The 56,335-nt window shown below is 55.4% G+C and carries 57 protein-coding genes, 1 pseudogene and 1 riboswitch (2 of these 59 only partly in view); of the genes and pseudogenes, 31 read left to right on the top strand and 27 right to left on the bottom strand.

Annotated features, from left to right (window positions below; all coding sequences use genetic code 11):
- Window positions 1–1,685, top strand: the 3' portion of a protein-coding gene (gene ptrB, locus ACMWL8_RS00595; protein WP_045260313.1) for an oligopeptidase B. 376 nt of this gene lie to the left of the window's left edge; the window shows 1,685 of its 2,061 coding nt (coding positions 377–2,061); its start codon lies off the left edge, out of view; the stop codon is at window positions 1,683–1,685.
- Here ptrB and exoX read toward each other — a convergent pair.
- From exoX to ACMWL8_RS00610, 3 genes are all read right to left on the bottom strand, one after another.
- Window positions 1,682–2,344 (bottom strand): exodeoxyribonuclease X, encoded by a 663-nt coding sequence (gene exoX, locus ACMWL8_RS00600; RefSeq protein WP_025756911.1) that lies wholly within the window; start codon window positions 2,342–2,344, stop codon window positions 1,682–1,684. The genes ptrB and exoX overlap by 4 nt on opposite strands.
- Before the next feature lie 24 nt (window positions 2,345–2,368).
- The gene (locus ACMWL8_RS00605) at window positions 2,369–3,019 is read right to left on the bottom strand and encodes a nitrilase-related carbon-nitrogen hydrolase (protein ID WP_045260312.1); all 651 of its coding nucleotides are present in this window, start codon (window positions 3,017–3,019) and stop codon (window positions 2,369–2,371) included.
- A 110-nt stretch (window positions 3,020–3,129) separates the two neighbouring features.
- Window positions 3,130–3,360 (bottom strand): DNA polymerase III subunit theta, encoded by a 231-nt coding sequence (locus ACMWL8_RS00610; protein ID WP_414751536.1) that lies wholly within the window; start codon window positions 3,358–3,360, stop codon window positions 3,130–3,132.
- Window positions 3,361–3,496: 136 nt separating this feature from the next.
- Between ACMWL8_RS00610 and yobA the strand changes: the two genes are divergently transcribed.
- From yobA to ACMWL8_RS00625, 3 genes are read left to right on the top strand one after another with little or no spacing between them, the layout of a single operon-like run.
- A complete protein-coding gene (yobA, locus tag ACMWL8_RS00615; protein ID WP_045260311.1) occupies window positions 3,497–3,868 on the top strand; it encodes a CopC domain-containing protein YobA in 372 nt (123 codons plus the stop codon).
- Between the two features lies 1 nt (window position 3,869).
- Window positions 3,870–4,739 (top strand): copper homeostasis membrane protein CopD, encoded by an 870-nt coding sequence (copD, locus tag ACMWL8_RS00620; protein WP_045260310.1) that lies wholly within the window; start codon window positions 3,870–3,872, stop codon window positions 4,737–4,739.
- A 16-nt stretch (window positions 4,740–4,755) separates the two neighbouring features.
- On the top strand, window positions 4,756–5,094 hold the full coding sequence (locus tag ACMWL8_RS00625) for a YebY family protein (RefSeq protein ID WP_028013604.1): 339 nt from the start codon (window positions 4,756–4,758) through the stop codon (window positions 5,092–5,094).
- A 439-nt stretch (window positions 5,095–5,533) separates the two neighbouring features.
- On the opposite strand, the gene ACMWL8_RS00630 is transcribed toward ACMWL8_RS00625, so the two are convergent.
- Entirely contained in the window at window positions 5,534–6,409 is an 876-nt protein-coding gene (locus ACMWL8_RS00630; protein ID WP_045260309.1) for a benzoate transporter, read from the bottom strand.
- Window positions 6,410–6,581: 172 nt separating this feature from the next.
- On the bottom strand, window positions 6,582–7,523 hold the full coding sequence (locus ACMWL8_RS00635) for a VirK/YbjX family protein (protein ID WP_045260308.1): 942 nt from the start codon (window positions 7,521–7,523) through the stop codon (window positions 6,582–6,584).
- A 168-nt stretch (window positions 7,524–7,691) separates the two neighbouring features.
- On the opposite strand from ACMWL8_RS00635, the gene pphA reads away from it, so the two are divergent.
- Entirely contained in the window at window positions 7,692–8,336 is a 645-nt protein-coding gene (gene pphA, locus ACMWL8_RS00640; protein WP_045260307.1) for a protein-serine/threonine phosphatase, read from the top strand.
- A 34-nt stretch (window positions 8,337–8,370) separates the two neighbouring features.
- On the opposite strand, the gene ACMWL8_RS00645 is transcribed toward pphA, so the two are convergent.
- From ACMWL8_RS00645 to yebS, 4 genes are all read right to left on the bottom strand, one after another.
- Entirely contained in the window at window positions 8,371–8,610 is a 240-nt protein-coding gene (locus ACMWL8_RS00645; protein ID WP_008500472.1) for a YebV family protein, read from the bottom strand.
- 105 nt (window positions 8,611–8,715) lie between these two features.
- Window positions 8,716–10,164: a 16S rRNA (cytosine(1407)-C(5))-methyltransferase RsmF gene (gene rsmF / locus ACMWL8_RS00650; protein ID WP_200891418.1), complete on the bottom strand. Its 1,449-nt coding sequence runs from the start codon at window positions 10,162–10,164 to the stop codon at window positions 8,716–8,718.
- 71 nt (window positions 10,165–10,235) lie between these two features.
- Window positions 10,236–12,869, bottom strand: a complete 2,634-nt coding sequence (locus tag ACMWL8_RS00655) for a PqiB family protein (RefSeq protein WP_045260305.1) — start codon at window positions 12,867–12,869, stop codon at window positions 10,236–10,238.
- Window positions 12,838–14,121 carry a membrane integrity lipid transport subunit YebS gene (gene yebS, locus ACMWL8_RS00660; RefSeq protein WP_041909475.1) on the bottom strand — a complete coding sequence of 428 codons (1,284 nt, stop codon included), beginning with the start codon at window positions 14,119–14,121 and terminating at the stop codon, window positions 12,838–12,840. The genes ACMWL8_RS00655 and yebS overlap by 32 nt, the downstream gene beginning before the upstream one ends.
- A 132-nt stretch (window positions 14,122–14,253) precedes the next feature.
- Between yebS and ACMWL8_RS00665 the strand changes: the two genes are divergently transcribed.
- The 4 genes from ACMWL8_RS00665 (at window position 14,254) to htpX (ending at window position 18,677) form a co-directional block, all read left to right on the top strand.
- Window positions 14,254–14,751 carry a GAF domain-containing protein gene (locus tag ACMWL8_RS00665; RefSeq protein WP_008500476.1) on the top strand — a complete coding sequence of 166 codons (498 nt, stop codon included), beginning with the start codon at window positions 14,254–14,256 and terminating at the stop codon, window positions 14,749–14,751.
- A 96-nt stretch (window positions 14,752–14,847) separates the two neighbouring features.
- Window positions 14,848–15,534 (top strand): RNA chaperone ProQ, encoded by a 687-nt coding sequence (proQ, locus tag ACMWL8_RS00670; protein ID WP_028013543.1) that lies wholly within the window; start codon window positions 14,848–14,850, stop codon window positions 15,532–15,534.
- A gap of 19 nt (window positions 15,535–15,553) precedes the next feature.
- A complete protein-coding gene (gene prc / locus ACMWL8_RS00675; protein WP_028013542.1) occupies window positions 15,554–17,602 on the top strand; it encodes a carboxy terminal-processing peptidase in 2,049 nt (682 codons plus the stop codon).
- Window positions 17,603–17,795: 193 nt separating this feature from the next.
- Complete coding sequence (gene htpX, locus ACMWL8_RS00680) at window positions 17,796–18,677, top strand: protease HtpX (protein WP_010432647.1); 882 nt, start codon at window positions 17,796–17,798, stop codon at window positions 18,675–18,677.
- Between the two features lie 50 nt (window positions 18,678–18,727).
- Here htpX and ACMWL8_RS00685 read toward each other — a convergent pair whose 3' ends face one another.
- Complete coding sequence (locus ACMWL8_RS00685) at window positions 18,728–20,101, bottom strand: MFS transporter (protein WP_045260303.1); 1,374 nt, start codon at window positions 20,099–20,101, stop codon at window positions 18,728–18,730.
- A gap of 178 nt (window positions 20,102–20,279) precedes the next feature.
- Here ACMWL8_RS00685 and kdgR point away from each other — a divergent pair, with 178 nt between their 5' ends.
- Window positions 20,280–21,071 carry a DNA-binding transcriptional regulator KdgR gene (kdgR, locus tag ACMWL8_RS00690; RefSeq protein WP_045260302.1) on the top strand — a complete coding sequence of 264 codons (792 nt, stop codon included), beginning with the start codon at window positions 20,280–20,282 and terminating at the stop codon, window positions 21,069–21,071.
- 65 nt (window positions 21,072–21,136) lie between these two features.
- On the opposite strand, the gene ACMWL8_RS00695 is transcribed toward kdgR, so the two are convergent.
- Complete coding sequence (locus ACMWL8_RS00695; protein ID WP_041909477.1) at window positions 21,137–21,376, bottom strand: YobH family protein; 240 nt, start codon at window positions 21,374–21,376, stop codon at window positions 21,137–21,139.
- A gap of 159 nt (window positions 21,377–21,535) precedes the next feature.
- Here ACMWL8_RS00695 and mgrB point away from each other — a divergent pair, with 159 nt between their 5' ends.
- From mgrB to rlmA, 7 genes and pseudogenes are all read left to right on the top strand, one after another.
- Complete coding sequence (gene mgrB / locus ACMWL8_RS00700) at window positions 21,536–21,679, top strand: PhoP/PhoQ regulator MgrB (RefSeq protein WP_006175995.1); 144 nt, start codon at window positions 21,536–21,538, stop codon at window positions 21,677–21,679.
- A 74-nt stretch (window positions 21,680–21,753) separates the two neighbouring features.
- Entirely contained in the window at window positions 21,754–22,044 is a 291-nt protein-coding gene (locus ACMWL8_RS00705) for a YebO family protein (protein WP_045260301.1), read from the top strand.
- A 23-nt stretch (window positions 22,045–22,067) separates the two neighbouring features.
- Entirely contained in the window at window positions 22,068–23,057 is a 990-nt protein-coding gene (locus tag ACMWL8_RS00710; RefSeq protein WP_082071003.1) for an MBL fold metallo-hydrolase, read from the top strand.
- A gap of 524 nt (window positions 23,058–23,581) precedes the next feature.
- Window positions 23,582–23,726, top strand: a pseudogene (locus tag ACMWL8_RS00715) (DUF2627 domain-containing protein).
- Between the two features lie 13 nt (window positions 23,727–23,739).
- Entirely contained in the window at window positions 23,740–23,949 is a 210-nt protein-coding gene (cspE, locus tag ACMWL8_RS00720) for a transcription antiterminator/RNA stability regulator CspE (RefSeq protein WP_001062678.1), read from the top strand.
- Between the two features lie 229 nt (window positions 23,950–24,178).
- Window positions 24,179–25,885 (top strand): peptidoglycan glycosyltransferase FtsI, encoded by a 1,707-nt coding sequence (gene ftsI, locus ACMWL8_RS00725; protein ID WP_120266866.1) that lies wholly within the window; start codon window positions 24,179–24,181, stop codon window positions 25,883–25,885.
- 67 nt (window positions 25,886–25,952) lie between these two features.
- Window positions 25,953–26,768 (top strand): 23S rRNA (guanine(745)-N(1))-methyltransferase, encoded by an 816-nt coding sequence (gene rlmA / locus ACMWL8_RS00730; RefSeq protein ID WP_045260298.1) that lies wholly within the window; start codon window positions 25,953–25,955, stop codon window positions 26,766–26,768.
- Here the strand turns inward: rlmA and mntP are convergent.
- From mntP to manX, 5 genes are all read right to left on the bottom strand, one after another.
- Window positions 26,765–27,331: a manganese efflux pump MntP gene (gene mntP, locus ACMWL8_RS00735; protein WP_041911997.1), complete on the bottom strand. Its 567-nt coding sequence runs from the start codon at window positions 27,329–27,331 to the stop codon at window positions 26,765–26,767. The genes rlmA and mntP overlap by 4 nt on opposite strands.
- A 10-nt stretch (window positions 27,332–27,341) precedes the next feature.
- Window positions 27,342–27,532: riboswitch (yybP-ykoY riboswitch) on the bottom strand.
- Window positions 27,533–27,730: 198 nt separating this feature from the next.
- A complete protein-coding gene (locus ACMWL8_RS00740; protein ID WP_045260297.1) occupies window positions 27,731–28,189 on the bottom strand; it encodes a DUF986 family protein in 459 nt (152 codons plus the stop codon).
- Window positions 28,190–28,243: 54 nt separating this feature from the next.
- The gene (locus tag ACMWL8_RS00745; RefSeq protein ID WP_006810994.1) at window positions 28,244–29,095 is read right to left on the bottom strand and encodes a PTS mannose transporter subunit IID; all 852 of its coding nucleotides are present in this window, start codon (window positions 29,093–29,095) and stop codon (window positions 28,244–28,246) included.
- Between the two features lie 12 nt (window positions 29,096–29,107).
- Entirely contained in the window at window positions 29,108–29,908 is an 801-nt protein-coding gene (manY, locus tag ACMWL8_RS00750) for a PTS mannose transporter subunit IIC (protein WP_003859914.1), read from the bottom strand.
- Between the two features lie 47 nt (window positions 29,909–29,955).
- Window positions 29,956–30,924 carry a PTS mannose transporter subunit IIAB gene (gene manX / locus ACMWL8_RS00755; protein ID WP_028013533.1) on the bottom strand — a complete coding sequence of 323 codons (969 nt, stop codon included), beginning with the start codon at window positions 30,922–30,924 and terminating at the stop codon, window positions 29,956–29,958.
- Between the two features lie 316 nt (window positions 30,925–31,240).
- Here manX and ACMWL8_RS00760 point away from each other — a divergent pair, with 316 nt between their 5' ends.
- Together ACMWL8_RS00760 and yoaE are read left to right on the top strand one after the other, a co-directional pair.
- A complete protein-coding gene (locus tag ACMWL8_RS00760) occupies window positions 31,241–31,399 on the top strand; it encodes a protein YoaL (protein WP_374208903.1) in 159 nt (52 codons plus the stop codon).
- Complete coding sequence (yoaE, locus tag ACMWL8_RS00765) at window positions 31,387–32,946, top strand: CNNM family cation transport protein YoaE (RefSeq protein WP_045260296.1); 1,560 nt, start codon at window positions 31,387–31,389, stop codon at window positions 32,944–32,946. The genes ACMWL8_RS00760 and yoaE overlap by 13 nt, the downstream gene beginning before the upstream one ends.
- 240 nt (window positions 32,947–33,186) lie before the next feature.
- Here the strand turns inward: yoaE and sdaA are convergent, their stop codons facing one another.
- The 3 genes from sdaA to pabB form a co-directional block, all read right to left on the bottom strand.
- Window positions 33,187–34,551 (bottom strand): L-serine ammonia-lyase, encoded by a 1,365-nt coding sequence (gene sdaA, locus ACMWL8_RS00770; protein ID WP_028013531.1) that lies wholly within the window; start codon window positions 34,549–34,551, stop codon window positions 33,187–33,189.
- Window positions 34,552–34,735: 184 nt separating this feature from the next.
- Entirely contained in the window at window positions 34,736–35,314 is a 579-nt protein-coding gene (locus ACMWL8_RS00775; protein ID WP_045260295.1) for a CoA pyrophosphatase, read from the bottom strand.
- Between the two features lie 2 nt (window positions 35,315–35,316).
- Window positions 35,317–36,645: an aminodeoxychorismate synthase component 1 gene (pabB, locus tag ACMWL8_RS00780; RefSeq protein WP_045260294.1), complete on the bottom strand. Its 1,329-nt coding sequence runs from the start codon at window positions 36,643–36,645 to the stop codon at window positions 35,317–35,319.
- Window positions 36,646–36,706: 61 nt separating this feature from the next.
- On the opposite strand from pabB, the gene ACMWL8_RS00785 reads away from it, so the two are divergent.
- On the top strand, window positions 36,707–36,889 hold the full coding sequence (locus tag ACMWL8_RS00785) for a YoaH family protein (protein WP_008500497.1): 183 nt from the start codon (window positions 36,707–36,709) through the stop codon (window positions 36,887–36,889).
- Between the two features lie 6 nt (window positions 36,890–36,895).
- Here the strand turns inward: ACMWL8_RS00785 and ACMWL8_RS00790 are convergent, their stop codons facing one another.
- Complete coding sequence (locus tag ACMWL8_RS00790; protein WP_028013528.1) at window positions 36,896–37,240, bottom strand: RidA family protein; 345 nt, start codon at window positions 37,238–37,240, stop codon at window positions 36,896–36,898.
- 133 nt (window positions 37,241–37,373) lie between these two features.
- Between ACMWL8_RS00790 and ACMWL8_RS00795 the strand changes: the two genes are divergently transcribed.
- From ACMWL8_RS00795 to rnd, 5 genes are all read left to right on the top strand, one after another.
- Entirely contained in the window at window positions 37,374–39,284 is a 1,911-nt protein-coding gene (locus ACMWL8_RS00795; protein WP_045260293.1) for an ATP-dependent DNA helicase, read from the top strand.
- A 66-nt stretch (window positions 39,285–39,350) separates the two neighbouring features.
- Window positions 39,351–40,046 (top strand): tRNA (adenosine(37)-N6)-threonylcarbamoyltransferase complex dimerization subunit type 1 TsaB, encoded by a 696-nt coding sequence (gene tsaB / locus ACMWL8_RS00800; protein WP_028013526.1) that lies wholly within the window; start codon window positions 39,351–39,353, stop codon window positions 40,044–40,046.
- 37 nt (window positions 40,047–40,083) lie between these two features.
- On the top strand, window positions 40,084–40,665 hold the full coding sequence (locus tag ACMWL8_RS00805; RefSeq protein WP_041909497.1) for a Slp family lipoprotein: 582 nt from the start codon (window positions 40,084–40,086) through the stop codon (window positions 40,663–40,665).
- Window positions 40,666–40,868: 203 nt separating this feature from the next.
- Window positions 40,869–42,554, top strand: coding sequence for a long-chain-fatty-acid--CoA ligase FadD (gene fadD, locus ACMWL8_RS00810; RefSeq protein WP_072252102.1), 1,686 nt, complete (start codon window positions 40,869–40,871; stop codon window positions 42,552–42,554).
- Window positions 42,555–42,625: 71 nt separating this feature from the next.
- Window positions 42,626–43,753 carry a ribonuclease D gene (rnd, locus tag ACMWL8_RS00815; RefSeq protein WP_120266865.1) on the top strand — a complete coding sequence of 376 codons (1,128 nt, stop codon included), beginning with the start codon at window positions 42,626–42,628 and terminating at the stop codon, window positions 43,751–43,753.
- A 74-nt stretch (window positions 43,754–43,827) separates the two neighbouring features.
- Here rnd and minE read toward each other — a convergent pair whose 3' ends face one another.
- Genes minE through minC form a run of 3 tightly spaced genes read right to left on the bottom strand, consistent with a single transcriptional unit; the run spans window position 43,828 to window position 45,644 of the window.
- Entirely contained in the window at window positions 43,828–44,097 is a 270-nt protein-coding gene (gene minE / locus ACMWL8_RS00820) for a cell division topological specificity factor MinE (protein WP_010432714.1), read from the bottom strand.
- Window positions 44,098–44,100: 3 nt separating this feature from the next.
- The gene (gene minD, locus ACMWL8_RS00825; RefSeq protein ID WP_045260291.1) at window positions 44,101–44,913 is read right to left on the bottom strand and encodes a septum site-determining protein MinD; all 813 of its coding nucleotides are present in this window, start codon (window positions 44,911–44,913) and stop codon (window positions 44,101–44,103) included.
- Window positions 44,914–44,936: 23 nt separating this feature from the next.
- A complete protein-coding gene (gene minC / locus ACMWL8_RS00830; RefSeq protein WP_045260290.1) occupies window positions 44,937–45,644 on the bottom strand; it encodes a septum site-determining protein MinC in 708 nt (235 codons plus the stop codon).
- Window positions 45,645–45,767: 123 nt separating this feature from the next.
- On the opposite strand from minC, the gene ACMWL8_RS00835 reads away from it, so the two are divergent.
- From ACMWL8_RS00835 to ACMWL8_RS00845, 3 genes are all read left to right on the top strand, one after another.
- On the top strand, window positions 45,768–46,043 hold the full coding sequence (locus ACMWL8_RS00835) for a YcgL domain-containing protein (protein ID WP_041909499.1): 276 nt from the start codon (window positions 45,768–45,770) through the stop codon (window positions 46,041–46,043).
- Window positions 46,044–46,090: 47 nt separating this feature from the next.
- Window positions 46,091–46,750: a fumarylacetoacetate hydrolase family protein gene (locus tag ACMWL8_RS00840; RefSeq protein ID WP_045260289.1), complete on the top strand. Its 660-nt coding sequence runs from the start codon at window positions 46,091–46,093 to the stop codon at window positions 46,748–46,750.
- A 93-nt stretch (window positions 46,751–46,843) separates the two neighbouring features.
- The gene (locus ACMWL8_RS00845) at window positions 46,844–47,284 is read left to right on the top strand and encodes a YcgN family cysteine cluster protein (RefSeq protein WP_028013518.1); all 441 of its coding nucleotides are present in this window, start codon (window positions 46,844–46,846) and stop codon (window positions 47,282–47,284) included.
- 33 nt (window positions 47,285–47,317) lie between these two features.
- Here ACMWL8_RS00845 and dsbB read toward each other — a convergent pair whose 3' ends face one another.
- On the bottom strand, window positions 47,318–47,848 hold the full coding sequence (dsbB, locus tag ACMWL8_RS00850) for a disulfide bond formation protein DsbB (RefSeq protein ID WP_028013517.1): 531 nt from the start codon (window positions 47,846–47,848) through the stop codon (window positions 47,318–47,320).
- A 46-nt stretch (window positions 47,849–47,894) separates the two neighbouring features.
- Window positions 47,895–49,433, bottom strand: coding sequence for a sodium/proton antiporter NhaB (nhaB, locus tag ACMWL8_RS00855; RefSeq protein WP_045260288.1), 1,539 nt, complete (start codon window positions 49,431–49,433; stop codon window positions 47,895–47,897).
- 201 nt (window positions 49,434–49,634) lie between these two features.
- On the opposite strand from nhaB, the gene fadR reads away from it, so the two are divergent.
- Complete coding sequence (gene fadR / locus ACMWL8_RS00860; protein WP_028013515.1) at window positions 49,635–50,354, top strand: fatty acid metabolism transcriptional regulator FadR; 720 nt, start codon at window positions 49,635–49,637, stop codon at window positions 50,352–50,354.
- A gap of 45 nt (window positions 50,355–50,399) precedes the next feature.
- Here fadR and ACMWL8_RS00865 read toward each other — a convergent pair whose 3' ends face one another.
- Window positions 50,400–51,932, bottom strand: coding sequence for a SpoVR family protein (locus tag ACMWL8_RS00865; RefSeq protein ID WP_023293929.1), 1,533 nt, complete (start codon window positions 51,930–51,932; stop codon window positions 50,400–50,402).
- 321 nt (window positions 51,933–52,253) lie between these two features.
- Between ACMWL8_RS00865 and ACMWL8_RS00870 the strand changes: the two genes are divergently transcribed.
- Together ACMWL8_RS00870 and dadX are read left to right on the top strand one after the other, a co-directional pair.
- Complete coding sequence (locus ACMWL8_RS00870; protein ID WP_041909503.1) at window positions 52,254–53,552, top strand: D-amino acid dehydrogenase; 1,299 nt, start codon at window positions 52,254–52,256, stop codon at window positions 53,550–53,552.
- Window positions 53,553–53,561: 9 nt separating this feature from the next.
- The gene (dadX, locus tag ACMWL8_RS00875; protein WP_028013513.1) at window positions 53,562–54,632 is read left to right on the top strand and encodes a catabolic alanine racemase DadX; all 1,071 of its coding nucleotides are present in this window, start codon (window positions 53,562–53,564) and stop codon (window positions 54,630–54,632) included.
- A 46-nt stretch (window positions 54,633–54,678) separates the two neighbouring features.
- Here dadX and ACMWL8_RS00880 read toward each other — a convergent pair whose 3' ends face one another.
- A protein-coding gene (locus ACMWL8_RS00880; RefSeq protein WP_041909504.1) for a potassium/proton antiporter crosses the window boundary here: on the bottom strand, window positions 54,679–56,335 show its 3' portion. Its footprint extends 77 nt past the window's final position; only the last 1,657 of its 1,734 coding nucleotides appear in the window; its start codon lies beyond the right edge, outside the window; the stop codon is at window positions 54,679–54,681.

A 56,335-nucleotide genomic window follows, 5' to 3' on the forward strand; every position in this document is an offset into this window, starting at 1 on the left:
TTTATACCCTGGGCGGTATGTCCATCTCCCCGGACAACACTATCATGGCGCTGGCGGAGGATTATCTCTCCCGGCGCCAGTACGGCCTGCGTTTTCGCAATCTGGAAACCGGCAACTGGTATCCGGAAATGCTGGAGAACGTCTCCCCGGATTTTGTCTGGGCGAACGATTCCGAGACGGTCTACTACGTTAAAAAGCACGCCTCCACGCTGCTGCCTTATCAGGTGTGGCGCCATACCGTAGGCACGGACTCAGCAGATGACGAGCTGGTCTATGAAGAGAAAGACGAAACGTTTTATGTCAGCCTGCATAAAACCTCCTCGCGCCACTATGTGATTATCTTCCTCGCCAGCGCCACCACCTCGGAAGTGCTGCTCCTGGATGCCGAACTGCCTGACGCCCAGCCGCTCTGTTTCCTGCCGCGCCGCAAGGATCACGAGTACAGCCTGGATCACTTCCAGCACAGCTTTTATCTGCGTTCGAATCGTGAAGGCAAGAACTTTGGTCTGTACAAAACCAAGGTGCGCGACGAGCGCAAGTGGGAGGTGCTCATTCCCGCGCGGGATCAGGTGATGCTGGAAGGGTTCACGCTGTTTACCGACTGGCTGGTGGTGGAGGAGCGCCAGCGGGGGCTGACCAGTATCCGGCAGATCAACCGTAAAACGCGTGAGGTGATAGGGATTGCGTTCGACGATCCGGCCTACGTCACGTGGATCGGCTTTAATCCGGAACCTGAATCGTCCCGGCTGCGCTACGGCTACTCGTCGATGACTACGCCGGATACGCTCTTTGAGCTGGATATGGATACCGGACAGCGCCAGGTACTTAAGCAAACCGAAGTGAAGGGCTTTGATTCCGACAATTACCGCAGCGAACACCTGTGGGTCACCGCGCGCGATGGCGTGGAGGTGCCGGTTTCGCTCGTTTATCACAAGGCGCATTTCCAGAAGGGTAAAAATCCGATCCTGGTCTACGGCTACGGCTCCTATGGCTCCAGCATGGATGCCGACTTCAGCAGCAGCAGATTAAGCCTGCTCGACCGCGGCTTTGTTTTCGCCATTGCCCATATTCGCGGCGGCGGCGAGCTGGGGCAGCACTGGTATGAAGACGGGAAATTCCTGAAAAAGAAAAATACCTTCAACGACTATCTCGACGTCTGCGATGCGCTGATTGAGCAAGGCTATGGCGATCCTCAGCTTTGCTTCGGCATGGGCGGCAGCGCGGGGGGGATGCTGATGGGGGCGGTCATCAATCAGCGGCCCGATCGCTTTAAGGGCATTGTTGCGCAGGTCCCGTTTGTCGATGTGGTTACCACCATGCTCGATGAGTCCATCCCTTTGACGACCGGGGAGTTTGAGGAGTGGGGCAACCCGCAGGATGAAACCTATTATCGCTATATGAAAGAGTACAGCCCGTATGACAACGTAGAAGCGAAAGCGTACCCGCACATGCTGGTGACGACCGGTTTGCACGATTCACAGGTGCAATACTGGGAACCGGCAAAATGGGTAGCAAAGCTGCGGGAGCTGAAAACCGATGACAACCTGCTGCTGCTCTGCACCGATATGGACTCCGGGCACGGGGGGAAATCGGGTCGATTCAAATCCTACGAAGGGGTGGCCCTGGAGTATGCCTTCTTGATAGGCCTGGCGCAGGATACGTTGCCAGGCCGTGTGCAGCGTTAAGCTTCGCCCAGATAGTGTTTCAGGGTTAAGCGCAGCTCCGGGCTCATTTTGTCGAGGTTGTTATACAGCCAGCGCAGATAGCCCGGATCTTTATCTGCAATATCCGATACCGCTCTCCCGCGGTATTTGCCGAAGGTGAACGTCGTCAGCAGCGCAGGGCGTCCGGTGATCGTTGCCATATCATCCGGCGTCCAGCCCGATGTGTTCATAATATCTATGAGTAGCGCAGCGGTGATATAGCAGTCATACAGGGCGCGGTGATGGTGCAGCCCTTCAGGGGTTCTGACGCTGAGCTTGCGGGATTTATACAGCGCCATATTGCTGTACTTGATCCCTGGCCAGAGGCGACGCGCCAGCTTCATGGTACAAATCCACTCCCCGGGCATTTCGGGGAGCACCCGACGGTCAAAGCTGGCGTTGTGGGCAACGTACCATGGGCTGCCGTAGTAGTGCGGGATAACGTCTTCTATCCAGGGTTTATCCGCCACCATTGATTCTGTAATGCGATGGATAGCCATGGCCTGTGGGCTAATAGGACGATCGGGACGCACCAGATGGCTCATCGGGTTGACGATTTTTCCATCAACCACGTCCACCGAGGCCACTTCCACAATTCCGCCCTGAAGATCGCAAGTTTCGGTATCAATGACGCGCAGCATGAAAATCTCCTGAGCTTAAAACGCTTAGCCTAAAGGAATGATATCGCCTTGCCAACCCTGTCCGTTGCGCGTGCCGGTCAACAGGAGCTCCCCCTTATCTGCCCGAACGATCAGCTGGCCTTTTTCATCCCATAACGCGCTGCCCGCGCCGGCATTTGCCATTAACACCGCGATGGCATACCTGTGCGCAAAGCGCTGCAGGGTATTGATGGACTGTCGCCAGCGGTAATCCCTCACCGACTGGCAACTGGTGAAGAGTGTTGCCTGCGGATCAAGATTCGGTGAATCGCTTTGCCCATCGATAATCGTGAGTTGTTTATCACCCGGCACCAGGCTGGCGCCGCTCCCCTGAGGGTAACGCAGAATACGATCGCGAGAGGGGATAAACAGCGCAAGGCCTTTCTGGCGCTGACCGTTTCGTTCAACGGGAAGCCCTGCAATGAGGGTAATGCGGTAAAAATGCGCGGCGTCAAGCAATGGCTGTAGTCGATCGTCTTCGGGCGGGAGCGGTAATGCAGTCGCGCCCGGGCCGGTTAATGAGAGTTCCGGGAAAACCAGCAAATCGCACTGATGCTGTGCTGCTTCGGCAATAAAGTGGAGATGGTGCGCAATATGGTCATCTACGCTGTGATGCTGCCCGCCATACTGGGCTGCCGCAATATTCCAATGTGACATCGTGACTTCCTTATACACAGAGTCGCAGGGATTAAAGAGTACACCTAATTTAATCAGGGTTTTCTTATCCTGCCAGATTCCGCGTAAGGAAGTGTAACGAGTCGTTAAGCTTATTTAACTTTCGGCTCGTACGGCAAGCGGGAGAGGTTGACCGAGGCGAGACGGTGGGCAATTAACCTTTCGCGAAACCAGTCACGAAGATGGGCGGGCTGTTCTCGCTCCACCACTTCAGCCACGACGGGCATGTTGTAACGCTCTTTAAAGGCGACGCCAGCGGCAGCGAGATCGACATTCACTTTATTCATCTCGTCCTGAGGAAGGGCGGCCAGATTGATCTTCATTACCTTCTCCTTATTTTGCGGCGGCAACGTTACCGCGATTGCGCGACGATGACAAGCAGAGCGGGATGATCCTCGACTCGTTTATTATACAGCGTTATTCTTTACCATACAGACATAACAAAAAGGAATGATTGTGATGGGTTTATCCGCTTCCCGCGCGGTATGCGCACTGGTTTTTTTGGCCTCAACGGTAATCTCACCCTCCGTGCTGGCGCATGCGCATCTTGAGCAGCAGAGCCCGGCAGCGGACAGCCAGGTGGCGTCACCGCAGGTGCTGACGCTGAATTTCTCCGAAGGTATCGAGCCCGGATTTAGCGGCGTCGTGGTGACGGATGCGCAAAAGCAGGTGATCAAAACCGGTACCGCCACGCGAGACGAAAAGAACAAAGCACAGCTGACCGTTCCGCTGGAACAGACGCTGGCGCCGGGGGCTTACCGGGTGGACTGGCACGTGGTTTCCGTCGACGGCCATAAAACCAAAGGCAGCTATCGCTTCAGCGTGAAATAGCATGCTGGGACTGTTATACGTAGGATTGCGCTTTATCCATTTTGCGGCGCTAATACTCGTTTTTGGCAACGCGCTTTACAGCGTCTGGTTTGCGCCTTCCGGGCTGCACCGCCTGATGGCCCGGCGTTTCCAGCTCCAGCAGAGAGTGGCGTCCATCGTCAACCTGGCCGCTGCGATCCTGATGTTTATGCTTCAGGGCGGCTTAATGGGCAACGGCTGGGGCGATGTGTTTAACCCGCAAATCTGGTACAGCGTGCTGGGAACGCGGTTTGGTGGCGTCTGGTTGTGGCAAATTATCCTCGCTGCCATCACCGTTGTCGTCGCGTGGCTCGCGCCGCTGAAAGGCTCGCGCCTGCTGCTGCTCGCCATGGGCCAGCTTATCCTGCTGGCAGGGGTAGGGCACGCGGCGATGAGCGACGGCCCGATGGGGGCGATACAGCGACTCAATCATGCTGTTCACCTGCTGTGTGCCGCAACCTGGGTAGGTGGATTGCTGCCGCTGCTGTTTTGCATGCGTCTGGCGAAAGGACGCTGGCAGAACGCGGCCATCTATACCATGATGCGTTTCTCGCGCGTGGGGCATTATGCCGTCGCAGGCGTGCTGCTTACCGGCGTAGTGAATGCGCTGTTGATTCTGGGCATCCATATTCCCTGGCAGGCTGGCTACGTGCAGTTTTTGTTGTTCAAATGTGCTCTCGTGGCGTTGATGGTGGCAATTGCGCTGGCAAATCGGTATTTTCTGGTGCCACGGTTCCGTCCGGATTCCGGGCGCGCACAACAGATGTTTATCAGGATGACACAGGCAGAGGTGGTGCTGGGCGCGCTGGTTCTGGCAACGGTCAGTCTGTTTGCTACCTGGGAACCCTTCTGACAAGGTTAACTATTAAATGAAAAAGACAGTACTTTCTCTCTTATTGCTGGCCTGCGCGGGAAGCGCTCTGGCGGCACCGCAGGTAATCACCGTAAGCCGCTTTGAAGTGGGCAAAGACAAATGGGCCTTTAATCGCGAAGAGGTGATGCTGACCTGCCGTCCGGGCCATGCGCTGTATGCGATCAACCCGAGCACGCTGGTCCAGTACCCGCTCAACGATACCGCTGAGCAGCAGGTCGCCAGCGGCAAGAGCAGCGGTCAGCCAGTCAGCGTGATTCAGATTGATGACCCGGCCAACCCGGGGCAGAAGATGAGCCTGGCACCGTTTATCGAGCGCGCTGACAAGCTCTGCTGACGTTCAGGTTTCCAATAAAAAACCGCAGATGCTCGCCAAAGCACTGCGGTTTTTCACTTTTAATGATGCTCTGACGCTTTTTTTCAGGCCACTTTTGCTGTGGACTGGAAAACCTGGCGTCGTCATCTATTCTTAAAAGGCAAGGCGACTTAGCCTGCATTAATGCCAACTTTTAGCGCACGGCTCTCTCCCAAGAGCCATTTCCCTGGACCGAATACAGGAATCGTATTCGGTCTCTTTTTATCTATTTGTTTCTCAAAGGTTTCTTCGGTTATGGACCGAAAACCCCGAGAATGGCTGGACAGTACCCTATCCTGACTAAACCATAACATACTCAGGACCGCGTACGTCCAGGGTTTTTTGGCATCTTTGTTAAAAAATTGTGGCCTGGCGATCGCTGTGGAATCTTCGTCGGTGAAGTAAAGGCCCGGCCTGATAGTTAAATAATGAATTCCCTGAATTTATCTTTGTTGATAACGATATACTCGGGGAAACTGTCTGCCGACAGCTCTTGCCTGATTAACTTCCTGTCTCGTCCCCAGATATCTTCGGCGTTTTTTATCACCTTCATGATATGTTCCGGGTTGTTGAATTCAGGCAGATCGTATTCCGTGTGGGAGATGGTGGACATTTTTTCAGAGATGCGTTCAGGGGTCATAACCCATGAGAAATGCCAGCCACTATTTTCAATGATGCGATTGTTAAGTTTGAACCAGTTCCATTTAAGCCATGACCAGTTTTTGACGCTTCTGGTGCGTTTAAGATTTCTGAACGACTCAGGTTCGCCGCCAAAAAAGTGAACGAGGTTTTTATATTTTGTGGCTCTCGGCAGTTTACATTTTCTTGGGGTATTATCTGTATTAAAAACCTGCAGATTGAACTGATAATTATAAAAGTTTTGATAAAGCGTTGTGCAGAGTTTATTCGCGTTGATAGAGCCGATAACCTGTGGTGAAAAAATCTCGTCCACATCGGAAATTAAAATCAAATCATCATCTTTAGCACTTTTGAGGCCCTGCATGATGGCATTTCTCTGCGCGGCTTCATTCGCCCATGCATCCACCACCAGACCGTCCTGATGCTGATCGCCGCCGTCAGAGGCTTTCATGAGAGGTGTTTCATCATGCACAACATAAATAATTTTATCTTTAAAAGGACCGTATTTATTTATGTCAAAGTGAAGCTGCCGCTTTTTGCCGGTAAAGGTATGCGTTGACTCAACAATAACGAAGCGATCGACAACGCCTGCTAGCGTATTCAGCCTGATATCAAGAAGCATATCTTCATCGTAATACAAGAAGCAGTCGTAAATCATCATTAAAGTCCTTAAATTTGCGTCTACACTGCGCTTTTCCAACGCATTCGCTATTTTCATTTCGCGCAATGCTAACTGAGCACCCCTGGCATATGCAAGAGTGCTCTGCTTGATCATTCCTTTCTCAAACCGAGTGCATTCTCTGTGCTGAGAGCGAAAACGCTTGTCGCGATTAGAAATGGGACTTAACGGACGCCTCAATTTCATCAAGCAGTTCAAAGCGACGACGGTATTCAGCGCGTTTTTTACTGGCTATCTCGTCGAGGGATTTGCGCTCCATCTGCAGCGGCAGCTGCCAGCAGAAGGCGGAAAGTTTTTTTCCACCCAAAGAATCCCAGAATTCGTCATAGCTGGCGTGGAAATGACGGCCTTTGCTGAGGCGATAGCGCAGCGCGCGGAAAACGTGTCCCTCATCGCTGACGGCAAAAATGGCCCGAACAGATGACTGCGCTGCCAGCTGGAAAAGTACCTCCATCAGCACGCGCTTGGGAAACAGGCCATGGCAGGCGCGAGTTGCCAGTTTAATGGCATCTCGTGACACGCAGCGACGGGGGCCCTGAAGACCGCCAATGACCATAACGGGCTGGCCATTGCTGCGGGCGACGCTAAAGGTCAGGCTGGCCAGAAGCGTATCCTCGTTGTCGCGCAGCCAGAGCGTACTCTCACCTTCACGCTCGGCTTTGCCAGCTGAGGACGCATTAACCGTGTAGGTCACGCCGTCTTTGACGTGGAACTGCGCAATAGGTTGTTCCTGCGCGCCGGTCATAGCCTGGGCAAGACGGCTCTCCTTCAGGCGATCGATCCAGTAGTAATGGTTAACGATAGCGTCGGCGCGATCGTTTGCCGTTAAGCCGCGCATCAGGTACTGCCGATGGGTCTTGCTGGGCAACGTAATTTGCGATGTCAGCAGTTTGTCGAAATCGTCACGGCCAGAGAGGGCTTCCAGCATACGGTGGGTGGAAGACCAAAAGAGCAGGGAACGTAAAAGGAACTTCAGTCGGTAGTCGCGTTTCCGCCAGATTGGCCCCGGGACGCGTTTGCCGTTCACCAGCTCGGAAATAATATTCGTGCGATGCGGATAGAAAACATCGTTATGTAGCTGTGTATTAGACACGTGAAGACCTCTCGTTTTTATCTCCCCTTATTCTAAGGAGCCAGTAAAAAGGGATTAAGAGCGCGCGGATCTTTATTTCTCTTTGGTTTACTGTTTGTTTTACTTTGTAAGGGCTGCGCTGATCTTCTTGCGCTTTTGACGGCGGCTATACTGTTAAAGGGAGGCCTTATGTATCAGCGAATAGAAGGTGGAGAGTGGCGTCACGTATGGGTTGTCAGCGACATACACGGCTGTTACCAGAGGCTCATGGAGGAACTGAAACGCCGTCATTTCAATCCTTATGAGGATTTACTTATTTCCGTTGGCGATCTGATCGATCGTGGTCCGGACAGCGTGAAATCATTGCAGCTCATCAATGAGAAATGGTTTCGAGCAGTGCGGGGCAATCATGAGCAAATGGCAATAGATAGCCTGGATAATAATGATTTTGCGCTCTGGACAATGAATGGCGGAATGTGGTTTTCGCGGCTTGAGCATGAAGAGCAGCAGCGGGCGCGCTCGTTACTTAACGCATGCCGTGCGTTACCGCATATTATCGAAATTACCTGCGCAAACGGGTTGAACGTTATTGCTCATGCTGATTATCCGGCGGAGGAATACCGCTGGGAAAAACCGGTAAGCGCCCAGCGCGTGTTATGGGATCGCGACCGCCTGATGGGGTTTATGGTGGGCAAAGGGCAGGGAATTAGCGGGGCGGATCACTTCTGGTTCGGCCATACGCCCGTCGACAGAAGGTATGATTTTGGCAATCTGCACTACATTGATACGGGGGCCGTATTTGACGGTTACTTTACGCTCGCGCAGCTGCAGTAATAAATAACCCGCCTTCGGGCGGGTTCTCTTTAGGTCAGGCAAGACGCATGACCCAGGCATCGGTTTTACTATCGTAATGCTCACGGTAAAGGACAGAATGTTCGCCATCAAGTATTGCCGGGACGCTGGTGTCTGCATCCCATGCATCGAGCTGCATGCACAAATCCGGGTCGGATTTGCAGGGAATACTTAACGTTCGATCGCCTTGTGCTTCGCCGCGCAGCTCTGCGTCGTCGATCTCAAAAGCGCCAATACGCACGCTGGTTTTCGTCATAGTGCTCTCCGGGTCGGTTGTCAAAATCTGGTATGACCAGTATGGGCATCCATTTTTGATCGTAGACAAGGAGAGCAAAATCGCCAGTAAAAAAATGCGCTTTTTTCAGGCGGTGCGATCGTTACCGGTAAACAGTCGGCCATCCCGGACCAGTTCGCGTGGATAGCTGTTTTTAAGCCTTGAACCGACCTTTTTGGCCAGCCCCAGCGGGAATCCCTGATAGGTCACCACCACTTCATCTGCGGAAGGCGAGCTGTCAGGATAAACATCGCGGCCACGGTACCACTCTTCGGCTTCCTGGTGCGTCAGGGCGAACGTATTCTCATGACCGGCAAGCGCGATGACCGCCTCGTGCTGCCAGCGATAGCCTTTATTATGCACTTCCGCCAGGCGGATCCCGATTCGGGAAAAACGGACCTTTCCGATGAGCGGAGCGATCTCTGCCGGGAACAACCATACCTCTTTATCACGCACCCAGAGTTGCAGGCTCTCATCCCAGACCAGACCAACCTTTTCGGCGGCGGCGACAAGCTGTGCTGCATCGCGCCCTTTGAGGGGGGCAAACGGGAAGTTGCCGACCTTGAATTTGGGGGCGGGCAGGGGAGCAACCGCCTGCGTTTTACGCAGGCGCGCCACAAAGAAGCCTTCGCAGTCGTAAATCTGCGGGAACACGTGGAGGAAACCTTCCGGCGTGACCGCCTCCTGTGCCGAGGAAAACAGATCGTTAAGCGGCATGAACTCGACGGCATCCGGGTATTGCGCTTTCAGCCACAGGCAGACGTCTTCGTTTTCATCCCGGTTTAAGGTGCACGTTGAATAGACCAGCGTGCCGCCGGGGCGCAGGGCGTGGAACGCGCTGTCGATCAGCTCGCGCTGCGTGGCGGCGATCTCAAGATTGCTCTCCACGGACCAGTTCTTTAACGCATCGGGATCTTTACGCACTACCCCTTCACCGGAGCAGGGGGCGTCCAGCAGGATGGCATCAAACATTTCCGGCAGGGCGGCGCCAAAGACGCGACCGTCGAAGTGCGTAAGAGCGACATTATGAATACCGCAGCGGCTGATATTGGCATGCAACACCTTCACGCGGCTGGCGGAAAATTCGTTGGCGAGGATTGCTCCGCGGTTGCCCATGCGCGCGGCAATCTGCGTGGTTTTCGAGCCGGGGGCGGCGGCGACATCCATCACGCGTTCAGGCGCATTGCCGTCGGCGAACAGGGCGGCAACCGGTAGCATCGAGCTCGCTTCCTGAATATAAAACAGACCGCTCAGATGTTCTGCGGTACTTCCCAGCGGCACCGCGTCTTCGTCATCGCGGTCGATCCAGAATCCCTCTTCACACCACGGAACCGGCGTAAGCTGCCAGCCGTACGGAGAAACCAGGGCCAGAAAATCCTCGACGCTGATTTTCAGCGTATTAACGCGGATGCTCCGGCGTAACGGACGCTGGCAGGCGGCGATAAAATCGTCCAGCGACAGATGAGAGGGAAGCGCCTCGCGCATCTGCGCCAGGAATTGATCGGGAAGAAATACGGAGTTTTGAGCCACGAGCACACCACAGGGAAAAGTTCAGGTGCGCAGTGTAACATAAAGGCTCCGGTGCGTTGACACCGGAGCCTGTCAGATTAACGCGGCAGGGCCGTTCCCCATTCGCGCCACTCTTTCGGTTCGCTTTCCAGCAGCAGGAAGTGTTTACCCGGCTGCGCTTTCGGCGCCAGCGGCGTTCCCGGCGGGGTGGCAAACGCAATACCGCCGCGGATGAACTGGTTGAAGGTACCGGTTTTCACCACGCCACCCGTCAGGCCGAAGTCCAGCGAATAGCCGGATGCCAGCCAGAACACCGAGTTATTACGCACCAGATGCTGGTAACGCTCGCTGATGCGTAGCGCCACCATCACGCGGTCGGAGAGCGTGCCGAGCGTGAGGCCCGTTACCGTACCCACCTCAATGCCGCGGAACAGCACCGGCGTACCGATGCCAAGCGAGCCCGCTTCCGGCACTTCCACCACAATGCTCAGGCCGCCAAGGTAGCGCGAGTCGGTAATGGTAGCTTCCTGCAGCTCGAAATCACGACGGGCTTTGCCCTGACCGGGTTCGACGTTGATGTAAGGCTGCAGAATGGTGTCGAGATGCTCAACGCCCGCGGCCGAAATCTGCGGGGTTACCACCGAGAAGCGGGAACCCGAGCGGGCGAAGGTCTGCACATATTCCGGATAAAGCACGGCGGTGGCCTGCACCTCGTTGCGCGAGGTGATGAGCGTCAGCTTCTGGATCTGCCCGATATCAATGCCCAGGTAGCGAATTGGCATGCCCTCCGCCAGCTTGCCGGCATCGAACGCATGCAGGGTAATCTGCCCACCCACGGCACGCGCGGCGGTTTCGGATGGGAAGAGAATGCGCTTATCGCCTTTACGCAGGTTCGCGCCCGCGCCGCTGAGGTTATCGAAGCTGATCGCCCCGCGCAGCGCGCGCGAGAGCGGGGAGGCCTGCACGGTCAGGCCGTTGCCGTTAAGCTGCACCTTCGCGCCGCCCTCGGCCCAGAAGACGCTGTTTGGGGTCAGCAGCTTGCGGTACTCGGGCTTGATATGCAGTTCGATATCAAACGCGTCCGCACGCGGGCGAACGGCGATCACCTCCCCAACCTCAAACTTGCGGTAGAGCACCACGGAGCCCGCCTGAACGTCAGGCAGCGTCTCGGCGCTTAAGGTCAGGGTCGTGGTTGGCATATCGCTCAGGCTGTTTTCAATCGCTTTGTCCAGGTTGGCGTACAGCGGGTAGCTGTCTCGAACGGCGCCTTTATTGCCCGGCAAAATGCGAATACCGCCGTTAACCCATTCGCTGGCGCTGGCGCCGAGGAACTCCACGCCGTCCAGACCCACCTTCACGTCGACGCGGCTGTTCACCACGAACTTACTGTCGCCATGGACGAGGTTGCTGTATTGCGGATCGATAGCTACCGAGAAGCTCACGCCATTTTCGGAGAGCGTTCGCTCCAGCACCTGACCCACCTGTACGCCGTGCAGAATCAGCGGCTGACCGGCCTCAATGCCGTAACTTTCAGGCGCATTGAGCGTAACCGTCACGACGCCCGGTTTTTGCAGCAGCGCTTTATCCGCCGGGGCAATGACGAAGCTATTGCTGGGCTGACCTTCACCGGGGATCAGTTCAAAGGTATTTCCGGTCAGCAGCGTGCTGAGGCTGGCATCGTTCAGAGAGAGTTTAGGGCTGCGCATCTCGATGCGCGTTTTCTCGCGCAGGAGATCGACCACGCTCGGATCGACCGTCATTTCGCCCGTGACCGAGCCGCCAGGGTTGAGCGTCATTTTGGTGAGCTGGCCGACCTGCAGCCCCTGGTACATCAGCGGCGTTGACCCCGCTTTCAGCCCTTTGGCATCAGGCAGAACGAGCTTAACGATCACGCCACGCTGGCTGTGCGCCAGATCCGGGTATAAACCGAACGTGTCATCGGCCGTGGCAGGGCTTGAGTTTTCCGGGGAGTCAAAGGCAATGGCACCGTTAACCAGGGCGGCCAGACTCTCAAGCTTCACTTTTGCACCGCTCAGACTGAGGTCGGCATCGACGCCGGACACGTTCCAGAAGCGGCTGCCTTTTTTCACCAGATTGGTGAAGCGACGCTCGATCAGCACATCAATGGTGACGCCCTGTTTATTCGGGTTGATGCTGTAATCGTACACGCGGCCAACCGGAATCTTGCGGAAGTAGACCAGCGAGCCGCTGTTCAGCGAGCCCAAATCCGGTGCCTGAAGATGGATCATCAGATCGCCGTTATTGAGGCGGTATTTCGGCTGCGTATCCAGCGCGACAAAGTGATCCTGCGGTTCACCCTTGCCCGGCATCATGCCGATGTAGTTGCCGCCAACCAGCGCATCCAGCCCGGACACGCCGGCCAGGGAGGCTTTCGGCGTCACCAGCCAGAACTGCGTTTCGCTGCGAAGAGCATCCTGCATGTCAGATTTTATACTGACCCGCACCTGAATCTTGTTAAGCCCTTTTCCAAGGGAGATGTCCTGAACCGTACCGACTTCGACCCCCTGAAAACGAACGGGGGTTCGTCCGGCGACGATGCCGTCGGCGGTCTGAAAATCAATGGTGACGGTACTGCCGCGATCTTCATAGCTCGTCCAGATAAGCCAGCCTGCAATCATCAGGGCGATGACAGGCAGCAACCAGAATGGCGAAATGCGGCGTTTAGTTTTAATTCTCGCTTCAGTCGGCGAAGCGGGGGTTTCCTGACTCATGTGCATCCCAAAGTAAGCGGCTATCCAGCCATTCCACAGCAAGAATAGTCAATATCACCGCAGAGCCGAAATAAAAAGCCGCGGGTCCCATAGTAAAAGCAAGAAGCTGGTCGCGATTGATCAGCGACATCATCAGCGAAATCACAAACAGATCCAGCATTGACCAGCGGCCAATCCAGGTGACGAATCGCAGAAGCAGAATACGGGTACGTAAACCTTGTTCACACTTAAAGTGAATGCTGACGAGCAGGGTAAACATCACCACCACTTTGGTAAAGGGAACCAGGATACTGGCAATAAAGACGATGGCCGCCACCCCAACGTTACTGTGCGCAAGGGAGATAATACCGGAGAGGATAGTATCCTCCTGACGGCCACCGTTCACGTAAATAATGGATATCGGCAGCATATTGGCCGGGAACAGAAACACCAGTGAGGCAATCAGCGCCGCCCAGCATTTTTGCAGGCTGTTGTTGCGTCGTAACCTCAACGGTATGTGGCAGCGCGGGCAGCGTCCACGCTTGTCGGGCAACCCGGTGTAATGGCATCCCAGACAGACGCGGAGGTTTTCATCCGGGCGGGTGGCAGGGCGCTGCGGGTAAAAACGCTCCCAAAGCTGCTCAACGTTCAGGTGGATCAGTGTCAGGATGCTGAGCAATACCAGGCAGATAAAGGCAAAAAGCCCGACGCCCGGCTGCAGAAAGGCATAGTCCTGCACCTTGATTGATGCCACGCCCACGCCCACCAGATAGATATCCAGCATGACCCACTCTTTAAGCTTTTCCAGCATCAGCAATACCGGACGCAGGTTCATTCCCAGGATGTTACCAAACCACAGGTAGGCAATGGCTGCAACCAGCACCAGCGGCGCGCCGACAACGCAGAACAGTACCATGGCGGCGGTGAGAGGATCGCCCTGGCTCGTCATCTGCCAGATACCCTGCAGCACGTTAGCGTCAATGCGCACACCAAGCAGGTAAAGCTTCAGAAGCGGTTCGGTCCAGGCGAAAGGCATCAGCAGCAGCATGGTAACGGCCATAGCGGCAAGGCGGGTTAACGACCAGTCGCGGCCGTCACGAATTTTAGCGTCGCAGCGGGGACAAAAGGCGCTTTGGTGCGATTTCATCTTCGGCAACATAAAAAGCGTATCGCACTGGGGGCAACGCTGATAATGTGCACGAGGCAAAGCGTCGCTTACCGTATGGACAGTTATCTTTTTTGTCGGCGTAATTTTGGTTGTTTTTAAGGCCATCAGCTGCGCGCAAATAAGTATTGTTGAACGTTATATTAACTCATGAACGGATTCATCTTGAGCATGAGCGCATTTATTGCTTATTTTAATAGGCTATGCGGTAATTTTGTAAGACAACTAAGTGATTGAATAATGAACAAAACAGAATTCTACGCGGATCTGAACCGCGATTTTAAGGCATTGATGGCAGGTGAAACCAGCTTCTTAGCCACTCTGGCAAATACTAGCGCATTGCTGTTCGAACGGCTATCCGATGTGAACTGGGCTGGCTTTTATCTCCTGGAAGGTGAAACGCTGGTGCTGGGTCCGTTTCAGGGCAAACTGGCCTGCGTGCGTATTCCGGTAGGGCGCGGCGTATGCGGTACCGCGGTGGCCGAGAATCAGGTTCAGCGCGTGGAAGATGTTCATGCGTTTGACGGGCATATCGCCTGTGATGCTGCCAGCAATTCAGAGATCGTTCTGCCGCTGGTGGTAAAAAATCAGATTATTGGCGTTCTGGATATCGACAGTACGGTCTTCAGTCGCTTTACAACCGAGGATGAACAGGGGCTGCGCGAGCTGGTGGCGAATCTGGAAAACGTCCTCGCTGCAACCGATTATCAAAAATTCTTTGCGAGCGTCGCAGGATAATCAACGGATAACGTAGCATTTACTGATAGCGTCATTATAATGACGCCTGTTCATGCCTGCGCTTGTTGGCAACGTCCGTTGTAATCAGGAAATTTCATGGAAAATCAACCTAAGTTGAATAGCAGTAAAGAAGTTATCGCATTTCTGGCCGAGCGTTTCCCGCAGTGCTTCAGCGCGGAAGGTGAAGCACGTCCCCTGAAAGTCGGTATTTTTCAGGATCTGGTAGCGCGTGTTGAAGGGGAAATGAACCTCAGCAAAACTCAGCTGCGTTCTGCCTTACGTCTTTATACTTCGAGCTGGCGTTACCTGTACGGTATCAAACCGGGCGCGACCCGCGTGGATCTCGACGGCAACCCTTGTGGCGAGCTGGACGAGCAGCACGTAGAACACGCGCGCAAGCAGCTGGAAGAAGCCAAAGCACGCGTTCAGGCACAACGTGCAGAACAGCAGGCGAAAAAACGCGAAGCCGCAGCGGCAAACGGCCAGGAAGAAGCGCCTCGTCGTGAGCGTAAACCACGTCCTGCGCCGCGTCGTCACGACAATAACGATCGCAAACCGCGTGCAGACAAACCAGCAGCGAAAGCCCCTCGTGCGCCTCGTGAAGAGCAGCGCCATACTCCGGTTTCTGACATTAACGCCCTGAGCGTGGGTCAGGCTCTGAAAGTAAAAGCGGGCAACAACGCAATGGACGCCACCGTACTGGAAATCACCAAAGATGGCGTTCGTGTACAGCTGACTTCTGGTATGTCAATGATTGTACGCGCAGAACACTTGTTGTTCTGAAACGGAGGCCAAGCCTGGCATGAACACTTTTTTTAAGCTCACCGCGCTGGCGGGCCTGTTTGCCATAACGGGTCACGCTTTCGCAGTGGACGATATCACGCGTGTTGATCAAATTCCGGTACTCAAGGAAGAGACGCAGCACGCGACGGTAAGCGAACGTGTAACCTCTCGCTTTACCCGCTCGCACTATCGTCAGTTCGATCTCGATCAGGCCTTTTCGGCCAAAATCTTTGACCGCTATCTGAACTTGCTGGATTACAGCCATAACGTTTTGCTCGCCAGCGATGTCGAGCAGTTCGCTAAGCGCAAATCCGAGGTGGGTGATGAGCTGCGGTCAGGCAAGCTGGATCTGTTCTACGATCTCTACAACCTGTCGCAAAAGCGCCGCTTTGAACGCTATCAGTACGCTCTGAAAGTGCTTGAACGTCCAATGGACTTCACCGGCAACGACACCTTCAATCTCGATCGCAGCAAAGCGCCCTGGCCGAAAGACGAAGCCGAGCTGAACGCGCTGTGGGATGGAAAGGTCAAATACGACGAGCTGAGCCTCAAGCTGACCGGCAAAGATGAAAAAGAGATCCGCGACACGCTGACGCGTCGTTACAAATTTGCCATTCGCCGTCTGGCGCAGACCAACAGTGAAGATGTTTTCTCGCTGGCGATGACCGCCTTTGCGCACGAAATCGATCCGCACACCAACTATCTCTCTCCACGCAATACCGAACAGTTCAATACTGAGATGAGCCTGTCTCTGGAAGGTATTGGCGCGGTACTGCAAATGGATGATGACTACACGGTGATCAATTCCATGGTCGCGGGCGGCCCGGCATCCAAAAGCAAAGCGATAAGCGTAGGCGATCGCATTGTGGGGGTAGGACAAACCGGTCAGAGCATGGTTGATGTCATTGGCTGGCGTCTGGACGATGTGGTTGCGCTGATCAAAGGTCCGAAAGGCAGCAAAGTTCGTCTGGAGATTCTGCCTGCCGGTAAAGGCACCAAAACCCGTATCGTGACCCTGACCCGCGAGCGTATCCGTCTGGAAGACCGCGCGGTGAAAATGTCGGTGAAAACCGTGGGTAAAGAGAAGGTGGGTGTCCTGGATATCCCTGGCTTCTACGTGGGGCTGACAGACGATGTAAAAGTTCAGCTGCAGAAACTTGAGAAGCAGAACGTGAGCAGCGTCATTATCGACCTGCGCACGAACGGTGGCGGTGCGCTGACCGAAGCGGTGTCGCTCTCAGGCTTGTTTATCCCGTCTGGCCCGGTTGTACAGGTGCGTGATAACAACGGTAAAGTTCGTGAAGATGCTGATAACGACGGTGTGGTCTATTACAAAGGCCCGCTGGTGGTCCTGGTTGACCGCTTCAGCGCGTCCGCATCTGAAATCTTTGCCGCTGCAATGCAGGACTATGGCCGCGCGCTAATCGTGGGTGAGCCCACCTTCGGCAAAGGTACTGTTCAGCAGTATCGCTCGCTGAACCGTATTTACGATCAGATGCTGCGTCCGGAATGGCCTGCGCTGGGCTCCGTTCAGTACACCATTCAGAAGTTCTACCGCGTTAACGGCGGCAGTACGCAGCGTAAAGGCGTAACGCCGGATATCATGATGCCGACCGGCACGGAAGAGACCGAAACCGGCGAGAAGTTTGAAGATAACGCGTTGCCGTGGGACAGCATCAATGCTGCGACATTCGTGAAGGCGGGTGATATGACGCAGTTTGGCCCTGAGCTGCTGAAAGCGCATAATGAACGCATCGCGAAAGACCCGGAATTCCAGTACATCATGAAGGACATTGCGCGTTTCAATGCCCTGAAAGATAAGCGGAATATTGTTTCTCTGAACTACGCTCAGCGTGAAAAAGAGAACAACGAGGACGACGCAACGCGTCTGGCGCGTATCAACGATCGCTTCAAGCGAGAAGGTAAGCCTCTGCTCAAGAAACTGGACGATCTGCCAAAAGATTACCAGGAGCCGGATCCGTACCTGGACGAGACGGTGCATATCGCGCTCGACCTGGCGAATCTGGAAAAAGAGAAGCCTGCCGTACAGCCCGCTCCGGCAAAATAATCTCCCAACAGGCACAAGAAATTGTGCCTGTTTCTTTTTGTTCTGCATCCTTCCGTCAGGCTGATTTCCAATTGTGTAAAGTTGTGTCTTTCTGGTGACTTACGCCCACCGCATGCTTGAAAATAGCCGTAATACCCATACGATGTGGGTAATCGCATAGTGCGTTTTGTTAAACTGAGGTTAAAAGAAAATTATGATGCGAATCGCGCTCTTCCTGCTCACCAACCTGGCGGTGATGGTGGTTTTCGGGCTAGTGCTAAGCCTGACGGGAATTCAGTCGAGCAGCGTTCAGGGTCTGTTGATTATGGCGCTGCTGTTTGGTTTTGGTGGCTCTTTCATTTCCCTGCTGATGTCAAAGTGGATGGCGCTGAAATCCGTAGGCGGTGAGGTGATTGAACAGCCGCGTAACGACATGGAACAGTGGCTGATGAATACGGTGGCACAGCAGTCTAAGCAGGCAGGCATTGCGATGCCGCAGGTTGCTATTTACCATGCCCCGGATATTAACGCGTTTGCTACGGGTGCCCGTCGTGATGCGTCGCTGGTTGCCGTGAGCACCGGGTTGTTGCAGAACATGAGCCGTGACGAAGCCGAAGCGGTTATCGCGCACGAAATCAGCCATATCGCCAACGGTGACATGGTGACCATGACCCTGATTCAGGGCGTGGTGAACACCTTCGTTATCTTCATCTCCCGTATCCTGGCGCAGATTGCGGCTGGCTTCATGGGCGGCAACCGTGATGAAGGTGAAGAGAGCAACGGTAATCCGCTGATTTACTTCGCCGTATCGATGGTGCTGGAACTGGTGTTCGGTATTCTGGCCAGCATTATCACCATGTGGTTCTCCCGTCACCGTGAGTTCCATGCGGATGCCGGTTCAGCGAAGCTGGTAGGGCGTGAAAAGATGATTGCCGCCCTGCAGCGTCTGAAAACCAGCTACGAGCCGCAGGAAGCGAACAGCATGATGGCCTTCTGCATCAACGGCAAATCAAAGTCGCTGAGCGAGCTGTTTATGTCTCACCCACCGCTGGATAAACGTATTGAAGCGCTGCGCAGTGGGGAATACCTGAAGTAACGCTAAGTGCTTAAATAAGCCGGGCAGGAGAAGACTCCGCCCGGCTTTTTTTATGCCTGAACGCCGGGTTGGGTCACGCGCAACCCGCTGACGATGGCTGCAAGGGTGGCAAGCGCACCTGCGGTGAGAAGCGCAACGTGGTTGCCGTTTTGCCCGGCAAGGTTAAACATCAGGGCAACCATCGCCGCACCGGTGCTTTGCCCCAGCAGACGCGCGGTCCCCAGCATGCCGCTGGCACCTCCGCTGCGGTGGCGCGGCGCAGAGGTAATAATGGTGTGGTTGTTGGGGGACTGAAACAGGCCAAACCCGGCTCCGCACAGGATCATGCGCCAGATGATGTCCAGATCCCCTGGCGATGATGGCAGTAGCGCCAGCGCGAAAAGACCTGTTGCCATCACGGCCAGCCCCACCGCGCCCAACAAACCGGCATGTACACGTTCTATTAAGTAACCTGCCAGCGGTGCCATCACCATTGTCGCCAGCGGCCAGGGGGTTAACAGCAGCCCGGTCTCCACTTCGGAACGTCCTATCACGCTTTGCAGGAAGAAGGGCAGAGAAACCAGAGCAAGCATCTGGGCGCAGAATGAGCAGACGGAGGTGCAGATGGAAAGCGAAAAGAGGGGAATACGCAGCAGATCGACCGGCAGTAAGGGCACCGGCAGGGAAAGCTGGCGGCGAACAAAGAAGAAGCCCGTCACCAGCAGGGCAACAAGCTCCACGGCGGTTAGCATCAGGGATTGACCCTGCGCAAAACCGCTCAGGGCGGTAATCAGCAGACCAAAGGTGAGCGCATTCATCACCGCGCTTGCTACGTCAAAGCGCGGCATGGTGCTTTTCGGGCCGTTAGCGGGGAGAAATCGCAGGGCAAAGAAGATGGCTACGATACCCAGCGGTACGTTTATGGCGAACAGCCACTGCCACGAGGCGACAGAAAGAATGGCCGCTGCAATCGTTGGCCCGGCGGCAGAAGAGACCGCGACAATAAACGAATTTATCCCCATGCCGCGGCCCAGATGGCGGTGCGGATAGATTAAGCGGATTAGCGCCGTATTGACGCTCATCAGCGCCGCGCCGCCAAAACCTTGCGCGATGCGCGCCAGCGTCAGCGTATGCAGAGAGTCCGAAAGGGCGCACAGCAGTGATGTAAAGGTAAATACCACCAGCCCGCACTGATATACCCGACGGTAGCCGAACATATCGCCCAGAAAAGAAAAGGAGAGCAGGGAAACCACAATCGCAATCTGATAGGCGTTAACAATCCATATCGAACTGGCCGGGGAAGCATGCAGATCGGTGGCAATGGTGGGAAGGGCAACGTTCGCAATCGCGCCGTCAAGAACGGCCATTGAGATACCAATAATAATCGTAGCGATAGCGCCATACCGCTGGGGCACAGGCAGGCCATCGGAAAGGTTCTTTTCCATCGGGGATAAATAGCTCAGAGTGAAATTATTCTCAGGGTAACTATTTTAGCATCGTTAACACCGTTTTATGTCGCAGATTTGTAACGAAGTAAACGCGGATTGATTGCAGGTAACATGACGGGAATTTATAATAAAAACCGGTTCTGATTTTTATAAAACACTCTCTATGAGGTGGTAAATGGCAATTGCGGATTTGGATAAACAGCCAGATTCAGTTTCTTCCGTGCTGAAGGTGTTTGGCATCTTACAGGCGCTCGGTGAAGAGCGTGAAATTGGTATCACAGAGTTGTCACAGCGCGTGATGATGTCGAAAAGCACCGTTTACCGCTTTTTGCAAACCATGAAATCACTGGGTTACGTTGCACAGGAAGGCGAATCTGAAAAATATTCTCTGACGCTGAAACTGTTTGAACTGGGTGCCCGGGCATTGCAAAACGTGGATCTGATCCGTAGCGCGGATATTCAGATGCGCGAGATCTCCCGCCTGACCAAAGAGACTATCCACCTGGGCGCGCTGGATGAAGACAGTATTGTTTACATCCATAAAATTGACTCCATGTATAACCTGCGTATGTATTCGCGCATTGGTCGTCGCAACCCGCTTTACAGCACGGCAATTGGTAAGGTTCTGCTGGCGTGGCGCGATCGTGAAGAAGTTAAACAGATCCTCGATGGCGTGGAGTACAAACGCAGCACTGAACGCACCATTACTAACACCGATGAATTATTAAAGGTGCTCGATAAGGTGCGTGAGCAAGGGTACGGCGAAGATAACGAAGAACAGGAAGAAGGGCTGCGCTGTATTGGCGTTCCGGTGTTTGACCGTTTTGGCGTCGTGATCGCGGGGTTGAGCATCTCTTTCCCAACGCTTCGCTTCTCGGAAGAGCGCCTGCACGAGTACGTGGCTATTCTACATACCGCCGCGCGTAAGATTTCTGAACAGATGGGTTACCACGACTATCCGTTCTAACCCCGGTTAGCATAAAAAAACGCCGCATTTTTGCGGCGTTTTTTATTCGTCGTTAACGCTGTGGCTCAGCCATTATCAATCACGACGGAGGTTTTACGCAGTACCGGGCAGTTGGTTAACCCAATGATCCCGCTATCAGAATGGAGATACTGCGCCGTGCTGACTCCCTGTGCTGTTAAATACTTACATTGAATGCCTAACCCTGCGGCGTTTTCGGTGCTTCCCACCAGCACGCCATAACCCGTTAAAAGAAGGCCAATCCAGAGTATCGCCAGTGCAACAATTGTACGAATAATTAAGCGCATTATTACCTCTTTATCATTGTTATCATGATGCTAGCCTAACCGGTTTACGTAATGAAACAAGTGCAGGATTCTGAAAAGAGCCTGATGGCGCTACAGTTAGTCCTTGTTTAAGATAACCGTGATAACCTGGTCATATCAGGTCTGTAAACGGAGTGTGGAGTGAAAAAAATACGCTGGGTGATTCTGATTATCGTGCTGATAGCGTGCGTGGTGTTGTGGACGCAGACTATCAACGTGATGTGCGATCAGGATGTACAGTTTTTTAGCGGCGTTTGCGCAATCAATAAGTTTATTCCGTGGTAGCACGCATTTTTTCTTCAGGTGATTTCCTTCCTTCGCGCCAGTGGTAAAATAGACGTTTTTATTGAGGTGGTGAAATGGGTGAGTTACTGAATTCAGGGCTGCTAAATATGGCATCCCTGACGATCTCTTTGGTTGTTCTGCTGGTGGGGCTGGTCATTTGGTTTTTCGTAAACCGTGCCAGTTCACGTACCAATGAGCAGATCGAACTGCTGGAAGCGCTGCTTGAGCAGCAAAAACGGCAGAATGCACTGTTGCGTCGTCTGTGCGAGGCTAACGAGCCGGAAGCGAAAGAAGCACAAAATGAAGCGGTCGCTGACGAGAACAACGATCAAGACGATTTTATCCGCCTGGTGGCTGAGCGTTAATCGTATTATTCCGGGAGGTGGCAGTGGTCTGGAAAAATCCCTGGTATGACCCCTCCCTGAAACATCACACCCCAAACGGTTTTCGTAATACTACTTCTGCAGGACACCAGCCTGGCGACCTTGACCGCTGGCGCAAAGAACGCAAAGCAGCTGGCTTACCGAAGCCGCCCGCGCTCGGCTACGATGACTTTATCCGGCGGTGGTGGCAACCGGCCGATCTTCAGCAGCCGCAGCAGGATGGGGCGTGGTGGCTCGGACATGCGAGCATACTGCTGCAGCTGGACGGCAATATCCTTCTTACCGATCCCGTTTTTTCACGACGCGCTTCTCCACTTCCTTTCTTAGGGCCGCAGCGTAGAACGCCTCCGGCACTCTCTGTCGATCAACTGCACCAGCTTGACGCGGTCGTTATCTCGCATAACCATTACGATCATCTTGATGAACTCACTGTTCGCCACATTCTCAAACGCTTTCCCGACGTCAGTGTATTTGTTCCTTTAGGCCTGGGCGGCTGGTTTCGCCGCCGGGGCGCAAAACAGGTGGTTGAGCTTGACTGGTGGCAGAGTTTTACCTGGCAGGGGATAACATTATCCGCCGTACCGGCGCAGCACTGGAGTATGCGCACGCTCTGGAACCGCAATCGCTCATTGTGGTGCGGCTGGGTCTTTGAAGGGCGGCATCACCGGTTCTGGTTTAGTGGCGATACCGGCTATTCGCCTGAGCTGCTGTTGATACCGGAACGTTTGGGGAAAATTGATGCTGCAGCATTGCCCGTTGGCGCCTATGCTCCGCGATGGTTTATGGCCGTACACCATATGGATCCCCAGTCTGCCGTTGCGCTGTGGCAGCAGTTAGGTTGCCCGCTGGCGTTCCCTGTTCACTGGGGCGTGTTTGAGCTGGCGGATGAAGCGCTGGATGACCCCATAAAAGAATTAACTGACGCGCTGGATAATGTAGCACCAGTTAATAATACTTTCAGGATACTGAAAGTTGGCGAGTATTTACCCTTATAAACGAAGCCATAGATTGTTGCGTATATTGTGTATGTATTCGTCGTCAGGAAAATTTTAATTTTATCGAAACGTTTTGCTTGCCTTGTTTTGATGCAGAGTCATAAAAATTTCATTATTTTGGTGCATAACACTGCTAATTACCTGATGGATTTTAATACAGAAGGGTGCGGATTATTAACATCGTTTTTGGCTGAAACAATACGGCCACGTTACAATGATTTAAGCATAAGTTTTCACAATTTGTTCTAACTCAATCAACGCCAAAGATTTCTTTTCCCGTCTGCTGGACGCATTGTAATGATTGAGCTATGTTAAAAAAGTCTTAGATTACAGCGGTTGTGCAAGCAGCGTTGAGTCTGTGTAAGGTAGTATAGCCGTCTGTTTGAGAAGCGCATAATTGTGCAAATCCTTACAGACAGTGTTCGAATTTGTGCGGCGGATCGAGACATGTTTAAAAATGGCTTGCCATATTAAACATAGTGTGTGATAACACGTTTTGGGTCAAACGAGGTACAGTTCTGTTTATGTGTGGCATTTTCAGTAAAGAAGTCCTGAGTAAACACGTTGTCGTTGAATACCGCTTCTCTGCCGAACCTTATATTAGTGCCTCATGCAGTAATGTCTCAGTTTTATCTCAGTTAATGCCTGCGGGCTAAGAAAACACTCTAAGGAATTTTGCAAAATGGCAAAGATTAAAGGTCAAGTTAAGTGGTTCAACGAGTCTAAAGGTTTTGGTTTCATTACTCCTGCTGATGGCAGCAAAGACGTGTTCGTACACTTCTCTGCAATCCAGGGTAACGGCTTCAAAACTCTGGCCGAAGGCCAGAACGTTGAGTTCGAAATTCAGGACGGCCAGAAAGGCCCAGCTGCAGTTAACGTAACTGCTATCTGATCGAACCGCTGCTGACTGGGGCGCATAGCGCTTCACTCTCAGACATAAAGCCTCGCATCATGCGGGGCTTTTTTATTCCCTATCTTTCAAAATATTACTATCTACGGTCTTGTTAGCAACTTGTTGCAAAGCTGCGAGGTTAGTATCACAGTTTCGCCTCCCTAAGCGCATCTTTTCTCGTTAAATCAGAGCGTTGTTTAACAGCTCTGGGGTTCAGGTGAAGAAAAAAATGATATTAACCGCTGGCAATTTCACGCCGGCGCGTTTTGCGCTGCTCTGTTTCGCTATTTTCTGCAGTCTGGCCTTTTTACTTGGCCGCGTTGCCTGGCTACAAATCATCAAACCTGACAATCTGGTGAAGCTAGAAGATATGCGATCCCTCCGTCAGCTGGCGATTGATGCGCCGCGTGGGATGATTATGGATCGTGAAGGACGTCCTCTGGCGGTCAGCGTGCCCGTCAGGGCCGTATGGGCCGATCCTAAAACGGTGCTGGCAAAAGGTGGCGTTGGGTTTGATGAACGCTGGCAGGCGCTGGCGAGCGCGCTGCACCTCTCGTTGAGCACCCTTTCATCACGAATTAACGCCAATCCCCAGGGACGCTTCATCTACCTGGCGCGTCAGGTCGATCCTGCTCAGGCGAAGTGGATTGATAAGCTCAATTTACCCGGCATTAATTTGCGCGATGAATCCCGCCGCTTTTACCCGGCAGGCCACGTGGCGGCGAACCTGATTGGCTTCACCAATATTGACGGGCAGGGCATTGAAGGGGTGGAGAAAAGCTTCAACACTCAGCTGACCGGTAAAGCGGGTGTCCGACAGGTCCGGGAGGATCGCTACGGGCGCGTGGTTGAAAACCTGACGGAAGTGGCGCCCACGCCGGCACATAACATCCAGTTGAGTATTGACGAGCGGCTGCAAACCATTACCGAAGACGCGCTGGACAATGCCGTCGCCTGGAATAAGGCCGAGTCAGGGGCGTCGGTGCTCATTAATATCCCCACCGGGGAAATACTCGCCATGGCGAGCTATCCGGATTTCAATCCCAATAACCGTGAAGGCGCGACGATAAACGATTTTCGCAACCGGGCAATCAGCGATACGTTCGAGCCCGGTTCGACCGTTAAGCCGCTGGTGTTGATGACGGCTCTGCAGCAGGGGCTGGTCCAGCCGGACAGCGTCATTGATACCCACCCGTATACCCTTGACGGGCATCGTATCCGCGACGTGGGCTATTATCCTGAGCTGACCATGACCGGGATCTTGCAAAAATCGAGCGACACCGGCGTATCCCGGCTCTCGCTGGCGATGCCTGTCCAGCATCTTATTGATACCTATCGAAACTTTGGGTTTGGCACCAACACGGGGCTGGGGTTAACGGGCGAAAGCGCCGGGCTGTTGCCACAGCGTAAATACTGGAGTCAGCTAGACCGCGCGACTTTTGCCTTTGGCTACGGCCTGATGGTCACACCGCTCCAGCTTGCCCACGTCTACGCGACGATTGGCGGCTTCGGGCTTGAGCGTCCACTCTCCATCACCCGCATAGATCCCCCGGTTATCGGCCACCGCGTCATGCCGGAGGAGATCGCGCATGAAGTGGAGCACATGATGGAAAGCGTCGCGCTGCCCGGCGGCGGGGGCGTTAAGGCCGCCGTTCGCGATTATCGCGTGGCGGTTAAGACCGGGACGGCGAAGAAAATTGATGATAGCGGCAAATATGTCGATAAATACGTCGCCTATACCGCAGGCGTTGCGCCTGCCAGCGACCCGCGTTTCGCCCTGGTGGTGGTGATTAACGATCCACAAAACGGGGCCTACTATGGCGGGGCGGTTTCCGCGCCGGTCTTCAGCGAAATCATGGGCAACGTGCTGCGCCTGGAGAATATTAAACCCGATGGCCTGCCGGCCGGTTCAGACCACCTTATCGTCATGCGATAATCCAGCCGTTTTATAGCAGGGCGAATAGCGGTACACTTCGCCCTTTGGTTTATCTCCCGGAGTTTCCATGTCCTTCAGCTGTCCCCTTTGCCACGCGTCACTGACGCGCTCAGATAAAAGTTATGCCTGTCCGCAGGGACATCAGTTTGATATGGCGAAAGAAGGGTATGTGAATCTTCTTCCGGTGCAGCACAAGCGCTCCCGCGATCCGGGCGATAGCGCAGAGATGATGCAGGCGCGCAGGGCGTTTCTCGATGCCGGGCACTATCTGCCGCTGCGGGAGACGGTGGCGCAGATGCTGGGTGACTTACTGCCTGATTCGGCGTCCGCCATGCTTGATATCGGCTGTGGGGAAGGGTACTACACCGCACGGTTTGCGGATGTGGTGCGGGAGAAGGGGGCCGTGACATTCGGTCTCGACGTGTCGAAAGTGGCGATCCGCGCGGCGGCTAAACGTTACGCTGGCGTGACGTTTTGCGTGGCATCCAGCCACCGGCTGCCGTTTGATAATGCCAGTATGGATGCCGTTATCCGCATCTACGCGCCGTGTAAAGCAGACGAGCTGGCGCGCGTGGTGAAGCCCGGAGGCTGGGTGATAACCGTCACGCCGGGCCCGCGTCACCTGATGGAGCTGAAGGGACTCATTTACGACGAGGTGCGTCTGCATGCCCCACACTCTGAACAGCTGACAGGCTTTACGCTGAAGCAGGAGCATTCAGTGGCGTATGAAATGAATTTGAACGGGGAAGAAGCGGTAGCCCTGCTGCAGATGACGCCGTTCGCGTGGCGGGCAAAGCCGGAAGTATGGGATGCGTTAGCGGCTCGGACGACGTTTGGCTGCCAGACGGATTTCAGTATCCACGTCTGGCAGCGCGACGCTTAAGGCGCGAAGTGTGCCCAGAGGATCTGGGCACCAATGCCGATCAGCACAATTCCGCCTAAGATCTCGGCGCGTTTACCCAGCAGCGGGCCGATAAACCGCCCGACCATCATGCCCAGCGTGGACATAATCAGCGTTGCACAGCCAATGGCCAGCGCGGTGGCGATAATATTGACCTGCAGGAATGCCAGACCCACCCCGACGGCCATGGCGTCCAGGCTGGTGGCAATTGCCGTGGTGACCAGCAGCCAGAAACCGTGGCGGTGCAGCGGTGCTTCATCTTCATCATCATTCCCGCGAAAACCTTCAATCATCATTCGGCCTCCGAGAAACACCAGCAGGACGAACGCAATCCAGTGGTTCCACTCCAGCACGAACTGGCTGGCGAGCATGCCCAAACCCCAGCCGATGAGCGGCGTCAGCGTTTCGATGGCACCAAAGATCAGACCGGTGCGCAGAGCTTCTGTGAATTTAGGTTTGTGGAGCGTGGCGCCTTTGCCGATGGAGGCGGCAAATGCATCCATGGACATGCCAAAAGCGAGAAGGATCGTAGCGGAGATGTTCATAAGAGCGTCCAGACCGGGGATATCCATATGACACATCACTGCCCCCAGTAAACAGCAGTTGATGTATCTATGGTCTCGCCTGATCTCTTTTGCACGGTAATCGTGCTGAAAGCGATCCGTACGCGCCACGTTTTTCAACGAGTATGTTGACGCGTACATTTCCTGCGTGCAGGAAATCGGCTACTCCCCAACGACGGGCGCAACCTTAACATATTTTGAGAATATAAAACAACAACGAGCAAGGCTTAATTTATCTGCGTCTTTGATAACGATTTTCATTTAGGTTTATGCGTGAAAATATCGTTAATAAATATAAGTCAAAGAGGAGAGAAGATATAGCAACGGCTATATTCTTTGCGAAAGAATATCACAATATATAGCCGAGGTTATAATGTTAACTTATTGATTTTTAACAAGTAATGTGTAGATTTTCTCAAGGTCATCAATATTTTTGACCCGAATGAGCAGGCGGCGCTGTTCTAATTGCATCACTAACACGCCGTCTTCGGATAAATTCATCTCTTTAATGCGGTTATATTCTATCCATACGTTGGCGAAGAAGAATCCCTGTTTTTTAAAAATGAGTTTCGGCGAGCGGATCCAGAACAGGTAAATCGCCATTAATGCCAGCGCACATAATAACCATGTGGTTAATATTGCACCGTGGCTGGTCACGTTATTGTAAATCAGAATGACCACCAGGCCGGCGAAGATAAATGCATCAATGCGTCCACGGCGTAAGAGGGGAAGGGTTAGCAGCGTCTCGCCGTTACGGCGAGGCATAATGAACTCGTCATAGATCGCGTAAGCCAGAAGGGCAACAATAAACAACACCAGTACGATGTCCGTAACAGTCATTCATCCTCCAGATAAAAAGACCGGGGGCAAGCCCCCGGTCGATAACGCAATGTTTTACAGGCCCAGCAGGCCGACAGCGTAGCCCGCGATACCGATGACGAAGAAGCCAACGATGATCCACAGCGGGTTCACTTTCTTACGCAGCAGCCACATACAGGCGAAGGTCAACAGCAGCGGCACCAGGCCAGGCATCAGCTGGTCCAGAATCGTCTGCACGGTGGTGACGCGGGTTTGACCATCCTGACCGGTGATGGTCGAAACCACCAGCGGGATGTTCACGTGCGTCCACTTGTTAACCAGCGCTCCCATCACAAACAGGCCGAGAATAGACGCCCCCTCGGTCAGTTTCTGCAGGAAGCCGCCGCCCATATCCTTAACGATGTCCACGCCCTTACGGTAGCCGTAGGCCACGCCGTAGTAACGGGTCAGCAGACGTACCGCGTTGAACAGGATAAAGAACAGCAGAGGACCGAGCAGGCTGCCGCTCATCGCGATCCCGGCACCCAGCGCCGCGAAGACCGGACGAACAGTACCCCAGAAGATAGGGTCGCCCACGCCGGCCAGCGGACCCATCAGACCGACTTTGATACCGTTGATGGCACCATCGTCAATCTCCGCGCCGTTCGCACGCTGCTCTTCCATCGCCAGCGTCACGCCCAGAACCGGAGCCGCGACGTAAGGATGGGTGTTGAAGAATTCCAGGTGACGTTTAATCGCCTGACGGCGTGCTTCGTTGTTCTCAGGGTAGAGGCGTTTTATCGCCGGCACCATTGAGAAGCAGAAGCCCAGCGCCTGCATACGTTCGAAGTTCCATGAACCCTGAAACAGGTTAGAACGGATGAACACGCCACGAATATCACCCGGAGTGAGTTTTTTCTCGGTGGTAGTTTTTGTCATATCAACCATTTCGCTCACCTGTTAGTCCAGTTCGTTATCGAGATCGTTGTTACCAGCAGCCTGCGCTGGGGCACCCGCAACACGGTTGTATTTCGGGCTGAGCTGGATGTAGAGAATCGCCATCACGGCACCAATCACGCCCAGCGCAACCAGGTTGAAGTTGGTGAATGCTGCGGTGACGAAGCCGAGGTAGAAGAACGGCATCAGGTAGCCCGCGCGCATCATGTTGATGACCATCGCGTAACCTACCACGACGATCATACCGCCCGCGATGTTCAGACCGCTGGTGACCACTTCAGGAATCGCGTTCAGCATGCCCTGAACTTCACTGGTGCCGACAGAGATCGCAACGATAACCGCCGGGATTGCGATACGCATCGCCTGCAGGAACAGGGACGACACGTGGATCCAGGAGAGTGCCGTGAGGTTGCCGTTCTCGGCCGCCTTATCCGCCGCGTGCTGGAAGGCCACGGTGATGGTACGAACGATGATGGTCAGCACCTGGCCTGCTGCGGCCAGAGGAATGGCAAGGGCAATACCTGCACCAATACTCTGATGACCGGCAATAACCAGAACGGTTGAGATGATTGAGGCCAGTGCGGCATCAGGCGCAACGGCGGCACCGATGTTCATCCAGCCCAGGGCGATCATTTCCAGCGTACCACCGATGATGATACCGGTTTTCATATCACCCAGAACGGCACCGATCAACGTACAGGCCACCAGAGGGCGGTGGAACTGAAATTCATCAAGTACGGATTCCATACCCGCAATACACGCGACGATGAACACCAGCACAATCTGAAGAGTGGTAATCTCCATTGTACTTCTCCTATAACATAAGCTTTATGTGAAAAACCGGCGCGGGCTTATTTCCCAACTTTACCGATCAAATCCATCATTTTCAGTTTCTGGTCAGTGGAAACCTTACGGGCTTCCAGCTCAATACCGCGGGCATTCAGCTTGTTGAACGCCTCGATATCTTTCGCATCAACTGAAATCGCGTTGTTGACCTGCGTTTTGCCCTGACGGAAAGCCATACCGCCGATGTTCACGGAGGTGATTTTCACGCCGCCTTCAACAATGCGCTCAACGTCTGTCGGGTTAGTAAACAGGAGCATCACGCGTTCACCCGCATATTTCGGGTTGTTGTAAACGCGGATCATCTTGGCGACATCCACCACGTGCGCGGTAACGCCCGGTGGTGCAACCTGAGTCAGAAGGGTTTTACGGACAGTGTCGGCGGCCACTTCGTCACTGACCACGATGATACGCTGTACGTTGGTCTCTTTGGTCCAGCGAGTCGCAACCTGTCCGTGAATCAGACGGTCATCAATACGCGCCAGGCCGATAACCATGTAATCGTTCGGTCCCATCGGTTTTGCCGGTGCCGCTGCTTTCGGTGCCGCCGCAGCCGGGGCAGGGGCGGGTTTTTCAACCGGCTGAGCCTTCAGGGCTTTCACCCCTTCGCGGCCGGTTTCAACGGCCAGCGCGACCAGCTCATCGAAGCCTGGGTTGTCGTCGCGCGCCATAAAGGTTTCCACCAGCATGGGAATGTTTACCCCGGCGACGACTTCATAATGCTCTTTATCGACGACAATGCGGCTGGCAGCATTAAACGGACTGCCGCCCCATGTATCGACGAGAAACAGCACGCCTTTGCTGGTATCCAGCTTCGCGAGTTGAGCGTTGTACTTCTCAATCAGCGTCTCGGCATTTTCACCGGGAACGAAATCGATCCAGCCGACGTTTTCCTGCTCGCCCAACAGCATCTCTGCCGTTTTGAGTAGCTGCTCAGCAGCCCAACCATGTGTGCCTATGACAATAGCAATGGTCACTTGCTACCTCCTTTTATTATCATTAATACGCCTGCCGGGCAGACGTACTGAGAATCGTATTGGCGAACCGAATCGATTCAGATAAGGGTTAGAGTTCAAAAAACTAAGACTTCCGCGAATTATTTTAGATAGTGAAAAAATAATTTATGTGATGAAGATCCGTAATTTAGCCACGCGTTACAGAATTATCTGTAGCGTATAGCCGCTGTGTTACAGAACTTTGCAAAGGAACGTAAATCTTTGCTAAAAACACAGTCTCTCTGATATGTTTAGCCTCCGTTTACTTGTTCAGGAGTATAGGGCTACAGCCCACTATATGGACCGTCACCGACGTCAGTCATCTACCAGGCCATTCCGCGCCTTTTTCACCGGCGAACCACGCCACGTATCAACTCTGTCTGCCTCTTATTTGCCCACGTTGAGTGGGGCACCGTTTTGTCATTCCTTTAGCAGGAGCTTGTCATGGAATTCTTAATGGACCCGTCAATCTGGGTGGGACTGCTCACGCTGGTGGTGCTGGAGATCGTTCTCGGCATCGATAACCTGGTGTTTATCGCCATCCTTGCGGATAAGCTGCCGCCAAAACAGCGTGATAAAGCGCGTCTGATTGGGCTCTCGCTGGCGCTGGTCATGCGACTGGGGCTGCTCTCCGTGATCTCGTGGATGGTCACGCTGACCAAACCGCTGTTCTCCGTCATGGATTACACCTTCTCCGGCCGTGATTTGATCATGCTAATCGGGGGGATATTCCTGCTGTTCAAAGCGACAACAGAGCTGCATGAACGGCTGGAAAACCGGCAGCATGATGATGGTCACGGTAAGGGTTACGCCAGTTTCTGGGTCGTGGTGCTGCAAATTGTGGTGCTGGATGCAGTCTTCTCGCTGGATGCGGTGATTACCGCGGTCGGTATGGTGAACCACCTGCCGGTGATGATGGCGGCTGTCGTGATTGCGATGGCGGTGATGCTGCTGGCCTCGAAACCGCTGACGCGCTTCGTCAACCAGCATCCGACGGTGGTCGTGCTCTGTCTGAGCTTCCTGCTGATGATTGGTTTGAGCCTGGTGGCGGAAGGTTTCGGCTTCCATATTCCGAAAGGCTACCTGTACGCCGCGATTGGCTTCTCGATCCTGATCGAATTGTTCAACCAGATTGCGCGCCGTAACTTTATTAAGCAGCAGTCAAATCAGCCGCTGCGCGCCCGTACGGCGGACGCCATTCTGCGCCTGATGGGCGGACGCCGTCAGGTGAACGTCCAGTCTGACCCTGAAAACCGTAACCCGGTGCCGGTTCCGGAAGGGGCGTTTGTGGAAGAAGAACGCTACATGATTAACGGCGTGCTCTCCCTGGCCTCCCGCTCGCTGCGCGGCATCATGACGCCGCGCGGGGAAATTAGCTGGGTCGATGCGAACCTGAGCGTTCATGAAATTCGTCAGCAATTGCTCTCATCTCCGCACAGCCTGTTCCCGGTGTGTCGCGGTGAACTGGATGAAATCATCGGCGTGGTTCGGGCGAAAGAGATGCTGGTGGCGCTGGAAGAGGGCGTCAACGTGGAGGCCATTGCAGCTTCGTCGCCGGCGATTGTTGTACCGGAAACGCTGGATCCGATCAACCTGCTGGGCGTATTGCGTCGCGCGCGCGGTAGCTTTGTTATCGTCACCAACGAGTTTGGTGTGGTACAGGGGCTGGTGACGCCGCTGGACGTGCTTGAAGCGATTGCCGGTGAATTCCCTGATGAAGATGAAACGCCTGAGATTGTGGCCGACGGCGAAGGCTGGCTGGTCAAAGGTGCGACCGACCTGCACGCGCTCTCGCATACGCTGGGGCTGGAAAACGTGGTTAACGATGAAGAAGACATCGCAACCGTGGCGGGGCTGGTTATCGCCGTAAACGGTCAGATCCCGCGCGTCGGGGATGTGATCGAGCTTCCTCCATTGCACATCACTATCGTTGAAGCTAACGACTACCGCGTCGATCTGGTCCGCATTGTTAAAGAACAGTCTGCACACGACGAAGACGAATAAGTCTGCTTAACGGGTACGATGTGCCCGTTACGATCTTCTGGCGGGGAAGATTTTCCCGCCAGCCATTGTGGCGTTACTACCGCGCCTGCTTCTCTCTCAACCCGTTCGCTATTTAGCCGCTGCCTGATGCCAGGCCGAGCGCGAGCAGCCGCGACCGTAAAAGTGTAGTGGGGAAAGAAGAAGGAGACGAGAATGAATGGAGAAATTCGCCCATCCGTTGCGGATGGGCGAAAGAGAGGATTAGTCGCACTGCACCTTAATGGCCAGACCGCCGCGCGACGTTTCACGGTACTTCGCGTTCATGTCTTTGCCGGTTTCGTACATGGTTTCAATAACCTTATCCAGCGACACGCGTGGTTCGCTGGTACGGCGCATCGCCATGCGCGAGGCGTTAATCGCTTTGACGGAGGCAATCGCGTTACGCTCAATGCACGGTACCTGCACCTGGCCTGCGACCGGGTCACAGGTCAGACCGAGGTTATGCTCCATGCCAATTTCCGCCGCCACGCAAACCTGTTCAGGGCTTGCGCCCAGCAGCTCGGCCAGACCGGCCGCCGCCATGGAGCAGGCCACGCCTACTTCACCCTGACAGCCCACTTCAGCGCCTGAAATGGACGCGTTCATCTTGTACAGCGCGCCGATAGCGCCTGCCGCGAGGAAATAACGGATATAAATATCCGGCGTCACAGGCTCGATAAAGTGATCGTAGTAGGCCAGCACAGCCGGAACGATCCCGCACGCACCGTTGGTTGGCGCAGTCACGACGCGCCCCCCTGCGGCGTTCTCTTCGTTCACCGCCAGAGCAAACATGTTCACCCAGTCAACCACGTTCATCGGGTCGTTAGAGAATTTGTCCGTGGTCACCAGCATACGGCGCAGGGCAGAGGCACGACGCGGCACGCGCAGTGGCCCTGGCAGTACGCCTTCGGTGTTCATCCCGCGATCGATACAGGCGCGCATGGTTTGCCACACGTTGGCAAAATAGTCTTCGATCTCTTTTTTGCTGTGCAGCGCCAGCTCGTTCTGCATCACCATGCCGGACAGCGACAAACCGGTCTCTTTGCAGTAGCCCAGCATCTCGGTGGCCGATTTGAACGGATAGGGCACGTTCACGTCGCCCGCGCTCTCTTTACCGAAATGCTCTTCGTCAACGATGAAGCCACCGCCGATGGAGTAGTAGGTTTTGCTGTAGATCTCTTTTTCGCCGCTCCAGGCGTGGATAGTCATGCCGTTTTCATGCAGCGGCAGGTTGTCGCTGCGAAAACGCATGCCGTCATCCTGCGGGAAATCCACTTCGTGCTGACCGTTAGCCAGCAGCAGGCGACCGCGCGCTTCCACGTCGCGGATGAATGCCGGGATGGCATCAATATCAACAGTGTCCGGCATATTGCCCGCCAGACCCATAATAATGGCGATATCGGTGTGGTGGCCTTTACCCGTTAATGACAGTGAACCGTAAACGTCTACGGCGACACGGGTAACGCTTTCCAGTAATCCTTTTTCGACCAGATCATCGACGAACTGTTTACCGGCCTTCATCGGCCCTACAGTGTGGGAAGAAGACGGACCAATCCCCACTTTGAACATGTCGAATATACTAATCACTTTCACACTCCTGACAGGGTTACCGGGGTTCCAGTAACGATGTTATAACTGCGCATAGTGTAAGAGGGAACACCAACCTCGGCTTAACTATTCACATGAATTAAACTAATGGTTAACGATGGGTTTTGCTAATAGCGCGACGCGGATCGCAAACCTGCAAAAAAGGCTGGAATGTAAAGTATAGTCAAGGCTTCAGGCCGATTTGTAGCGCCAGTTCACGAATGATGCCGGCCGTCATGCCCCAGACAAAATAATGCTGATACCAGGACAACCAGACCCGATGGTCATGCCCCCGGCGATGGATATCCAGCGGATGATAGCGGCTTAGCCGGAGCGCCTCTTCAAGCGGCATCTCAAACACCGCAGAGACTTCGTCGACGCTGGCATGATACTGAAGATTGGGGGGGATAATGCCGACTACCGGCGTGACCTGAAAGCCGGTCACGCTGTCGACGGGCGGCAGCACGCCGATGACTTCCACCACGTCAGGCGGGATCGCCACCTCCTCCTGCGCTTCCCGCAGCGCGGCGGCAATCAGCGACGCATCGGTGCTGTCCACCGCCCCTCCCGGAAAGGCCACCTGACCGGCGTGTTTGCGCATATGCGGCGAACGCTGCGTAAGCAGCAGGCCCGGCTGTTCCCGGCGCACCACCGGGATCAGCACCGCCGCCTGACGCTGATTCAGCGTGGCGCGGTTGACCTGCGGCCGTAGCAGCTGAAAGCGCGACAGAAAATCATCCAGCGTCAGGTTCTCTTTCTCCACCGTTAGTTCTCCAGTTGCTTCAGGATGCGGTTCACCTTATCAAAGGTTTCCTGATATTCCGCCTCGACCTGGCTGTCCGCCACAATGCCGCCGCCCGCAGAACAGTACAGATTGCCGCCGCAGGCCGTCAGCGTGCGAATGGTAATGCTGGTATCCATGGTGCCGCACAGGCTGATATAGCCGATGCTGCCGCACCAGGCGTTGCGGCGGTGCGGTTCCAGTTCGTCGATGATTTCCATGGCGCGAATTTTTGGCGCACCGGTGATGGAGCCGCCCGGGAACGCGGCCCGGAGCAGATCGCAGGCGGTGCGAGAGGCGGGCAGACGCGCGGTGATGGTACTGACCAGATGATGCACTGCCGGGAAAGGTTCGACGACGAACAGCTCCGGCACGCGCACGCTGCCTGGTTCGGCGACCCGGCCAATATCGTTACGCATCAGGTCGACAATCATCAGGTTTTCGGCGCGATCCTTCGGTGACTCGGCGAGTTTCTCCGCCTGCTGGCGATCGGCGTCCGGATCGGCAAGGCGCGGCAGCGTGCCTTTAATCGGGCGGGTCTGAATCGTCCCTTCCGCCAGATGGATAAAACGCTCCGGCGACAGGCTGAGGATGGCCCCCTGTTCCAGACGTACAAACGCGCTGAACGGAGCCCTGTTGCTGGCATTGAGACGGGTAAACGCCTGCCACTCGTCCCCCTGGTATGCTGCCTGGAAACGCTGGGCAAGGTTAACCTGATAGCAGTCGCCGCTTTGCAGATAGGCCTGCACGCGGGAGAATTTTTCCGCGTATTCCGGCGCGGTCATGTTCGAGCGCCAGCCGGAGGTCAGGGTGAACGCCTCAGCTGGAGCAGGCTTCTGTGCCTCAAGCCAGGCCAGACGCGCCTGCACGTCATTATGGCTCAGCAGGGAGACCCTTTTTTTCTGGTGGTCCACAATCAACGCCCAGTCATACAGCCCCACGGCCATGTCCGGCAGGGCAATATCCGCCTGCGCATGCTCGGGCAGCATTTCGAAGCGGCGACCCAAATCGTAGCCAAACAGGCCCAGCGCGCCGCCCTGGAAGGGCAGGTCCAGGTTAGGGGTAGCGGATAAGCCCAGCGCGTTGATTTCCTGCTGAAGCTGCATCAGCGGATCGTCCGTCGTCGACAGATCGTCGGTCGTCAGCGTTTTCAGGGGATCGGCCACAAGAATATCGAAGCGGCTGTACGGGTGATCCGCATGGCCGGAGTGCAGCAGCATGGCAAAGGGAAGATGGCTCAGACGGGCAAACCAGAACTCAGCGGCGTCAGCGCGCCAGGGTAAGGTAACAACAGTGGGGAAGCGCATGTTCATGTATGGCATACTACCGGGCAGCGTGAAATAATTAGCGCGAATAATTTAGCAGGAGTTGACGATGTTTGCAGGTTTACCTTCTCTGAGCCATGAACAGCAGCAGAAAGCGGTTGAGCGAATTCAGGAACTGATGTCCCAGGGGATGAGCAGCGGACAGGCGATTTCCCAGGTGGCGGAGGAGCTGCGCGCCACCCATACCGGCGAGCGGATCGTGGCGCGTTTTGAGGATGAAGATGAAGAGTAATCGGGCTTAAACCGCCGCGATAATCTTGATCTCAACCTTGTATTCCGGTTTCATCAGCGTGGCCTGTACGGTGCAGCGTACAGGCGCGTGACCCGCCACCACCCACGCATCCCAGGCTTTGTTCATCGCCGCGAAATCGTCTTTATTTGCCAGGAAAATGGTCGCATCCAGAATGCGGGATTTATCGCTGCCCTGTTTTTCCAGCACCGCATCAATCTGCGCCAGGGTATTCGCCGTCTGTTCGAACGCATCCGCGTCCAGATTTGACGGTACACCGGTGTAATACAGCGTCTGGTTATGGATCACCACATCAGACCAGCGGGCTTCGGCATCAATGCGCACAATTGTCATAAACGTTTCCTCGTTATTTTTCGTCGTCAGGCGGCAAGACTGCCATATTGTTCTGCCGTCGTCACTATTTGGGGTGGCACAGGAGAAGATGGGCTGACATAATCCCTGTGCAAAAATACAGTGAGAGAGCAACGTGGCAGACGATTTTTCCCCTGAAGGTCAATTAGCGCAGGCGATCCCCGGCTTCAAGCCCCGTGAGCCTCAGCGACAGATGGCGCACGCCGTTGCCCGCGCCATTGATCAGGCCCAGCCGCTGGTGGTTGAAGCCGGAACCGGCACGGGTAAGACCTATGCTTACCTTGCGCCGGCGCTGCGGGCGAAAAAGAAGGTGATAATTTCCACCGGATCGAAAGCGCTGCAGGATCAGCTCTACAGCCGCGACTTGCCCACGGTTGCGAAAGCGCTGAAATACAAAGGGCGCCTGGCCCTGCTGAAAGGGCGCTCGAACTACCTTTGCCTGGAGCGACTCGAACAACAGGCGCTGGCCGGCGGCGATCTGCCGGTACAAACCCTGAGCGACGTCATTATCCTGCGCGCCTGGGCGAACCAGACCGAAGAGGGCGATATCAGCACCTGCGCAAGCGTGCCGGAAGACTCCCCGGCCTGGCCGCTGGTGACCAGCACCAACGACAACTGCCTCGGTAGCGACTGCCCGCTGTATAAAGACTGTTTTGTGGTGAAAGCGCGCAAAACCGCGATGGATGCAGACGTGGTGGTGGTGAACCACCACCTGTTCCTCGCGGACATGGTGGTTAAGGACAGCGGTTTCGGCGAGCTGATCCCGGAGGCGGACGTGATGATCTTCGATGAAGCCCATCAGTTGCCGGATATCGCCAGCCAGTATTTCGGCCAGTCGCTCTCCAGCCGCCAGCTACAGGATCTGGCGAAAGATTTTACCATTGCCTACCGGACCGAACTCAAAGATACCCAGCAGTTGCAGAAGTGCGCCGACCGTCTGGCGCAAAGCGCGCAGGATTTCCGCTTACAGCTTGGCGAGCCGGGCTATCGCGGCAACCTGCGCGAACTGCTGGCGGACAAAAATATCCAGCGCGCGCTGCTGCTGCTCGATGATGCACTTGAGCTCTGCTACGACGTGGCGAAGCTGTCCCTCGGACGCTCCGCGCTGCTTGACGCCGCCTTCGAGCGCGCCACGCTCTATCGCGGGCGGCTCAAACGGCTAAAAGAGATCAACCAGCCGGGGTACAGCTACTGGTATGAATGCACCTCACGCCACTTTACCCTGGCGCTCACGCCGCTGACGGTGGCCGATAAATTCAAAGAGGTGATGGCGCAGAAGCCGGGAAGCTGGATCTTCACTTCCGCAACCCTGTCTGTAAATGACGATCTGCATCACTTCACCGAGCGCCTCGGTATTGAGCAGGCGGAATCACTGCTGCTGCCCAGCCCGTTTGATTACGAAAAGCAGGCGCTGCTTTGCGTGCCACGCAATCTCCCGCTGCCGAACCAGCCGGGGGCGGCGCGGCATCTCGCGGCGATGCTCAAGCCGATGATTGAGGCCAACAACGGGCGCTGCTTTATGCTCTGCACCTCACACGCCATGATGCGCGATCTCGCCGAGCAGTTTCGCGCCACCATGACCCTCCCGGTGCTGCTGCAGGGGGAAACCAGTAAAGGCCAGCTGCTCCAGCAGTTTGTCAGCGCCGGTAACGCCCTGCTGGTAGCAACCAGCAGCTTCTGGGAAGGGGTGGACGTGCGCGGCGACACGCTCTCGCTGGTGATCATCGATAAGCTCCCGTTCACGTCGCCGGACGATCCGCTGCTCAAGGCGCGGATGGAAGACTGCCGCCTGCGTGGCGGCGATCCGTTCGACGACGTCCAACTACCGGACGCGGTCATCACGCTTAAGCAGGGGGTAGGGCGACTGATCCGTGACGTCACCGACCGCGGCGTGCTGGTGATCTGCGATAACCGCCTGGTGATGCGTCCTTACGGCGCAACGTTCCTCGCCAGCCTGCCGCCCGCCCCGCGTACGCGGGACATTAAACGCGCGGTGCGTTTCCTGGCAAACCCAACGGCGGAGTAATTCGCTCCGGAGTGTGCTAAGATGCGCGCCATTTTGTGACTGACCCTTGCGAGAGCGCGACGACTGATGCGAATTCTGGCTATTGATACCGCGACAGAGGCTTGCTCTGTTGCTCTGTTGAACGACGGTGCTGTTTCTGCTCATTTCGAAGAGTGCCCACGGGAACACACCCAGCGTATTCTGCCCCTGGTAAAAGCCATTTTAACCCAGGGCAACACCACCTTAACCGACCTCGACGCGCTGGCCTTTGGCCGCGGCCCCGGCAGCTTTACGGGCGTGCGCATTGGGATTGGCATCGCGCAGGGGCTGGCGCTGGGCGCTGACCTGCCGATGATCGGCGTCTCTACGCTCGCGACGATGGCCGAGGGAGCCTGGCGCATGACGGGCGCGACCCGCGTGCTCGCCGCTATTGACGCTCGCATGGGTGAAGTTTACTGGGCGGAATATACCCGCGATGAAAACGGCGTCTGGCACGGCGAAGAGACGGAAGCAGTGCTTAAGCCTGAAGCCGTTACTGAACGCCTGAAGCAGCTGTCCGGCGAGTGGGCGACGGTCGGCACGGGCTGGCCGGCGTGGCCAGAGATGGCGAGAGGCACCGGCGTGACGCTGGTGGACGGCAACATGCTCCTGCCTGCGGCAGAAGATATGCTCCCGATTGCCCGTCAACTGCTTGCAGCAGGAAAAACCGTTGCCGTTGAGCATGCGGAGCCGGTTTATTTGCGAAACACCGTCGCGTGGAAGAAACTTCCGGGCCGCGAATGAATCTCAGTAACAGGAACTGAGAAAAAGGAGTCGCATCATGGCGGTTCAGACTAAAGTAGTACGCCTTTTTATGGCAGGCGCGGTTGCCATAGCACTGAGCGGTTGCGTAACCGTACCTGATGCGATCAAGGGCAGCAGCCCGACGCCACAGCAGGATCTGGTTCGGGTAATGAATGCGCCCGAGCTTTACGTCGGCCAGGAAGCCCGCTTCGGTGGGAAAGTGATCGACGTGCAGAACCAGCAGGGGAAAACCCGTCTGGAAATTGCCACGGTACCGCTCGACAGCGGCGCGCGTCCCGTACTCGGTGAAGCCTCTCGCGGGCGTATCTATGCCGACGTTAGTGGTTTCCTCGACCCGGTCGATTTTCGCGGACAGCTGGTAACCGTTGTCGGGCCGATTACCGGTTCGGTGCAGGGCAAAATCGGCAACACGCCGTATAAATTTATGACCATGCAGGTGAACGGCTATAAGCGCTGGCGTATCGCCCAGCAGGTGGTGATGCCGCCTCAGCCAATCGACCCGTGGATGTGGGGTCCACATCCTTATCGTTACGGTTATCCGGGATGGGGCTGGTATAACCCGGGCCCTGCACAGGTGCAAACGATCGTAACTGAGTAACTTACTGTTATTGTTAAGAAAGAGACAGCGGCTCAGCCGCTGTCTCTGTTTTTTTACGGATAAAACGAAAAAAAAGAGTGACGCGCTTCGCAACCTGCAATCTGAACAATTAATAAACTGGTACGCTGAGTTAATATAATGTTAACAAACTGTTTATTATCGGGGCTGTGATGACGACGAACACTCATTTCAGAGGTGATGCATTGCAAAAGGTTTGGCTTAACCGTTATCCCGCAGATGTGCCTGCGGAGATCAATCCTGACCGTTATCAATCCCTGGTGGAATTATTTGAGCACTCGGTAAGACGTTACGCAGACCAGCCCGCGTTTGTGAATATGGGCGAGGTGATGACGTTCCGTAAGCTTGAGGAGCGTAGCCGGGCGTTTGCGGCTTATCTGCAGGAAGGACTTGGGCTGCAAAAAGGGGATCGCGTCGCGCTGATGATGCCGAACCTGCTGCAATACCCGGTGGCGCTGTTTGGCATCCTGCGTGCCGGGATGATTGTGGTCAACGTTAACCCGCTTTACACGCCGCGCGAGCTGGAACATCAGCTGAACGACAGCGGGGCGGTGGCGATTGTCATTGTTTCTAACTTTGCCCATACCCTGGAAAAAGTGGTCGACAAAACCCAGGTGAAGCACGTCATCCTGACGCGCATGGGCGATCAGCTTTCCACCGCCAAAGGGACGCTGGTTAACTTTGTCGTTAAATACGTCAAACGTCTGGTACCAAAATACCATCTGCCGGATGCTATCTCCTTCCGGCGCGCGCTGCATGCGGGCTATCGCATGCAGTACGTCAAGCCTGAAGTCGTCTCCGAAGACCTGGCCTTCCTGCAATACACGGGCGGCACCACCGGCGTGGCCAAAGGCGCGATGCTGACCCACCGCAACATGCTGGCGAACCTTGAGCAGGTTAATGCCACCTACGGGCCGCTGCTGCATCCGGGTAAAGAGCTGGTAATCACCGCGCTGCCGCTGTATCACATCTTTGCGCTGACCATGAACTGCCTGCTGTTTATCGAGCTGGGCGGGCAAAACGTATTGATCACCAACCCGCGCGATATCCCGGGTCTGGTGAAAGAGCTGGCAAAATACCCGTTTACCGCCATGACCGGAGTGAACACCCTGTTTAACGCCCTGCTCAACAACAAAGAGTTCCAGCAGCTTGATTTCTCCACGCTGCATCTCTCCGCGGGCGGCGGCATGCCGGTTCAGCAGGCGGTGGCCGAGCGCTGGGTGAAGCTAACCGGGCAATATCTGCTGGAAGGCTACGGCCTGACGGAGTGTGCCCCGCTGGTGAGCGTCAACCCGCACGATATCGACTACCACAGCGGCAGCATCGGCCTGCCGGTCCCGTCGACGGAGGCAAAACTGGTGGATGATGAGGATAACGAAGTGCCTCACGGCGAGCCGGGCGAGCTGTGCGTCAGAGGGCCGCAGGTAATGCTGGGTTACTGGCAGCGCCCTGATGCGACCGACGAAATCATTAAAGACGGCTGGCTTCACACCGGCGATATTGCGGTGATGGATGACGAAGGCTTCCTGCGCATCGTCGATCGCAAAAAAGATATGATCCTGGTCTCCGGCTTCAACGTCTATCCGAACGAAATCGAAGACGTGGTCATGCAGCACAGCGGCGTGCTGGAAGTGGCGGCGGTGGGCGTTCCTTCCGGCAGCAGCGGTGAAGCGGTGAAGATATTTGTGGTCAAGAAAGATCCTTCTCTTACCGAGGAAGCGCTGATAACGTTTTGTCGCCGTCAGCTGACGGGCTATAAGGTGCCGAAGCTGGTGGAATTTCGCGATGAGCTGCCGAAATCCAACGTCGGGAAGATATTACGACGAGAATTACGTGACGAAGCCCGTGCCAAAGTAGACAATAAGGCCTGAGCTTCACGTTAATCGCCCAGACGCCGGTTAAGCCGGCGTTTTTTATGGGCGCAAACAAAAGAGAATCCGATTTGAATTACCAGATGATCACGACCAACGACGAGCTGGCTTCGCTGTGCGAAGTGACGCGCGACTTTCCTGCCATCGCTCTGGATACCGAGTTTGTCCGTACTCGCACCTATTATCCACAGCTGGGTTTGATACAGATGTACGACGGTAAGCACGTCTCGCTGATCGACCCGCTCGGCATTACCGACTGGGCGCCGATGCGTGACCTGCTGCTGGATACTGCGGTAACGAAATATCTGCACGCGGGCAGTGAAGATCTGGAAGTCTTTCTTAACACCTTTGGCATCATGCCTCAGCCGCTGATTGATACGCAGATCCTCGCGGCGTTCAGCGGTCGTCCGCTATCGTGGGGCTTTGCCTCCATGGTGGAGGAGTACACGGGCCTGACGCTGGATAAAAGTGAATCCCGTACCGACTGGCTGGCGCGTCCGCTTACCGAGCGTCAGCTGGAATATGCGGCGGCAGACGTGTTTTACCTGCTGCCGATTGCCGGACAGCTGATGAAAGAGGCGGAAGCCTCCGGCTGGCTCTCTGCCGCGCTGGACGAGTGCCGTATGACGCAGCAGCGTCGCCGGGAAGTGGTTGACCCGAAAGAGGCCTGGCGTGATATCACCAACGCCTGGCAGCTTCGCACGCGTCAGCTGGCCTGCCTGCAGCTGTTAGCGGACTGGCGTTTGCGTAAAGCGCGCGAGCGCGATCTGGCCGTGAATTTTGTGGTGCGTGAAGAGCATCTCTGGGCGGTCGCGCGCTATATGCCGGGCAGCCTGGGCGAGCTGGACAGCATTGGCCTTTCCGGCAGCGAGATCCGTTTCCATGGTAAAACCCTGCTGGCGCTGGTCGCCAAAGCGCAGGCGCTGCCGGAGGATGCACTGCCTGAGACGCTGCTGAATCTCATGGATATGCCGGGCTATCGTAAAGCATTCAAGGATATCAAAGCGCTGGTGCAGGATGTCGCAACGGAAAGCAAGCTGAGCGCTGAACTGCTGGCGTCACGCAGACAGATTAACCAGCTGCTGAACTGGCACTGGAAGCTGAAACCGCAGAATGGCGTGCCGGAACTGATGGCTGGCTGGCGCGGGGTATTGATGGCCGATCGCCTGAATACCTTGCTGGAAGGTTATCCGCGATAAAAATATGCCGGGCGATATACCCGGCATATTCCCCCCGGTGGCGCTGCGCTTACCGGGGCTACGACACCAGGAACCTACGGACGCGACTCTTCCGCTTCCGGAAGCGTTACGTTCAGCTCCAGAATCGAAATATCCCCGTCTTTTTGCTCCAGCTGTACGGTGACCATCTCCGGGTCAATCTGCACATACTTACAGATCACTTCCAGGATGTCCTTGCGCAGCTGCGGCAGGTAGTGAGGCTCGGCGTCGCTACGACGACGCTCCGCAACGATAATTTGCAGGCGTTCTTTTGCGATGTTGGCGGTGCTTTTTTTCCGCGAGAGAAAAAAGTCCAGTAATGCCATAACTTATCCTCCGAACAGGCGTTTGAGGAAACCTTTCTTCTCTTCTTCAATGAAGCGGAAAGGACGTTCTTCTCCCAGCAGACGGTCAACGGTATCGGCGTAAGCTTTACCTGCATCTGCCGTTGTATCAAGGATCACGGGCTCGCCCTGGTTAGAGGCGCGTAATACGGACTGGTCTTCCGGGATAACGCCAACCAGTTTAATGCGCAGGATCTCCAGCACGTCTTCCATGCTCAGCATGTCACCTTTGTTTACGCGACCCGGGTTATAGCGGGTCAGCAGCAGGTGCTCTTTGATCGGATCCTGGCCATTTTCCGCACGGCGGGATTTGGAGGCCAGAATACCGAGAATACGGTCGGAGTCACGCACGGAGGAGACTTCCGGGTTGGTGGTGATGATCGCTTCATCAGCAAAGTAGAGCGCCATCAGGGCACCGGTTTCGATGCCGGCAGGGGAGTCACAGACGATGAAGTCGAACTCCATTTTTTTCAGCTCGTCGAGCACCTTTTCCACGCCGTCACGGGTCAGGGCATCTTTATCACGCGTCTGAGAAGCCGGAAGAATGAAGAGGTTCTCGGTGCGCTTGTCTTTAATCAGCGCCTGGTTCAGCGTGGCATCGCCCTGAATGACGTTCACGAAGTCATATACGACGCGACGCTCACATCCCATGATGAGGTCGAGGTTACGCAGACCGATATCGAAGTCGATAACGACGGTTTTCTTTCCCTTCTGGGCCAAACCAGTAGCGATGGCCGCGCTGGAGGTGGTCTTGCCAACGCCTCCTTTACCCGAAGTAACAACAATAATGCGTGCCATAGAAATTCCTTGTTAAAAAGGGATTAATTCAACGGTTGAACGGTCAACGCGTCGTCTGCCAGAAGCAGGCGAGCCGCTTTGCCATAAAATTCGGCTGGGATCTTGTCGCTCAGCCAATATTCACCTGCGATGGACACCAGTTCCGCCGTCAGATGAGTACAAAATATTTGCGCGTCCCGATCGCCACTTGCGCCCGCGAGCGCACGTCCACGCATCATACCGTAAACGTGAATATTGCCATCTGCAATAAGCTCTGCGCCAGCGCTGACGTGGCTTGTAACAATTAGATCACAGTTTGGCGCATAAATGCGCTGACCGGAACGAACCGGCACATCAATCATTCGCGTTTTTGTGAGAGAGGTAACGTTTTGCGCCGCAGGAGGGGGCGTTTGTACGGCAGCGGGTGCTGCACGTGGGGTTTTTTCTTTGCCTTCATTAAGAAGAGGCAGCCCCGCACGGTCGATTTCCGCTTTCAGCTCGGGATCTTTGCAGCCGCTGATGCCGACAATACGCAGCCCGGTAGAGGAGACCGCCTGCTGGAGACGTGTCCAGTTAACCGGCGCCTCAAGACCGCTGACGTTGATGACGACGGGGGCGTGCTTCAGAAAGGCGGGAGCCTGGGCGATTTTGTCTTCTAACGCCTGACGAATAACCTCGGGTTTTGCATCATGCAAATGAACCACTGATAAGGTGAAGCTACTGCCTTTAAGCTCGATGGGCGTGTTTGACATCCTGGCCTTACTCAATTTGCTATTAACCGCAACCATTCGCTGCGATATTCCGAAGAGTATCAGGCATGTTATAGTCAGGAGTATATTGAGGCAAGCAACCACCCATTAATTCAGAGTAAAAACATGTTTTGTGTGATCTACAGAAGTACAAGCCGTGACCAGACCTATCTTTATGTCGAAAAGAAAGACGATTTTTCACGCGTGCCGGAAGAATTAATGAAGAACTTTGGCCGACCACAGCTGGCGATGCTGCTGCCGCTGGACGGCCGTAAGAAACTGGTGAATGCCGATCTGGAAAAAGTGAAAACGGCATTAGCCGAGCAGGGCTATTATTTACAGCTTCCACCGCCGCCTGAGAATTTATTAAAACAGCACCTCGAGGCATCCGGGAAAAAATAGCCTCAGCTGTTTTCGGGCATAACACATCAACCGATTAGGGGTCGAGCATGTATCAACATCATAACTGGCAAGGTGCATTACTGGATTATCCCGTCAGCAAAGTGGTCTGCGTGGGCAGCAACTATGCGAAGCATATTCAGGAGATGGGCAGCACAACCCCAGAAGAGCCGGTCCTGTTTATTAAGCCCGAGACGGCGCTATGCGACATCCGCCAGCCGCTGGCGCTGCCGCAGGGGCTGGGGTCGGTACATCACGAAGTAGAGCTTGCCGTGCTGATCGGCGCCACGCTGCGCCAGGCTTCCGAAGAGCATGTCGAGAAAGCGATTGCCGGCTACGGCGTGGCGCTGGATCTGACCCTGCGCGACGTGCAGGGCAAAATGAAGAAGGCAGGGCAGCCTTGGGAAAAAGCCAAAGGCTTTGATAACGCATGTCCGATTTCAGGGTTTGTTCCGGTGAATGAATTTACCAACGATCCGCAGGACACTCCGCTCAGCCTGAAGGTTAACGGCGAGATCCGCCAGCAGGGCACCACGGCAGATATGATCCACAAGATCGTGCCGCTGATCGCCTACATGAGCCGTTTCTTCACCCTGAAGCCGGGCGATGTGATCCTCACCGGCACGCCGGAAGGCGTGGGCCCGCTCGCCAGCGGCGATGAGCTTGAGGTCGGTTTTAACGGCCTGTCGCTAAAAACCCGCGTGCTGTAACCGCATCTTGCCGCCTGCAAAGGGCGGCAAAACTTGCAACCACGTGCCAGACTCGTTATAAGGTGCGCTTTCTTTTGACGTGTGGACATCCTGATGAACGACATTCCTTTCTGGCAAAGCAAAACTCTTGACCAAATGACCGACGCGGAGTGGGAATCGTTGTGCGACGGCTGCGGGCAGTGCTGCCTGCACAAGCTGATGGATGAAGACTCCGATGAGATCTATTTCACCAACGTCGCCTGCAGGCAGCTGAACATTAAAACCTGCCAGTGCCGCAACTACGAACGCCGCTTCGAGTTCGAGCCGGACTGCATCAAACTCACCCGTGAAAATCTGCCGACTTTTGAGTGGCTGCCGCACACCTGCGCGTATCGCCTGCTGGCGGAAGGGAAAGATCTACCGGCCTGGCATCCTCTGCTGACCGGTTCAAAAGCGGCGATGCACGGCGAGCGTATCTCGGTACGCCACATTGCGGTGAAGGAGTCCGAGGTGCGGGACTGGGAAGATCACATCATGAATCACCCTAATCGGTGATAATAAAAAACCCGCCGTGGCGGGTTTTTGCTTTTACCTTCCAAACAAATCGCGTTTCTTCGGTTTGAATGGCTGAGCAATCAGCACCAGCAGCGCCACGACGAAGTAGGCCACAAAAATGCCCACCAGCCACTGCGGCATCTCCAGCGTCAGGAATTCCCACTGACGTACGGAGCAGTCACCGGATGCGACAAACACCTGCGGAAGCCACTTATCCAACGGCAGCCAGCTCGGGAAGCGGGCGGCGAAATCACAGGTCATAAACGGTGACGGATGCAGCTGCATCATGGTGTGCTGCCAGGAAAGCTCAATACCTTTCCAGGCGCTGTACAGCCAGATGGCAATACCCACATAGCGCAACGGCGTTTTTGGGGCAATTGCGCCCACCAGGCCTGCACCCATAATGCCGAACAGCGCGCAGCGCTCGTAGATGCACAGCACGCAGGGCTTGAGTCCCATCACGTGCTGGAACCACAGCGCAACCATTTCCAGCGCAAAGGCGGTCAGGGCCATCAACAACCACGCTCCGCGACCGCGGGAGCACTGGTTTAAAAATCTCAACATAATCATTTCCCTGGAACATGCTTAGAAAGCGCAGTGTAAACGAATTTTAATGCGCCGCAAGTATACCCGCTTGTAGCAGCCATTGCGTACAGGGAACGAGAGTAATTTTGATGCACAGCAAACCAACAACGGTGAGCACCAGCGTGTACGGCAGCGCCATCCAGACCATTCTTCCATAAGAAAGCCGTATGAGTGGCGCCAGCGCCGAGGTCAGCAGGAAGAGAAATGCCGCCTGGCCGTTAGGTGTTGCAACGGAGGGCAGGTTTGTTCCGGTGTTGATGGCTACCGCCAGCAGGTCGAACTGCCCGGTACTGACGATCCCTTGCTCCATCGCCGCTTTGGCCTCATTGATATACACCGTCCCGACAAAAACGTTATCGGAAATAGAGGACAACAGACCGTTAAAGAGATAGAACAGCGTAAGCTGCGAGTCCGGCGAGGCCTGAAGCACAAACGCGATAATCGGTGCGAAAAGGTGTTGGTCAATAATCACCGCCACGACCGCAAAAAAGACCGCCAGCAGCGCGGTAAACGGCAGGGCTTCGGTAAAGGCTTTACCAATAGCATGTTCGTCCGTAACCCCGCTAAAGGTGGTGGCAAGAATAATGACGGAGAGGCCAATCAACCCGACTTCGGCAAGATGCAACGCCAGCGCGGCGATAAGCCAGATGCCGATGATCCCCTGCGCAATCAGACGCAGCGTCTCCTGGCGCGTACGCTGTTTGCGGCTCTGCTCGTCAAATTTATGCAGTTCTTTGCGGACTGGTTCAGGCAGCTGTGCGCCGTAGCCGAACAGCCTGAATTTTTCGACCAGAATGCAGGTCGCTAACCCGCAGACCAGAACAGGCACGCTGACGGGGGCCATGCGCAGGAAAAACTCGCCAAAATGCCATTCAGCCGCTTTCGCGATGATCAGGTTTTGCGGCTCGCCCACCATGGTCATCACGCCGCCCAGCGCCGTACCGACCCCTGCGTGCATCATCAGGCTGCGCAGAAACGCGCGGAACTGTTCCAGCACGTCGCGGTTATGCGCCTCGACGTGGCTATCGTCCTGTAAATCCTCACTTGGGCGAGAGGAGGCCACGCGGTGATAAATGCCGTAAAATCCGACGGCGACGCTGATCACCACCGCGACAACGGTGAGCGCATCCAGGAAGGCCGACAGAAAGGCGGCGGCAAGGCAAAACGCCAGCGAGAGGATCGTTTTTGACGTAATGCTCAGCAGCAGGCGGGTAAAGATAAACAGCAGCAGCTGTTTCATAAAGTAGATACCGGCCACCATAAAAATGAGCAGCAGGAGCACTTCCAGATTGGAGGCCAGCTCTGCTTTTACATGCTCTGCGGACGTCATGCCGATGACAACGGCTTCAAACGCCAGCAAACCGCCGGGCAGCAGGGGATAACACTTCAGCGCCATGGCCAGGGTGAAGATAAATTCTGCCACCAGCAGCCACCCGGCGATAAACGGATCCACGCTAAAAATGAGGGGATTAACGACCAGGAAAACCAGCAGTATCAGTTTGTACCAGTCAGGAGAATGACCTAAAAAATTGCGCCACAGCGCGCGCCCAAAAGAAATTTCCACAACAGACGTCCTTCCCGTTAAGTAATACAAAACATCAGTATACGCAAAAATCGCGGCCCGGAGGCGGATAAGACCGCATTGTAAATTTCACAAAAATGAAACGGCGATCCCTCTTTTCTCACTTTGCCGCGCTACCTGCCGTTGCACGCCTCTGGTATGATGAGTCCAATTTGCAAAAAGCTGTGTAATGGAAATCTCACTATGGTCATTAAGGCGCAGAGCCCGGCGGGTTTCGCGGAAGAGTACATCATTGAAAGCATCTGGAATAATCGTTTCCCTGCGGGGTCCATTCTTCCGGCTGAACGCGAACTCTCTGAACTGATTGGCGTCACTCGCACCACGCTGCGTGAAGTGCTTCAGCGACTGGCGCGTGATGGATGGTTGACGATCCAGCACGGCAAGCCAACAAAGGTAAACAACTTCTGGGAAACCTCGGGGCTGAACATTCTTGAAACGCTGGCGCGCCTCGACCACGAAAGCGTGCCGCAGCTGATTGATAATCTGCTCTCCGTGCGCACCAACATCGCGACTATTTTTATTCGTACCGCTTTCCGTCAGCATCCTGAAGATGCGCTTGCGGTGCTGGCCAGCGCGAATGAAGTTGAAGATCACGCCGACGCCTTTGCCACCCTCGATTACAACGTGTTTCGCGGCCTGGCGTTTGCCTCCGGCAACCCGGTTTACGGCCTGATCCTCAACGGTATGAAAGGGCTCTATACCCGCATTGGTCGTCACTACTTCGCTAACCCTGAAGCCCGCAGTCTGGCGCTGGGCTTCTACCATAAGCTGAGCAAGCTCTGCACCGAAGGCCTGCACGATCAGGTTTATGAAACCGTACGCCGCTACGGCCACGACTCCGGTGAAATCTGGCACCGTATGCAGAAAACGCTGCCGGGCGATTTAGCGATTCAGAGTCGCTAAAATAAAAAACCTCTCAATCGAGAGGTTTTTTTTCGCCCGGTGGCGCTACAGCGTATTCAACCGCGCCGGGCAGCGTTCCAGCAGCTCCACGCTACCGTCCTCATTTTGCTGCTCCAGCTGCACGTCAAAGCCCCACAGGCGGTGCACGTGCTTCAGCACCTCTTTACGTCCTTTATCCAGCGGCGCGCGGTTGTGCGGGATATAGCGCAGCGTCAGGGAGCGGTCGCCGCGCAGGTCCACGTTCCACACCTGAATATTGGGTTCAAGGTTGCTCAGGTTGTACTGGGAGGAGAGGCGCGAGCGGATCTCCCGGTACCCTTCCTCGTTGTGGATCGCGGAGATCTCCAGATAGTTGTTGCGGTCATCGTCCAGCACGGTGAAGAAGCGGAAATCGCGCATGATCTTCGGCGACATGAACTGGCTGATAAAGCTCTCATCCTTAAAGTCGCGCATCGCAAAATGCAGCGTTTCCAGCCAGTCAGAACCGGCGATATCCGGGAACCAGTACTTGTCCTCTTCCGTTGGCGACTGGCAGATGCGCTTAATATCCTGGAACATCGCAAAGCCCAGCGCATACGGGTTAATCCCGCTGTACCACGGGCTGTTGTAGGGCGGCTGGAACACCACGTTAGTATGGCTGTGAAGAAATTCCATCATGAACCGCTCGGTGACTTTCCCCTCGTCATACAGATGGTTGAGAATGGTGTAGTGCCAGAATGTTGCCCAGCCTTCGTTCATCACCTGGGTCTGTTTCTGCGGATAGAAATACTGGCTAACCTTACGCACGATACGCAAAATCTCGCGCTGCCACGGCTCCAGCAGCGGGGCGTTCTTCTCCATAAAATAGAGCAGGTTTTCCTGCGGCTCGGACGGGTAACGACGCGCTTCGGCAATCGTTTTTTCCTCCTCACGCTTCGGCAGGGTGCGCCACAGCATGTTCACCTGGCTCTGCAGATACTCCTCGCGGCTTTTCTGCCGGGCTTTCTCCTCCTGCAGTGAGATTTTCTGCGGGCGTTTATAGCGGTCCACGCCGTAGTTCATCAGCGCGTGGCAGGAGTCGAGCAGCTTCTCTACCTCGTCCACGCCGTAGCGCTCTTCGCAATCAGTAATATATTTACGGGCGAAGATCAGGTAATCGACGATGGAGCTGGCGTCCGTCCAGCTGCGGAACAGATAGTTATTTTTAAAGAAGGAGTTATGGCCGTAGCAGGCGTGCGCCATCACCAGCGCCTGCATGGTAATGGTGTTCTCTTCCATCAGATAGGCGATACACGGGTTGGAGTTAATGACGATCTCATACGCCAGCCCCTGCTGGCCGTGCTTGTACAGCCGCTCCGTTTCAATGAATTTTTTACCAAACGACCAGTGCGGATAGTTGATCGGCATCCCGACGCTGGAGTAAGCGTCCATCATCTGTTCGGAGGTAATCACCTCAATCTGATGGGGATAGGTATCCAGGCGATACAGTTTTGCCACCCGGTCGATTTCGGCGAGGTAGACATCCAGCAGCTCGAAGGTCCAGTCGGGTCCATCGCTCAGACGTGTGTTGTCCTTGTTCAGGGAATCAATAGTAGCCATTAGCGCGCCCTCGTTGTGGGTGCTCTCTCTGTCTGGAGAGCCTCCTTTCAAGCATAGATCAACGTGTTAAAAAGCGTGCTGGCGCAGAAATTTTTTCTTTGCGATTTCCCGTTTTTGATACGGCAAAAAAAGCGCACTCATCAGAATTTTATGCTGGTTAAAAATAAAGCTCAGCAGGAGATCCCAAATTATCCCTGTCCCCTGATGCTGGGGGATGTGTGAGGTAAGTCACCATAAAAAAGTCGTATGTTGAATAATATTTTCAACTAGGTTATCAATCTGTAATTAGATGATTGTTCTTTTGCTCATAATGGAGTGGCTATGCGTGTTGTCATACTGGGAAGTGGTGTCGTTGGCGTAACCAGCGCCTGGTATTTAAGTCAGGCGGGACATGAGGTTACCGTTATCGATCGTGAATCCGGCCCGGCGCTTGAAACCAGTGCGGCAAATGCCGGTCAAATCTCTCCTGGCTATGCGGCCCCGTGGGCGGCGCCCGGCGTGCCGCTGAAGGCGATCAAATGGATGTTCCAGCGCCACGCGCCGCTGGCCATCAGCCTTGACGGCACGCAGTTCCAGCTGAAGTGGATGTGGCAGATGCTGCGCAATTGCGACACCCGGCACTACATGGAAAACAAAGGCCGCATGGTGCGTCTGGCGGAATACAGCCGTGACTGCCTCAAAGCCTTGCGCGCATCGACGGGGATTGAGTACGAAGGCCGTCAGGGCGGCACGCTGCAGCTGTTCCGCACCGAGCAACAGTATGAAAACGCCACCCGCGATATCGCCGTGCTGGAAGATGCCGGTGTACCGTATCAGCTGCTGGAAGCCAGCCAGCTGGGGCAGGTGGAACCCGCGCTGGCCGAAGTGGCCCACAAGCTGACCGGCGGTCTGCGTCTGCCGAATGACGAAACCGGCGACTGTCAGCTCTTTACCCAGCGGCTGGCACAGATGTGCGAGCAGGCTGGGGTGAAATTCCGCTTTAATACCTCCGTCGACAAGCTGCTGTCGGAAGGCGAAAAAATTTACGGCGTGAAGTGCGGCGATGAGGTGATAAAGGCGGATGCCTACGTGATGGCGTTTGGTTCCTACTCCACCGCCATGCTGAAAGGCATCCTCGATATTCCGGTCTACCCGCTCAAGGGCTACTCATTGACTATCCCGGTGAAAGAGGAGAGCGGGGCGCCCGTGTCAACCATCCTGGATGAAACCTACAAAATCGCCATTACCCGCTTCGATAACCGTATTCGCGTCGGCGGCATGGCGGAGATTGTCGGCTTCAACACCGAGCTGCTACAGCCGCGTCGTGAAACGCTGGAGATGGTGGTGGGCGATCTCTTCCCGCGCGGCGGGTTTGTGGAACAGGCGACGTTCTGGACCGGCCTGCGTCCGATGACCCCGGACGGCACGCCGATTGTGGGCCGCACGCCATACAAAAACCTGTGGACCAATACCGGACATGGCACGCTCGGCTGGACGATGGCCTGCGGCTCCGGCCAGCTGCTGAGCGACCTGATTTCCGGGCGCACGCCGGCAATTCCGTTTGACGATTTAAGTGCTGCGCGCTATCAATCAGGATTTACGCCATCGCGTCCTCAGCACCTGCACGGCGCGCATAATTAAGGAGTTGTCATGTCCCGTCCTGTTCTGGCTCAGCTGGATCTGCAGGCCCTGAAGGAAAACCTGCAAATTGTTCGCCGGGCAGCACCTGGTTCGCGCGTCTGGTCAGTCGTCAAGGCAAACGCCTACGGCCACGGTATTGACCGTATATGGAGCGCGCTCGGCGCGACCGACGGTTTTGCGTTACTGAATCTCGAAGAGGCCATCCTGCTGCGCGAGCGCGGCTGGAAAGGGCCTATTCTGCTGCTGGAGGGGTTCTTCCACGCGGACGATCTGCCGCTGCTGGATAAGTATCGCCTGACCACCAGCGTTCACAGCAACTGGCAGATTAAAGCCATTCAGGATGCGAAGCTCCACGCTCCGCTGGATATTTATCTCAAGGTGAACAGCGGCATGAACCGCCTGGGCTTCCAGCCCGAGCGGGTGCATACGGTCTGGCAGCAGCTGCGTGGCCTGAAAAACGTCGGCGAAATGACGCTGATGGCGCACTTTGCCGATGCGGAAAAACCAGACGGCATTGCTGATGCTATGGTCCGCATTGAGCAGGCGGCTGAAGGGCTCGATTGTCCGCGCTCCCTGTCGAACTCGGCGGCGACGCTTTGGCATCCTGAAGCCCACTATAACTGGGTGCGTCCGGGGATCGTTCTGTACGGTGCATCACCCTCAGGCCAGTGGCAGGATATTGCCAACAGCGGCCTGAGGCCGGTCATGACCCTGCGCAGCGAGATCATCGGTGTGCAGACGCTGAAGGCGGGCGACACGGTAGGCTACGGCAGCCGCTTCCGGGCGAAGGGCGAGCAGCGGATTGGCATCGTCGCGGGCGGTTATGCCGACGGCTATCCGCGTATCGCGCCGACCGGCACGCCGGTCTGGGTGGATGGGGTGCGCACGGGCACGGTGGGGACCGTCTCAATGGATATGCTGGCCGTTGACCTGACGCCATGCCCGCAGGCGGGCATCGGTTCACCGGTCGAGCTGTGGGGCAACGAAATCAAAATTGATGACGTGGCGGCCGCGGCGGGAACGGTAGGGTATGAACTGATGTGTGCCCTGGCACCAAGAGTGCCAGTTGTGACGGTGTAACTTGTATCTTTGCCGGGTGACGCGAAGCCGCCACCCGGTAAAAAAACTACTCCGCGTCCTCTTCCATCGGCCTCAAACCGACCTTCCGCACCGCGTTATCTTCTTTTTCTGCCACCGTCCAGATCATCCCGGCAAACTCCACCTGGTCACCCACAACCGGCGCAGCGCCAAGCCGCTGCTGAATGATTTCGCCCAGCGTTTGCGGGTTATCACCGTCTTCTGCACCTTCATCCAGGCCATAAATGAGCGCCACATCCGCAAACTTGGCGCTGGCTTCCAGAATAAAATCGCCGAAGAAACGCTGGTCCAGCGCCACGGGAGGCGACTGGCTGAACAGCTTGCCCAGCGCGGGCAGGTCGCGCTCGCGGCCAATGACGCACAGAATATCTCCTTCGCGCAGGCGGGTGCTGCCAGTCGGGTGCAGCAGGACATTATCGCGGAACAGGGCGGCAATGCGCGTTTCAGTCGGCATGTGCAAATCGCGCAGCGAGGCCCCCACGCACCATTTGTCGGCGCTCAGCTGATAGACGAACTGCTCCCACGGGTTTTCCGGGTGAATGTCCAGCCCCACGCGGGAGACCGGCCAGCCTACGGGCGGCACCACCACTTTGGCCTTTTTAGCCGCCCACCCGAGCGACGTGCCCTGGAACAGCAGGGAAATCAGCACCACGAAGAACGCCACGTTGAAGAACAGCCGCGCGTTGTCGAGACCGGCCATCATCGGGAACACCGCAAGGATAATCGGCACCGCGCCGCGCAGGCCGACCCAGCTGATAAAGACGCGCTCGCGCAGGTTAAAGCCGCGAAACGGCAGCAGGCCTGCAAATACGGAGAGCGGACGGGCGAAGAAGATCATCCACGCCGACAGCAGCAGCGCCGGAACGGCGATCGGCAGCAGGTCCGACGGGGTCACCAGCAGGCCTAACACCAGGAACATGCCGATTTGCGCCAGCCACGCCAGGCCGTCAAAGTTCTGCAAAATAGCATGACGGTTGCGAATAGGGCGGTTGCCCATCAGGAACCCGCAGAGGTAGACGGCGAGAATACCGCTGCCGTCCAGCGCGGTGGTGACGGCAAAAATGAGAATGCCGCCGCTCAGCGCCAGCAGAGGGTAAAGTCCCGAGGGCAGAGAAATGCGGTTTATCGTCTGCTGTAACAGGTATCCCCCCGCCAGGCCGATGACAATCCCCAACCCGAACTGCTGCAGAATATGCAGGGCAAACATCCAGCTCAGGCCCGTCTCGTGCTGCTGGATCATCTCTATCAGCGTGATGGTCAGGAACACCGCCATCGGATCGTTACTGCCGGATTCAATCTCAAGCGTTGAGCCAACGCGTTCGTTAAGCCCTTTACCCCCAAGCAGGGAAAAGACCGCCGCCGCATCGGTAGAGCCAACGATTGCGCCAATCAGCAAGCCTTCCATCAGATTGAGATTGAAAAGCCATGCGGCCATCATCCCGGTGAGGCCGGAGGTGATCAACACGCCGACGGTCGCCAGCGACAGCGCAGGCCCCAGGGCCACGCGGAAGGAGCTCGCCTGAGTGCGCATCCCGCCGTCGAGCAGGATCACCGCCAGCGCGAGGTTACTCACCATGTAGGCGAAGGGATAGTTATCGAAGGGGATACCGCCGATGCCGTCAACGCCGGCCAGCATGCCGATGGCCAGGAAAATAACAAGAATGGGTATGCCAAGACGCGATGAA

It is taken from the genome of Enterobacter sp. 04-C-12-SI-ECC, from assembly GCF_047530715.1.
Lineage (GTDB): Bacteria > Pseudomonadota > Gammaproteobacteria > Enterobacterales > Enterobacteriaceae > Enterobacter > Enterobacter bugandensis.

Excerpts from the sequence above, each read along its gene's own strand:
- ACMWL8_RS00610 (WP_414751536.1), bottom strand. The coding sequence starts at position 3,360 with ATGAAGATCAATCTGGCCGCCCTTCCTCAGGACGAGATGAATAAAGTG.
- ACMWL8_RS00785 (WP_008500497.1), top strand. The coding sequence starts at position 36,707 with ATGTTTGCAGGTTTACCTTCTCTGAGCCATGAACAGCAGCAGAAAGCG.
- pabB (WP_045260294.1), bottom strand. The coding sequence starts at position 36,645 with ATGAACATGCGCTTCCCCACTGTTGTTACCTTACCCTGGCGCGCTGAC.
- ftsI (WP_120266866.1), top strand. The coding sequence starts at position 24,179 with ATGATATTAACCGCTGGCAATTTCACGCCGGCGCGTTTTGCGCTGCTC.
- ACMWL8_RS00790 (WP_028013528.1), bottom strand. The coding sequence starts at position 37,240 with ATGACAATTGTGCGCATTGATGCCGAAGCCCGCTGGTCTGATGTGGTG.
- mntP (WP_041911997.1), bottom strand. The coding sequence starts at position 27,331 with ATGAACATCTCCGCTACGATCCTTCTCGCTTTTGGCATGTCCATGGAT.
- ACMWL8_RS00630 (WP_045260309.1), bottom strand. The coding sequence starts at position 6,409 with ATGATTTACGACTGCTTCTTGTATTACGATGAAGATATGCTTCTTGAT.
- ACMWL8_RS00665 (WP_008500476.1), top strand. The coding sequence starts at position 14,254 with ATGAACAAAACAGAATTCTACGCGGATCTGAACCGCGATTTTAAGGCA.
- rlmA (WP_045260298.1), top strand. The coding sequence starts at position 25,953 with ATGTCCTTCAGCTGTCCCCTTTGCCACGCGTCACTGACGCGCTCAGAT.
- htpX (WP_010432647.1), top strand. The coding sequence starts at position 17,796 with ATGATGCGAATCGCGCTCTTCCTGCTCACCAACCTGGCGGTGATGGTG.
- copD (WP_045260310.1), top strand. The coding sequence starts at position 3,870 with ATGCTGGGACTGTTATACGTAGGATTGCGCTTTATCCATTTTGCGGCG.
- kdgR (WP_045260302.1), top strand. The coding sequence starts at position 20,280 with ATGGCAATTGCGGATTTGGATAAACAGCCAGATTCAGTTTCTTCCGTG.
- yobA (WP_045260311.1), top strand. The coding sequence starts at position 3,497 with ATGGGTTTATCCGCTTCCCGCGCGGTATGCGCACTGGTTTTTTTGGCC.
- yoaE (WP_045260296.1), top strand. The coding sequence starts at position 31,387 with ATGGAATTCTTAATGGACCCGTCAATCTGGGTGGGACTGCTCACGCTG.
- dadX (WP_028013513.1), top strand. The coding sequence starts at position 53,562 with ATGTCCCGTCCTGTTCTGGCTCAGCTGGATCTGCAGGCCCTGAAGGAA.
- ACMWL8_RS00740 (WP_045260297.1), bottom strand. The coding sequence starts at position 28,189 with ATGACTGTTACGGACATCGTACTGGTGTTGTTTATTGTTGCCCTTCTG.
- prc (WP_028013542.1), top strand. The coding sequence starts at position 15,554 with ATGAACACTTTTTTTAAGCTCACCGCGCTGGCGGGCCTGTTTGCCATA.
- ACMWL8_RS00625 (WP_028013604.1), top strand. The coding sequence starts at position 4,756 with ATGAAAAAGACAGTACTTTCTCTCTTATTGCTGGCCTGCGCGGGAAGC.
- ACMWL8_RS00605 (WP_045260312.1), bottom strand. The coding sequence starts at position 3,019 with ATGTCACATTGGAATATTGCGGCAGCCCAGTATGGCGGGCAGCATCAC.
- ACMWL8_RS00805 (WP_041909497.1), top strand. The coding sequence starts at position 40,084 with ATGGCGGTTCAGACTAAAGTAGTACGCCTTTTTATGGCAGGCGCGGTT.
- tsaB (WP_028013526.1), top strand. The coding sequence starts at position 39,351 with ATGCGAATTCTGGCTATTGATACCGCGACAGAGGCTTGCTCTGTTGCT.
- ACMWL8_RS00840 (WP_045260289.1), top strand. The coding sequence starts at position 46,091 with ATGTATCAACATCATAACTGGCAAGGTGCATTACTGGATTATCCCGTC.
- minE (WP_010432714.1), bottom strand. The coding sequence starts at position 44,097 with ATGGCATTACTGGACTTTTTTCTCTCGCGGAAAAAAAGCACCGCCAAC.
- ACMWL8_RS00845 (WP_028013518.1), top strand. The coding sequence starts at position 46,844 with ATGAACGACATTCCTTTCTGGCAAAGCAAAACTCTTGACCAAATGACC.
- ACMWL8_RS00870 (WP_041909503.1), top strand. The coding sequence starts at position 52,254 with ATGCGTGTTGTCATACTGGGAAGTGGTGTCGTTGGCGTAACCAGCGCC.
- cspE (WP_001062678.1), top strand. The coding sequence starts at position 23,740 with ATGGCAAAGATTAAAGGTCAAGTTAAGTGGTTCAACGAGTCTAAAGGT.
- fadR (WP_028013515.1), top strand. The coding sequence starts at position 49,635 with ATGGTCATTAAGGCGCAGAGCCCGGCGGGTTTCGCGGAAGAGTACATC.
- ACMWL8_RS00865 (WP_023293929.1), bottom strand. The coding sequence starts at position 51,932 with ATGGCTACTATTGATTCCCTGAACAAGGACAACACACGTCTGAGCGAT.
- exoX (WP_025756911.1), bottom strand. The coding sequence starts at position 2,344 with ATGCTGCGCGTCATTGATACCGAAACTTGCGATCTTCAGGGCGGAATT.
- ACMWL8_RS00695 (WP_041909477.1), bottom strand. The coding sequence starts at position 21,376 with ATGCGCTTAATTATTCGTACAATTGTTGCACTGGCGATACTCTGGATT.
- ACMWL8_RS00745 (WP_006810994.1), bottom strand. The coding sequence starts at position 29,095 with ATGGTTGATATGACAAAAACTACCACCGAGAAAAAACTCACTCCGGGT.
- ACMWL8_RS00835 (WP_041909499.1), top strand. The coding sequence starts at position 45,768 with ATGTTTTGTGTGATCTACAGAAGTACAAGCCGTGACCAGACCTATCTT.
- manY (WP_003859914.1), bottom strand. The coding sequence starts at position 29,908 with ATGGAGATTACCACTCTTCAGATTGTGCTGGTGTTCATCGTCGCGTGT.
- pphA (WP_045260307.1), top strand. The coding sequence starts at position 7,692 with ATGTATCAGCGAATAGAAGGTGGAGAGTGGCGTCACGTATGGGTTGTC.
- ACMWL8_RS00655 (WP_045260305.1), bottom strand. The coding sequence starts at position 12,869 with ATGAGTCAGGAAACCCCCGCTTCGCCGACTGAAGCGAGAATTAAAACT.
- ACMWL8_RS00645 (WP_008500472.1), bottom strand. The coding sequence starts at position 8,610 with ATGACGAAAACCAGCGTGCGTATTGGCGCTTTTGAGATCGACGACGCA.
- ACMWL8_RS00685 (WP_045260303.1), bottom strand. The coding sequence starts at position 20,101 with ATGGAAAAGAACCTTTCCGATGGCCTGCCTGTGCCCCAGCGGTATGGC.
- dsbB (WP_028013517.1), bottom strand. The coding sequence starts at position 47,848 with ATGTTGAGATTTTTAAACCAGTGCTCCCGCGGTCGCGGAGCGTGGTTG.
- minC (WP_045260290.1), bottom strand. The coding sequence starts at position 45,644 with ATGTCAAACACGCCCATCGAGCTTAAAGGCAGTAGCTTCACCTTATCA.
- yebS (WP_041909475.1), bottom strand. The coding sequence starts at position 14,121 with ATGGCCTTAAAAACAACCAAAATTACGCCGACAAAAAAGATAACTGTC.
- ACMWL8_RS00705 (WP_045260301.1), top strand. The coding sequence starts at position 21,754 with ATGGGTGAGTTACTGAATTCAGGGCTGCTAAATATGGCATCCCTGACG.
- proQ (WP_028013543.1), top strand. The coding sequence starts at position 14,848 with ATGGAAAATCAACCTAAGTTGAATAGCAGTAAAGAAGTTATCGCATTT.
- minD (WP_045260291.1), bottom strand. The coding sequence starts at position 44,913 with ATGGCACGCATTATTGTTGTTACTTCGGGTAAAGGAGGCGTTGGCAAG.
- ACMWL8_RS00760 (WP_374208903.1), top strand. The coding sequence starts at position 31,241 with ATGGACCGTCACCGACGTCAGTCATCTACCAGGCCATTCCGCGCCTTT.